General features: G+C 73.0%; 50 protein-coding genes, 2 tRNA genes and 2 pseudogenes (2 of these 54 cut by a window edge). 26 read left to right on the forward strand and 28 right to left on the reverse strand.

Translation table 11 applies throughout. The features are described from left to right. The 4 genes from J5Y04_RS31855 to snpA (J5Y04_RS31870) all read right to left on the reverse strand — a co-directional run. Window positions 1-1479, reverse strand: partial view of a phosphocholine-specific phospholipase C gene (locus J5Y04_RS31855; protein WP_209415873.1) — the 5' portion only. Its footprint begins 594 nt before the window's first position; only the first 1479 of its 2073 coding nucleotides appear in the window; it begins with the start codon at window positions 1477-1479; the stop codon falls past the left edge of the window. Between the two features lie 163 nt (window positions 1480-1642). Further along, on the reverse strand, window positions 1643-2299 hold the full coding sequence (locus J5Y04_RS31860; protein WP_209415874.1) for a pentapeptide repeat-containing protein: 657 nt from the start codon (window positions 2297-2299) through the stop codon (window positions 1643-1645). A 114-nt stretch (window positions 2300-2413) separates the two neighbouring features. Then, the gene (snpA, locus tag J5Y04_RS31865) at window positions 2414-3043 is read right to left on the reverse strand and encodes a snapalysin (RefSeq protein ID WP_209415928.1); all 630 of its coding nucleotides are present in this window, start codon (window positions 3041-3043) and stop codon (window positions 2414-2416) included. A 231-nt stretch (window positions 3044-3274) separates the two neighbouring features. Beyond that, on the reverse strand, window positions 3275-3925 hold the full coding sequence (snpA, locus tag J5Y04_RS31870; RefSeq protein WP_374106153.1) for a snapalysin: 651 nt from the start codon (window positions 3923-3925) through the stop codon (window positions 3275-3277). Between the two features lie 229 nt (window positions 3926-4154). On the opposite strand from snpA (J5Y04_RS31870), the pseudogene J5Y04_RS31875 reads away from it, so the two are divergent. Further along, a pseudogene (locus tag J5Y04_RS31875) lies at window positions 4155-5030 on the forward strand (LysR family transcriptional regulator); the annotation flags it as partial. A 281-nt stretch (window positions 5031-5311) separates the two neighbouring features. Here the strand turns inward: J5Y04_RS31875 and J5Y04_RS31880 are convergent. Beyond that, window positions 5312-6505: a low temperature requirement protein A gene (locus J5Y04_RS31880; protein ID WP_245205836.1), complete on the reverse strand. Its 1194-nt coding sequence runs from the start codon at window positions 6503-6505 to the stop codon at window positions 5312-5314. A gap of 552 nt (window positions 6506-7057) precedes the next feature. Continuing rightward, complete coding sequence (locus tag J5Y04_RS31885) at window positions 7058-8764, reverse strand: ABC transporter family substrate-binding protein (protein ID WP_209415875.1); 1707 nt, start codon at window positions 8762-8764, stop codon at window positions 7058-7060. Between the two features lie 313 nt (window positions 8765-9077). Between J5Y04_RS31885 and J5Y04_RS31890 the strand changes: the two genes are divergently transcribed. Genes J5Y04_RS31890 through J5Y04_RS31900 form a run of 3 tightly spaced genes read left to right on the forward strand, consistent with a single transcriptional unit; the run spans window position 9078 to window position 13259 of the window. Further along, window positions 9078-10061 carry an ABC transporter permease gene (locus J5Y04_RS31890; protein ID WP_209415876.1) on the forward strand — a complete coding sequence of 328 codons (984 nt, stop codon included), beginning with the start codon at window positions 9078-9080 and terminating at the stop codon, window positions 10059-10061. Window positions 10062-10077: 16 nt separating this feature from the next. Then, a complete protein-coding gene (locus tag J5Y04_RS31895) occupies window positions 10078-11058 on the forward strand; it encodes an ABC transporter permease (protein ID WP_374106154.1) in 981 nt (326 codons plus the stop codon). Next, complete coding sequence (locus J5Y04_RS31900; protein ID WP_209415877.1) at window positions 11055-13259, forward strand: ABC transporter ATP-binding protein; 2205 nt, start codon at window positions 11055-11057, stop codon at window positions 13257-13259. The genes J5Y04_RS31895 and J5Y04_RS31900 overlap by 4 nt, the downstream gene beginning before the upstream one ends. Before the next feature lie 67 nt (window positions 13260-13326). Here the strand turns inward: J5Y04_RS31900 and J5Y04_RS31905 are convergent, their stop codons facing one another. Then, complete coding sequence (locus J5Y04_RS31905) at window positions 13327-14202, reverse strand: sirohydrochlorin chelatase (protein WP_209415878.1); 876 nt, start codon at window positions 14200-14202, stop codon at window positions 13327-13329. A gap of 294 nt (window positions 14203-14496) precedes the next feature. Between J5Y04_RS31905 and J5Y04_RS31910 the strand changes: the two genes are divergently transcribed. Then, window positions 14497-14570, forward strand: a tRNA-Lys gene (locus J5Y04_RS31910). 114 nt (window positions 14571-14684) lie between these two features. Then, the gene (locus J5Y04_RS31915; RefSeq protein ID WP_209415879.1) at window positions 14685-15359 is read left to right on the forward strand and encodes a GPP34 family phosphoprotein; all 675 of its coding nucleotides are present in this window, start codon (window positions 14685-14687) and stop codon (window positions 15357-15359) included. Window positions 15360-15489: 130 nt separating this feature from the next. Here J5Y04_RS31915 and J5Y04_RS31920 read toward each other — a convergent pair whose 3' ends face one another. Continuing rightward, a complete protein-coding gene (locus J5Y04_RS31920; RefSeq protein WP_307853392.1) occupies window positions 15490-16335 on the reverse strand; it encodes an alpha/beta hydrolase in 846 nt (281 codons plus the stop codon). Window positions 16336-16418: 83 nt separating this feature from the next. Next, window positions 16419-16901: a DUF998 domain-containing protein gene (locus tag J5Y04_RS31925; RefSeq protein ID WP_209415881.1), complete on the reverse strand. Its 483-nt coding sequence runs from the start codon at window positions 16899-16901 to the stop codon at window positions 16419-16421. Between the two features lie 180 nt (window positions 16902-17081). On the opposite strand from J5Y04_RS31925, the gene J5Y04_RS31930 reads away from it, so the two are divergent. From J5Y04_RS31930 to J5Y04_RS31940, 3 genes and pseudogenes are all read left to right on the forward strand, one after another. Continuing rightward, window positions 17082-17155 (forward strand) — tRNA-Lys (locus J5Y04_RS31930). Between the two features lie 254 nt (window positions 17156-17409). Further along, window positions 17410-19884 (forward strand): transglycosylase domain-containing protein, encoded by a 2475-nt coding sequence (locus J5Y04_RS31935; protein ID WP_209415882.1) that lies wholly within the window; start codon window positions 17410-17412, stop codon window positions 19882-19884. A gap of 119 nt (window positions 19885-20003) precedes the next feature. Beyond that, window positions 20004-21005 (forward strand): annotated as a pseudogene (locus J5Y04_RS31940) (DMT family transporter); the annotation flags it as partial. Window positions 21006-21177: 172 nt separating this feature from the next. On the opposite strand, the gene lepB reads toward J5Y04_RS31940, so the two are convergent. Both lepB and J5Y04_RS31950 read right to left on the reverse strand, forming a co-directional pair. Next, window positions 21178-21786: a signal peptidase I gene (gene lepB / locus J5Y04_RS31945; protein WP_209415883.1), complete on the reverse strand. Its 609-nt coding sequence runs from the start codon at window positions 21784-21786 to the stop codon at window positions 21178-21180. 476 nt (window positions 21787-22262) lie between these two features. Next, window positions 22263-22625 (reverse strand): chorismate mutase, encoded by a 363-nt coding sequence (locus J5Y04_RS31950; protein WP_209415884.1) that lies wholly within the window; start codon window positions 22623-22625, stop codon window positions 22263-22265. A gap of 306 nt (window positions 22626-22931) precedes the next feature. Here J5Y04_RS31950 and J5Y04_RS31955 point away from each other — a divergent pair, with 306 nt between their 5' ends. Together J5Y04_RS31955 and J5Y04_RS31960 are read left to right on the forward strand one after the other, a co-directional pair. After that, a complete protein-coding gene (locus J5Y04_RS31955; RefSeq protein WP_209415885.1) occupies window positions 22932-23357 on the forward strand; it encodes an OsmC family protein in 426 nt (141 codons plus the stop codon). 459 nt (window positions 23358-23816) lie between these two features. Then, a complete protein-coding gene (locus tag J5Y04_RS31960) occupies window positions 23817-26102 on the forward strand; it encodes an EAL domain-containing protein (RefSeq protein ID WP_307853393.1) in 2286 nt (761 codons plus the stop codon). A 110-nt stretch (window positions 26103-26212) separates the two neighbouring features. On the opposite strand, the gene J5Y04_RS31965 is transcribed toward J5Y04_RS31960, so the two are convergent. Beyond that, window positions 26213-27301, reverse strand: coding sequence for an LLM class flavin-dependent oxidoreductase (locus J5Y04_RS31965; RefSeq protein ID WP_209415886.1), 1089 nt, complete (start codon window positions 27299-27301; stop codon window positions 26213-26215). 621 nt (window positions 27302-27922) lie between these two features. On the opposite strand from J5Y04_RS31965, the gene J5Y04_RS31970 reads away from it, so the two are divergent. Further along, window positions 27923-28519, forward strand: a complete 597-nt coding sequence (locus tag J5Y04_RS31970) for a DedA family protein (RefSeq protein ID WP_209415887.1) — start codon at window positions 27923-27925, stop codon at window positions 28517-28519. 409 nt (window positions 28520-28928) lie between these two features. Then, window positions 28929-30218 (forward strand): hypothetical protein, encoded by a 1290-nt coding sequence (locus J5Y04_RS31975; RefSeq protein ID WP_209415888.1) that lies wholly within the window; start codon window positions 28929-28931, stop codon window positions 30216-30218. Between the two features lie 242 nt (window positions 30219-30460). Here the strand turns inward: J5Y04_RS31975 and J5Y04_RS31980 are convergent, their stop codons facing one another. The 6 genes from J5Y04_RS31980 to J5Y04_RS32005 all read right to left on the reverse strand — a co-directional run bounded on the left by J5Y04_RS31980 (window position 30461) and on the right by J5Y04_RS32005 (window position 36653). Continuing rightward, window positions 30461-31366, reverse strand: a complete 906-nt coding sequence (locus J5Y04_RS31980) for an alpha/beta hydrolase (RefSeq protein ID WP_307853394.1) — start codon at window positions 31364-31366, stop codon at window positions 30461-30463. Continuing rightward, window positions 31363-32454, reverse strand: a complete 1092-nt coding sequence (locus tag J5Y04_RS31985) for a branched-chain amino acid ABC transporter permease (protein WP_307853395.1) — start codon at window positions 32452-32454, stop codon at window positions 31363-31365. Before J5Y04_RS31985 ends, J5Y04_RS31980 begins: the two co-directional genes overlap by 4 nt. Before the next feature lie 167 nt (window positions 32455-32621). Further along, complete coding sequence (locus tag J5Y04_RS31990; protein WP_209415889.1) at window positions 32622-33488, reverse strand: branched-chain amino acid ABC transporter permease; 867 nt, start codon at window positions 33486-33488, stop codon at window positions 32622-32624. After that, a complete protein-coding gene (locus J5Y04_RS31995) occupies window positions 33488-34267 on the reverse strand; it encodes an ABC transporter ATP-binding protein (RefSeq protein ID WP_307853396.1) in 780 nt (259 codons plus the stop codon). Before J5Y04_RS31995 ends, J5Y04_RS31990 begins: the two co-directional genes overlap by 1 nt. Before the next feature lie 224 nt (window positions 34268-34491). Next, the gene (locus J5Y04_RS32000) at window positions 34492-35307 is read right to left on the reverse strand and encodes an ABC transporter ATP-binding protein (protein ID WP_209415934.1); all 816 of its coding nucleotides are present in this window, start codon (window positions 35305-35307) and stop codon (window positions 34492-34494) included. 29 nt (window positions 35308-35336) lie between these two features. Next, a complete protein-coding gene (locus J5Y04_RS32005) occupies window positions 35337-36653 on the reverse strand; it encodes a substrate-binding domain-containing protein (protein ID WP_209415891.1) in 1317 nt (438 codons plus the stop codon). A 305-nt stretch (window positions 36654-36958) separates the two neighbouring features. Between J5Y04_RS32005 and J5Y04_RS32010 the strand changes: the two genes are divergently transcribed. The 4 genes from J5Y04_RS32010 to J5Y04_RS32025 all read left to right on the forward strand — a co-directional run bounded on the left by J5Y04_RS32010 (window position 36959) and on the right by J5Y04_RS32025 (window position 43232). Continuing rightward, entirely contained in the window at window positions 36959-37720 is a 762-nt protein-coding gene (locus tag J5Y04_RS32010) for a CoA transferase subunit A (RefSeq protein ID WP_209415892.1), read from the forward strand. Between the two features lie 247 nt (window positions 37721-37967). Continuing rightward, on the forward strand, window positions 37968-38558 hold the full coding sequence (locus J5Y04_RS32015; protein ID WP_245205860.1) for a 3-oxoacid CoA-transferase subunit B: 591 nt from the start codon (window positions 37968-37970) through the stop codon (window positions 38556-38558). 629 nt (window positions 38559-39187) lie between these two features. Next, window positions 39188-41269, forward strand: coding sequence for a glycosyltransferase family 2 protein (locus tag J5Y04_RS32020; protein ID WP_209415893.1), 2082 nt, complete (start codon window positions 39188-39190; stop codon window positions 41267-41269). Between the two features lie 31 nt (window positions 41270-41300). Next, a complete protein-coding gene (locus J5Y04_RS32025; RefSeq protein ID WP_374106155.1) occupies window positions 41301-43232 on the forward strand; it encodes a galactose oxidase-like domain-containing protein in 1932 nt (643 codons plus the stop codon). 103 nt (window positions 43233-43335) lie between these two features. Here the strand turns inward: J5Y04_RS32025 and J5Y04_RS32030 are convergent, their stop codons facing one another. From J5Y04_RS32030 to J5Y04_RS32045, 4 genes are all read right to left on the reverse strand, one after another. Next, entirely contained in the window at window positions 43336-44421 is a 1086-nt protein-coding gene (locus tag J5Y04_RS32030) for a glycoside hydrolase family 6 protein (RefSeq protein WP_307853398.1), read from the reverse strand. Window positions 44422-44608: 187 nt separating this feature from the next. After that, entirely contained in the window at window positions 44609-45286 is a 678-nt protein-coding gene (locus J5Y04_RS32035) for a uracil-DNA glycosylase (protein ID WP_148645882.1), read from the reverse strand. Window positions 45287-45486: 200 nt separating this feature from the next. Continuing rightward, on the reverse strand, window positions 45487-46821 hold the full coding sequence (locus tag J5Y04_RS32040; protein WP_256463591.1) for a low temperature requirement protein A: 1335 nt from the start codon (window positions 46819-46821) through the stop codon (window positions 45487-45489). Between the two features lie 103 nt (window positions 46822-46924). Beyond that, window positions 46925-47704 carry an HAD-IIA family hydrolase gene (locus J5Y04_RS32045; protein WP_148645022.1) on the reverse strand — a complete coding sequence of 260 codons (780 nt, stop codon included), beginning with the start codon at window positions 47702-47704 and terminating at the stop codon, window positions 46925-46927. 401 nt (window positions 47705-48105) lie between these two features. Here J5Y04_RS32045 and J5Y04_RS32050 point away from each other — a divergent pair, with 401 nt between their 5' ends. Beyond that, the gene (locus J5Y04_RS32050; protein ID WP_209415895.1) at window positions 48106-49191 is read left to right on the forward strand and encodes a lytic polysaccharide monooxygenase; all 1086 of its coding nucleotides are present in this window, start codon (window positions 48106-48108) and stop codon (window positions 49189-49191) included. Between the two features lie 134 nt (window positions 49192-49325). Continuing rightward, complete coding sequence (locus tag J5Y04_RS32055; protein ID WP_209415896.1) at window positions 49326-50429, forward strand: Gfo/Idh/MocA family oxidoreductase; 1104 nt, start codon at window positions 49326-49328, stop codon at window positions 50427-50429. Window positions 50430-50667: 238 nt separating this feature from the next. Here the strand turns inward: J5Y04_RS32055 and J5Y04_RS32060 are convergent, their stop codons facing one another. Next, window positions 50668-51090, reverse strand: coding sequence for a type II toxin-antitoxin system VapC family toxin (locus J5Y04_RS32060; protein ID WP_307853399.1), 423 nt, complete (start codon window positions 51088-51090; stop codon window positions 50668-50670). Continuing rightward, window positions 51083-51367 (reverse strand): type II toxin-antitoxin system Phd/YefM family antitoxin, encoded by a 285-nt coding sequence (locus tag J5Y04_RS32065; RefSeq protein WP_209415897.1) that lies wholly within the window; start codon window positions 51365-51367, stop codon window positions 51083-51085. The genes J5Y04_RS32060 and J5Y04_RS32065 overlap by 8 nt, the downstream gene beginning before the upstream one ends. A 189-nt stretch (window positions 51368-51556) precedes the next feature. On the opposite strand from J5Y04_RS32065, the gene J5Y04_RS32070 reads away from it, so the two are divergent. Further along, window positions 51557-51850 (forward strand): DUF6412 domain-containing protein, encoded by a 294-nt coding sequence (locus J5Y04_RS32070; protein WP_307853400.1) that lies wholly within the window; start codon window positions 51557-51559, stop codon window positions 51848-51850. A gap of 101 nt (window positions 51851-51951) precedes the next feature. After that, the gene (locus J5Y04_RS32075; RefSeq protein WP_209415898.1) at window positions 51952-52647 is read left to right on the forward strand and encodes a YidC/Oxa1 family membrane protein insertase; all 696 of its coding nucleotides are present in this window, start codon (window positions 51952-51954) and stop codon (window positions 52645-52647) included. A gap of 145 nt (window positions 52648-52792) precedes the next feature. Here J5Y04_RS32075 and J5Y04_RS32080 read toward each other — a convergent pair whose 3' ends face one another. Continuing rightward, entirely contained in the window at window positions 52793-53209 is a 417-nt protein-coding gene (locus J5Y04_RS32080; protein ID WP_209415899.1) for a GNAT family N-acetyltransferase, read from the reverse strand. 92 nt (window positions 53210-53301) lie between these two features. On the opposite strand from J5Y04_RS32080, the gene J5Y04_RS32085 reads away from it, so the two are divergent. Beyond that, window positions 53302-54072: a CDP-alcohol phosphatidyltransferase family protein gene (locus J5Y04_RS32085; RefSeq protein WP_307853401.1), complete on the forward strand. Its 771-nt coding sequence runs from the start codon at window positions 53302-53304 to the stop codon at window positions 54070-54072. An 82-nt stretch (window positions 54073-54154) separates the two neighbouring features. Next, window positions 54155-54580, forward strand: a complete 426-nt coding sequence (locus J5Y04_RS32090) for a hypothetical protein (RefSeq protein WP_209415900.1) — start codon at window positions 54155-54157, stop codon at window positions 54578-54580. A 108-nt stretch (window positions 54581-54688) separates the two neighbouring features. Here the strand turns inward: J5Y04_RS32090 and J5Y04_RS32095 are convergent, their stop codons facing one another. Together J5Y04_RS32095 and J5Y04_RS43730 are read right to left on the reverse strand one after the other, a co-directional pair. Continuing rightward, complete coding sequence (locus tag J5Y04_RS32095) at window positions 54689-54838, reverse strand: hypothetical protein (protein WP_209415901.1); 150 nt, start codon at window positions 54836-54838, stop codon at window positions 54689-54691. A gap of 31 nt (window positions 54839-54869) precedes the next feature. Next, window positions 54870-55238, reverse strand: coding sequence for an ATP-binding protein (locus J5Y04_RS43730; protein ID WP_209415902.1), 369 nt, complete (start codon window positions 55236-55238; stop codon window positions 54870-54872). 264 nt (window positions 55239-55502) lie between these two features. Between J5Y04_RS43730 and J5Y04_RS32105 the strand changes: the two genes are divergently transcribed. The 3 genes from J5Y04_RS32105 (at window position 55503) to J5Y04_RS32115 (ending at window position 57411) form a co-directional block, all read left to right on the forward strand. Continuing rightward, window positions 55503-56363 carry a helix-turn-helix transcriptional regulator gene (locus J5Y04_RS32105; RefSeq protein ID WP_307853402.1) on the forward strand — a complete coding sequence of 287 codons (861 nt, stop codon included), beginning with the start codon at window positions 55503-55505 and terminating at the stop codon, window positions 56361-56363. An 8-nt stretch (window positions 56364-56371) separates the two neighbouring features. After that, a complete protein-coding gene (locus J5Y04_RS32110) occupies window positions 56372-56557 on the forward strand; it encodes a DUF397 domain-containing protein (protein ID WP_209415903.1) in 186 nt (61 codons plus the stop codon). Between the two features lie 113 nt (window positions 56558-56670). Beyond that, window positions 56671-57411 carry a class I SAM-dependent methyltransferase gene (locus J5Y04_RS32115; protein ID WP_209415904.1) on the forward strand — a complete coding sequence of 247 codons (741 nt, stop codon included), beginning with the start codon at window positions 56671-56673 and terminating at the stop codon, window positions 57409-57411. Between the two features lie 98 nt (window positions 57412-57509). Here the strand turns inward: J5Y04_RS32115 and J5Y04_RS32120 are convergent, their stop codons facing one another. Further along, a protein-coding gene (locus J5Y04_RS32120) for an ABC transporter permease (RefSeq protein ID WP_209415905.1) crosses the window boundary here: on the reverse strand, window positions 57510-57671 show its final stretch. 618 nt of this gene lie beyond the right edge of the window; 162 of the gene's 780 nt are visible here — the last part of the coding sequence; its start codon lies off the right edge, out of view; its stop codon occupies window positions 57510-57512.

The raw sequence follows: 57671 nt of genomic DNA on the forward strand, positions 1-57671 counted from the left end.
CGGCAGGGCACGCGCGGGGCGGGTGCCGGACTCCTGCAGCGGGAGCTGGTTGTTCACCGGGGCGGGGTTGGGCAGCGGGCCGCACGCGGACAGGCCGATGGTCTGCGAGGTGTCGGGCAGCGCCGGGAGGCCGTAGACCGGGTTGGCGAAGTCGAAGAGGCCGGTGAGGTCGCCGCAGACCTTCCGGCGCCAGTCGCTGATGTTGGGGCAGGTGGCCGGCTTGCCGAGGGCGGCCGTCCACTTCTCCAGGAAGCGCAGGACCGAGGTGTGGTCGAAGACCTCGGAGTCGACCCAGCCGCCGCGGGTCCAGGGCGAGATGGCGATCATCGGGACGCGGAAGCCCAGCCCGAGGTTCTTGCCGCCGTAGAACTCGCCGGGGGTGCCGGCCGGGGCGGCCGGCGGCGGGACGTGGTCGAAGAAGCCGTCGTTCTCGTCGTAGTTGAGGAAGAGGACGGTGGAGTTGAAGACGTCCGGGTTCGCGTTGAGGGCGTCGATCACGTTGTGGACGAAGTGCGCGCCGTCGGCCGGCGTCGCGTACGGGTGCTCGGAGACCTCCTGGTTGGGCACGATCCAGGAGACCTGCGGGAGGGTGCCGTTCAGCACGTCGGCCCTGATCGCGGCGACGATGTCGTCCGGGGTGCGGCCGGTGGCCTTCGGCACGGAGCCCATGCCCTTGACGGCGAGCGGACTGCCGGCCGGGGCGGAGCTGAACTGGGTGAAGTAGGCGAGCGCGTTGTCGCCGTAGTTGTCGGCGGCGTTCTGGTAGACCTTCCAGCTCACGCCGGCGTTCTCCAGCGCCTCGGCGTAGGTCTGCCAGCGCAGGCCCTTCTCGTCGCCGCCGTCGTACGCGGGGCCGCCGGCCTTGCCGTCCGGGTCGATCTGGCCGGACCAGTGGTAGGTGCGGTTGGGGCCGGTGGCGCTGAGGACGGAGCAGAAGTAGGCGTCGCAGACGGTCCAGTTCTCGGCGAGCGCGTAGTGGAACGGGATGTCCTGGCGGGTGAGGTAGCCCAGGGTGCGGACGTTGCCCTTGGCGAGGACCCAGGAGTCCAGCTTGCCGCCGTTCCACGCGGTGTGCTGGTCGCTCCAGCCGTGCGCGAGGTCGCCGTTGCACTGCGCCAGCCGCTCCGGGTCGGCCCCGCCGGCGGGCTTGGTCAGGCTGAACTGCCACGGGTACTGGCGGCCCAGGCCGTTGGGCTGGTTGAAGACGCTGTAGCCGCCGGCGATCTGGATCGCGCTGCGGTCGGCGAAGCCGCGCACGCCGCGCAGCATCCCGAAGTAGTGGTCGAAGCTGCGGTTCTCCTGCATCAGGATGACGACGTGCTGCGCGTCCGCGATGGTGCCGGTCTGCGACAGCGCCGCCGACGGCGCGGCGGCGGGCGTGCCCGGTGCCGCCCCCGCGCCGGTGGTCCCGGCCACGGCCAGACCGGCCGCCGCCGCTCCCGACAGTGCGACGAACTTCCTACGACTCAGCTCGGCCATCAGCCCGGCCCGTCCCTTCGCTGGCGATGTTGTGCACACAAGTTGGGCCCCCGATCGCGCAGCATCCTCCACCCCGCCGGACCTCCCCACCAGAGGGCCTCGTCAGGGTTGGCGGAGTGTTCGCCCCGTCGTCACCGGGCGACGTCCGGCTGAACGCCCGGGCTCAGTCCTTCACGGTGATGCCCAGGGCGTGGGCGAACTGGGGCGCCAGTTCGAGGAGTTGGGTGGAGCTGATGACGGCGCCCTTCAGGCCCTGGTGGCCGTCGGGCAGACCGAGGCGGACGGCGCCGCGCAGGTCGGCCTTGCTGAGCCTCGCCCCGCGCAGGCGGACCTCCTCCAGGGTGGTGCCGGGGAAGGAGACGTCCGTCAGCCGGGCGTCGCCGAAGTCCACGTCGCGCAGCAGGCAGTCCTCGAAGACGACGTCACGCAGGACGGCCGCACGCAGGTTGACCGCCTCCAGCTTGCAGCCGCGGAAGACCGTGCGACGCAACGCCGATCCGTGGGCGGAGACGCCGGCCAGCACGCCGCCGGTGACCGTGCTGTCCTGCCACTCGGACTCGCTGAGGTCGCAGCCCACCCAGCGGCCGGCCTGCGCCCAGACCTCGTTGAAGCGGGCCTGGCGGAGCTTGACCCCGCTCAGCGCGACGCCGGTGAAGGCGCACTCCAGGAAGGTCGCGCCACCGGCCCGCTGGTCGGTGTACTCGCCGCCGTCGAAGTGCACGGTGTCGTAGCGCTCGTCGCTGCGCAGCGGCCCGCTGTGCGGGGTCAGCAGGTGGGCGTAGGGCAGGTCGGAGAGGCGGTCGGGGACGGGGAGCGGCATGGCGGACGGCACCTCGCGGTCGGTGGACGGGTCTCGCCCGCATGCTCGCACGCGGCACCGACAGACCCGGCCACCCACGGGGGCGGCCGGGCCGTTGCGTACCGGGGCGGTGGATCAGCCGCGCGCCCAGAGGGAGTTGACCCGGCTGCGCTCGGTGCTGTTCGGGTACGGGTTGGTGCAGGAGGTGCCGGGGCCGCCGCCGGACATCAGCTCGCTGCACGGGCCGGAGTAGTGGTCCGGCAGGCCGAGCACGTGCCCGGTCTCGTGGGCGGTGACCCGGGTGGAGTTGTACTGCCGGTTCTGCTGGTAGTCCAGGAAGATGTACCCGCGGCCGTGCCCGTCGGTGCTGGCGTACGAGCCGCGCGAGTCGTTGCCCTCGTAGTAGCGGAAGTCGGCGGCCGAGCCGGAACGCAGCTGGACGTTGCCGACCGAGCTGTTCCAGATCTGGGCGCTCTGGGCTATCTGGTTGCGGAAGGTCGGCGCGCTGCTGGCGTCGTAGGTGACGTAGACGACCTTGAGGTACGGCGTGGCCGCCTGCTTGGCGAGCGCCGACTTCATCACGGCCTCGTAGAACGCCTGGTTGTCGGCGTCCTCGGCGGCCGAGCCCGCGTAGCCCGCGGCGGCGGTGTAGCCCTGGACCGGTGCGGCGGGCGCCACCACGGGTGCGGCGACGGCCGTGGCGGGCAGGGCGGCGAGGCCGGCCGCGAGCACCAGGCCGACGGCGGCGGAGAGCGTGCGGGACATGCGGTTCACGTGGGGGCTCCTGTTCGCGGGGGCCGCGGCCGCCCGGGGCGGGCCGCGGTGAACGGGTGAACGGGTGAACGGGTGAACGGGTGGACTGTGCGCGGTGCGGGGTGCGCGGTCTCACGGTGTGCGTGTGCGGTGGAGCGGTGCGCGGTGGAGCGGTGCGCAGCGCGCAGGGGTACCGCGGTGCGGGGTGAAGGGGTGCCTGGTCGGCGTGGAACGCAACGGCGGTCAGCGCGCGGTGGCGGCCAGCCCGTTCTGCCAGAGGGTGTTGACCCGGCGCCGCTCGGCGCTGTTCGGGTACGGGTTGGTGCAGGACGGGCCGGGGCCGCCGCCGGACATCAACTCGCTGCACGGGCCGGAGTAGTGGTCCGGCAGGCCGAGCACGTGCCCGGTCTCGTGGGCGGTGACCCGGGTGGAGTCGTACTGCTGGTTCTGGGTGTAGTCGAGGAAGATGTAGCCGGACCCGTGGCCGTCGGTGCTGGCGTACGAGCCGTTGCTCGGGTCGTCGCCCTCGTAGTAGGAGAAGTCGGCGTTGGAACCGGCCTGGAGCCGGACGTTGCTGACCGAGCCGTTCCAGATCTGGGCGGCCCGGGCTATCTCGGAGGAGAACGACGGCGCGTTGCTGGGGTCGTAGGTGACCACGACGGCCTTGAGGAACGGCGTGGCGGCCTGCTTGGCGCGCGCCGACTTCATCACGGCCTCGAAGAAGGCCTGGTTGTCGGCCTTGCCGCCGCTCTTCTGCGCCGCCGCAGGGGTGTAGTGCTGCACGGCCGCGGCGCCGGAGGCGGGCGCGGCGGAGGCGGCGGTGGGAAGGGCGGCGACGCCGGCGGCGAGGGCCAGGCCGAGGGCAGCGGAAAGCGTCCGCGACATGCGGTTCATGTGGGGGCTCCGATTGTGCGAGCGCCGCGGCGGGTGGGGGCCTGCCGCGGGGCACCGGATGAATCCTGCTGCCCCAGAGCTTCGGTCAGGGCGGCGGCCCGGCGGATGATGTCAACCGGCGATAGCGCGAGCCAATCTCCCCCGGGCGGCGGGGGTTCCGGGTACCGGACGGCGGGGGCCGGGACCGGACGGACCGGGAGGGGTGGGCCTCCCCCGGCCGCCCCCTGTCATGTCCCTGGCGTCCCACCCATTCGCCCGTTATGCTCCCGATGTGGAGCTCGACGTGAGACACCTCCGGGTGCTGTGCGCGATCGCCGACAGCGGCAGCCTCCGCAAGGCCGCGCTGCACCTCGGCATGACCCAGCCCTCCCTCACCACCCAGCTGCACCGCATCGAACGGGCCGTCGGCGGCACCCTGTTCACCCGCGAGCAGACCGGCAGCCGGCCCACCGCGCTCGGCCACTCGGTGCTGTCCCGGGCCCGGCCGGTGATCGCCGAGATGGCCGCGCTGGTCGCCGCCGCCCGGCAGGAGGCCAGGGACGCGGCCTGCGGCGAACGGACCCGCCGACTGCGGATCGGCAGCGTCGGCAGCCGGGCGGTGGCGGCCTGGCTGCGCCGGGTGCACGAGCGGCTGCCGGAGACGGACACCACCATCCACATCGACGTCTCCGCCAACTCCCTGCTGCGGATGGTCGCCGCCGACCAGCTGGACGTCGCCTTCGTGCACGAGAGCGAGGGCTTCCCGCTGCGGGTGCCGGCGGACGCCGAGCACCGGGTGCTGATGGCCCGGGAGCCGCAGTTCGTCGCGCTCGCCGCCGGCCACCCCGCCGCCGCCCGCCCGGTGGTGCACCTGGCCGACCTCGCCGAGGACACCTGGATGGTCGACCCGACCGCCGACCACGAGTACGCGGCGATGCGCCGGGTCTTCACCGAGGCCGGGCTCAACCCCCGGGTGGTGCAGGTGCGCGACAACGCGACCGCCGCCGAGCTGGTCGCCTCCGGCGAGGCCGTCCGGCCCTGCCAGCCGACCTCCGCCCCCGGCCCCGGCACGGTCGTCCGCCCGGTGCACGGCGACCCGCTGGCCGTCCGGTTACTGCTCGCCTGGCGGCCGCGCGCGCTCGGCCCGCCGGCCCTGGACGCGCTGTACGGGGAGCTGCGCGCGGCCTACCTGGACCTGGCGCAGGCCAACCCGGCCTACCGGGCCTGGCTCTCCCGGCAGGACCGGACGCTGCACCATCTGATCGGCCCCTCCCCCGACGGGGACCCCGGCGACGGGCAGCCGCCGGGATCCCGCCCCTCGTCCGGCCGGGACGGCCACGCCGGCCGGGACACCCGCCCCGGACGGGACGGCCTCCAGCGACGGGACGGCCTCCAGGGACGGGACGGTCATGCCCCGCCGCGGGCGTGCATCGTCACGCCGAGCGCGACCGTGGCCGCGCTCACCAGGCCCGCCGCCAGGACGCCGGAGCCGCCGGCCGCCGTGCACGCCAGCACCGCCACCGTGGCGGCCGGAAGCAGTGCCTGCTCGGCCCCGGTCTTGACGTGCCTGGCGTGCAGCAGCCAGACGGTGAACAGGTAGAGCGCGGTCGGCACGGTCACCGTCGCGGTGGCCGCAGCCTCGGAGACGTGCGCCTTGTGCACGGCCGACTCCACCGCCACCTCCAGCCCGGCCCCGATCGCCGCCGCCGAGCCGAACACCAGGTAGTGGCCGTACCCCCAGAGGAACGCCTGCCGGTTGGAACGCAGGTGGTCGTGGACCGGCCGGGCGAAGTAGATCCACCAGGCGGAGAAGCAGACCAGCAGGCCGCCGACGGCGACCGGCACCAGCCGGCCCAGACCCTCGTGCTCGTCCACCGCCGACTGCACCGCGACGGTCGCCGCCGCCACCGTCTCACCGAGGACGATCAGGGTGAACAGGCCGTACCGCTCGGCGATGTGGTGCGGATGCCAGGGGGTCTGGAGGCGCAGCTCCGCGATCACCGGCACGGACAGCTCGGCCAGGATGCCCAGCGGGATCACGTACGGCCGGACGTCGTGCGGCAGCACCAGCATCACGCCCCAGCCGACCTGGCAGAGCGTGATCCCGACCGCGTAGCGCAGCGCGACCGCGCGCGCCTGCCCCTCCTCGTTGGCCGCCGCGCGCAGCCACTGGGTGACCATGGCCAGCCGCATCACCATGTACCCGATCACCGAGAGCGTGAGGTCCTGCTCGGCGAACATCCGCGGCACGCCGGCCGCCAGGATCAGCACGCCCGCGATCTGCACCAGCGTGGTGACGCGGTACGGGACGTCGTCGCAGTCGTACGCGGAGGCGAACCAGGTGAAGTTCATCCAGGCCCACCAGATCGCGAAGAACGCGAGGGCGTAGCCGGTGAGCCCGTCGCCGTAGTGGCCGGCGGCCAGGTCGTGGGCGAGCTCGCGGCCCGCCTGGCCGACCGCGACCACGAAGCAGAGGTCGAAGAAGAGCTCCAACGGGGTCGCCACCCGGTGCGGCTCGTCCCGGCTGCGCGGCACCATCCGGCGCACCGGGTGCCGGTCTGCGTGGTGCGGGCGGTGGACTGCGGCGGGTTCGCTGGTCATGGTCGGGTCTCCGGGCTCCGGGACGGGCGGGCTGCGCCGTCCCGCCGCATCCTGGCAGCGGCCCGGGCCGGGCGCACGCACCGGCGCGGCCGCCCTGCGGCGGCCGGGCGGCTCGGGCCACCCGCGGGGCCGGAGCCGCACCCGGAGCCGTGTCCGGGGCCGTGCCCGCCGCCGTTCCGGGGCCGCGGCGCGGGCCGTGCCGGAAGGTGCCGCGCGTGTCGTTTTCTCCCGATGTTCCTTTCCGTCAGCGAGAGTTGACGTCCGGGTGCGCGAACCGGGTGACAGGCCGGCGGGTTTCCGGGCGCGCCCGCCGCGGTACGGCGCGGCGGCCCGGACGACCCCGCTAGATTCTTCCCCGGTTGGAAGCGGGCGGGTCCGGAGGGGACCCCACGACACGGGCGGCCTGCGGGCATCGCGGAAGGTCAAGGCCGGTGGCAGGAGCACGGGGGCGGCGGAGCCGACCTCCCCGGGTCCGCACCACCGGCCTCGTGATCACCGCGCTGCTCGCCAGCGCCCGCCGGGCCGTCGACGCCCGCCGTGCCGACGCGGCGGCTACTTCTCCCAGCCCACCTTGGCGTAGTCGACGCCGGCCAGGCCGAACGCCCCGTAGTTGGCCAGGCCCTTGCGGGCCACGACCACGGTCGGCCGCTGGTACAGCTCGACGGTGTGGCCCAGCTCCCAGATCCTGGCGTCCGCCTGGTTGTAGAGCTTCGCGGCCTCCACCGGGTCGATGGTGCCGGCCGCCTTCTTGAGCAGCCCGTCGATCTCGGGGGTGCCGAGCTTGGAGTAGTTGCCGAAGACGTTGTCGCCCTGCGGCAGCCGGAAGTTGGTCAGGCTGGCGGAGAGCGGGAACGAGTCGGTGTTGCGCCAGCTGGCGATGTCGAACTTGCCCTGGTTGACGTACTTGGTGAAGAAGTCGTTGGCCGGGACCTTGTCGAGTTCGACCTTCACGCCGGCCGCCAGCCACATCGCCTGGGCCGCGGTGGCGAGGTCGATCTGGGCCTGCGGGGTGGACTCGTTGATCACGAAGTGCAGGGTCAGCGACTGGCCGTCCTTGGTGCGCGGCTGACCGCTGCCCGCCTCCTTCCAACCCGCCTCGTCCAGCGCCTTCCTGGCGGCGGCCAGGTCGAACTTGGCCCACTCACCGGAGTTGTCCTGGTAGCCGGTCTGGTTGGGCATGAAGATGTGGTTGCCGAGCGGCTTGAACTCCACCGGCACGCCGTTGTTGGCGATCTTGATCAGGGCGGAGCGGTCGAGCGCCTTGCCGAGCGCCTGACGCACCTTCTGGTCCGCCAGCGCACCGCCGCCGCCGAACGAGAGATGCACCTCGTCCCACGGGCTGGCGGACCGGATCACCGCGTCCTTGGCGTCCTTGAGCTGCGCGTACGCCGTGGCGGTGCCCGCCGCGGCGAAGTCGATCTCGTTGTTGAGGAACGCCTGGGTGGTCGCCGACTGGGACATCACCCGGAAGGTGATCCTGTCCGCCTTGGGCTTGGTGCCCCACCAGGCCGGGTCCGGGACCAGCGTGATGGTCTGGGCGGTCTTGTCCATCGTGCCGACCTTCAACGCCCCTGCGGTGACCGGGATCCTGTCGATCCAGCCCTTGTTGAAGTCGTCCGCCGTACCGATCCCGGCCGCCGGGACCAGCGGGCGGAACAGGTTCTGCCAGTCCGCGTACGGCTCCGAGAAGGTCACCTTGACCTCGTTCGCGTCGGCGCCCTGCTCGACGGCGGAGATCAGCTCGTAGCCGGAGGAGTCGGCGATGTTGTAGCCGTCCTTCCTGCCGTTGCTGGCCTCCCAGTCGGCCTTGAAGTCCAGGTAGCCGAGCGGCTTCCCGTCCGACCACTTGGCCTTGGGGTTGAGCTTGTAGGTGACGACCTGCGGGGAGGTCGAGGTGACCTTGGCCTCCAGCAGGTAGTCGGTGACCGGCTTGAAGGTGCCGGTCTCGTCCGTCGTGAAGAGGTTCGGCTCCAGCTCCCGCATGATCTCGACCGCGTCGCCGTAGCGGCCGTCCACCTGGAACGGGTTCCACTGGGTGATCCACTGGTACAGCGGGAAGCGCACCTCGCCGCCGTCGCGCAGCTGGTCCGGCGACTTGGCGTTGATGTCGATCGCACCCTGCCGGGGAGGCTCGCTCCTGGTCGCGCTGTCGGCCGACCCCCCGCCGCCCGAGGTGCACGCGGTGGCCGCGAGCGCGACGGCCAGGGCGAGGGCGGCGGCCCGGCCGAAGCCGCGGGCCGGTGTGCTGGAAGCGTCCATGAGGGGTCCCCCCGTGAAATGGCAGATGGTGAGAGTCGCGTCGCAAAGGTGTGGCGAGGCTTGACGGTGGGCAGCCAAGGTGGTGCCGGCGTCCAGAACGTAACAGCGGATCAGGACGAGTACCAGAGGCTGGAGTTCACATCTGATCCAAACGAAACAGGCCGCAACACTGCCGCAATACTGCGGCCGTGCACCGGTGCCACACTCTTGACCTGCACCTTTCCCCCACCGGCTCGCACAGGGCCACCGACCGAAGGCCACCACCGATGCCCACCAGACGCGTCGGCCCCGCCCCCGTCCGCGGCGGCCGCTGATGCTCCGCTACCTCGCGAAGCGGCTCGGCTACTACGCGGTGCTGCTGATCGCCGCCGTGTTCCTGGCGTACGCGCTCTCCGCCGCGGCCCTCCAGCCGCGCACCTACTTCGAGGCCAAGGTGCCCCGCCCGGCCGCCGCGTCGGTCGAACGGCAGCTCACCGACCTCAACCTGAACGACCACACCCCGGTCGTCGAACGCTTCGGCCACTGGGCCGGCGGCCTGCTGCTCCACGGCGACCTCGGCCGCACCATCCACGACACCCCGGTGATGGACGACTTCCGCCGCCGGATCTGGGTCTCGCTGCGACTGCTGCTGATCGGCAGTCTGCTCGGCATGGTCCTCGGCGTCGCGGCCGGAGCCTGGAGCGCGGTGCGCCAGTACCGCATGACGGACCGGGTGATCACCGTCCTCTCCTTCGTCCTGCTCTCCACCCCGGTCTTCCTGGTGGCGCTCCTCCTCAAGAACGGCGCCATCGCCGCCAAGGACGTCGCCGGCCACGAGGTCGTCCCCTTCACCGGGTACGAGACCCCCGGCCTGACCGGCGGCCTCGGCGCCCACCTCGGCGACTGGGCGCTGCACCTGCTGCTGCCCACCCTCTCGCTGGCGCTCGGCGGCCTCGCCACCTACAGCCGCTACCAGCGCGGCACCATGCTCGACGTGCTCGGCTCCGACTACCTGCGCACCGCCGAGGCCAAGGGGCTCACCCGCAACCGCGCCCTGCTCAAGCACGGGCTGCGGACGGCGGTGATCCCGATGTCGACGATGTTCGCCTACAGCTTCCTCGGCATCTTCACCGGTGCCGCCTTCACCGAGACCATCTTCGGCTGGCACGGCATGGGCGAGTGGTTCATCCAGTCGATCAACGAACAGGACGTCAACGCGGTCGTCGCCGTCAACCTGTTCGCCGCCGTCGTGGTGCTCGCCTCCGGCTTCCTCGCCGACGCCCTGCACGCCGCCCTCGACCCGCGTGTGCGGTCCTGACCGGAGGAGACCTGCTGTGACCGCCGTCGTCGCGGAGTCCTCCGCGCCCACCCCCGAGCCCGGTTCCGGTCCCGCCACCCGGTCCGCCCCCACGGCCGAGGTGACCGGCCGGGGCCGGCTCGTCCTCGCCCGGCTGCTCGCCGCCCGCTGGGCGGTGGCCGGTGCCGTCATCGTCCTGCTGCTCTTCGTCCTCGCCTTCGGCGGGCCGTACCTCACGCCCTGGGACTACGCCACCCCGGACTACGACGCGCTACGCCAACCCCCCTCCGGCACCCACTGGTTCGGCACCAACGGGATCGGCCAGGACGTCTTCGCGCAGACCGTCCGCGGACTGCAGAAGTCGCTGGTCATCGGCCTGCTGGTGGCCCTCTTCTCGACCGTGCTGGCTTCGCTGTTCGGCGCCTGCGCCGGCTACTTCGGCGGCTGGACCGACCGGGCGCTGATGTTCGTGGTGGACCTCATGCTGGTCTTCCCCAGCTTCCTGATCATCACCATCGTCTCGCCCCGGCTGAAGGGCGCCGGCTGGCTCGCCTTCGTCCTGCTGCTGGCCCTGTTCAACTGGATGATCACCGCCCGGGTGGTCCGCTCGATGACCATCTCGCTGCGGGAGCGCGAGTTCGTCCGGGCCGCACGGTTCATGGGCGTACGGCCGCTGCGGATCATCGCCCGGCACATCCTGCCGAACGTCGCCTCCTTCCTGATCATCGACGCCACCATCGCCGTCGGCGGCGCCGTGATGAGCGAGACCGCGCTCTCCTACTTCGGCTTCGGCGTGAAGGCCCCCGACGTCTCCCTCGGCACCCTGCTCGCCGCCGGCACCTTCGACGCCCCGACCTTCCCCTGGCTGTTCTACTTCGCCGCCGGGCTGCTGGTCCTCTTCGTCCTGGCCGTCAACCTGATCGGGGACGGCCTGCGCGACGCCCTCGACCCCACCGCCGAGGCGGCCCGGGCCCCCCGTCGCCGCCCCCGTTCCCGGAAGAAGCGGAACCGCACGTGACCCCCACCGTCGAAACCCCGCTGCCCGCGGCCCCGCTGCTGCACGTCCGCGACCTGCGGGTCGACTTCGCCGGGCCGCGCGGCGCCGCGGTGCCCGCCGTGCGCGACGTCGACCTCACCCTGCGGCGCGGCGAGACCCTGGGCATCGTCGGCGAGTCGGGCTCCGGCAAGTCCGTCACCGCGCTGGCCGTGCTCGGACTGCTGCCCGGCACAGCGAGCGTCCACGGCTCGGTCGAGCTGGACGGCAAGGAGCTGATCGGCCTGCCCGGCCGCGAACTCGCCGCCGTCCGCGGCCGCCGGGTCGCCATGGTCTTCCAGGACCCGCTCTCCGCCTTCACGCCCGTCTACCGGATCGGCGACCAGATCGTCGAGGCCCTGCGCATCCACCAGCGCCTCGACAGGGCCGCCGCCCGCGCACGGGCCGCCGAGCTGCTCGACCTGGTCGGCATCCCGGCGCCCGGCCGCGCACTGGACAGCTTCCCGCACGAGTTCTCCGGCGGCATGCGCCAGCGCGCGATGATCGCCATGGCCATCGCCAACGACCCCGACATCCTGCTCGCCGACGAGCCGACCACCGCCCTTGACGTCACCATCCAGGCCCAGGTGCTCGACGTGCTCCGCACCGCCCAGCGGGAGACCGGCGCCGCACTCGTCCTGGTCAGCCACGACCTCGGCGTCATCGCCGGGATGGCCGACCGGGTCGCCGTGATGTACGCGGGCCGGGTGGTGGAGACGGCCGGCGTGGACGAGCTGTTCGCCGCGCCCCGCCACCCGTACACCCTCGGGCTGATCGGCGCGGTGCCGCGGCTGGACGCCCGCGGCGGGCCGCTCGTCCCGATCCCCGGCACGCCCGCCCCGATGGCCGAGCTGCCGGCCGGCTGCCCGTTCGCCGTCCGCTGCCCGCTGGCCGAGGACCGCTGCCGGACCGCGGAGCCCGGACTCGACGGCCCCGACGACCACCTGGCGGCCTGCGTCCGGGCCGGGGAGCTGGCCGAACGCCGGCCGGCTCCGGCCGAGGTGTACCCGGTGCCGGTGGTGCCGGGTGTCGCCGGCGGTGCTGCCGGCGGTGCGGCTTGCGCAGCCGACGGCTCCGGGGCCGCGGCGGGTGCCGGGGCTGCGGCGGGTGCCGGGGCTGTTCCGGGGCCCAGGGTTGCGGCGGGTGCCGGGGCTTCGGCGGGTGCCGCTTCCGCCGACCGGGAGGGACGCTCGCCGGTGCTCTCCGTCACCGGCCTCACCAAGACGTTCCCCCTGCTCAAGGGCACCGTCTTCAAGCGCCGGGTCGGCGAGGTCTACGCCGTGGACGGCGTCGAGCTGGACATCCGCCAGGGCGAGACGCTCGGCCTGGTCGGCGAGTCCGGCTCCGGCAAGTCCACCACGCTGTTCGAACTGCTGCGGCTCGCCGCCCCCGAGTCCGGCCGGATCGAACTGCTCGGACGGGACACCGCCGGGCTCTCCCGGGCCGACGCCCACCGGCTCCGGGCCGAGCTGCAGATCGTCTTCCAGGACCCGATGGCCAGCCTCGACCCGCGGATGCCGGTCGGCGACATCATCGCCGAACCGCTGCGCGCCCAGCACGCCGCCCGCGAGGAGATCGCCCGCCGGGTGCCCGAGCTGCTCCACCAGGTCGGCCTCGACCCGGCCCACGCCGTCCGCTACCCGCACCAGTTCTCCGGCGGACAGCGGCAGCGGATCTCGATCGCCCGCGCGCTCGCCGTCCGGCCGAAGCTGCTCGTCCTCGACGAACCGGTCTCCGCACTGGACGTCTCCATCCAGGCCGGCGTGCTCAACCTGCTCCAGTCCCTCAAGGCGGAGCTGGGCCTCTCCTACCTCTTCGTCTCGCACGACCTCTCGGTCATCCGGCACCTCGCCGACCGGGTCAGCGTGATGTACCTGGGGCGGACCGTCGAGCAGGGCGAGGTCTCCGCCGTCTTCGACCGCCCCCGCCACCCCTACACCCGCGCGCTGCTCTCCGCCGTCCCGCTCCCGGACCCGCCCGCCGAACGGGCCCGCACCCGCATCCTGCTGCCCGGCGACCCGCCCTCGCCCACCGAGCGCCGCACCGGGTGCCCGTTCCGCACCCGCTGCCCCGTGTACGCCGGGCTCGACGCCGGGGCGCGCGGCCGCTGTGAGGCCGAGGCCCCGCCGCTGACCGGGCCCGCACCGGGCGTGGACCACCAGGCGGCCTGCCACTACCCGGAGTAGCCGTCCCGCGGGTGCAGGGGCGCGGGGGCGCGGGCGTGCGGAGTGGGAGGTCGGACCGGCCGACTTCCTACTCCGCGGACTGCGGCTTCGGCCGTGTCCCGCGGGCCCGGTCGGCCTCGTCTGCCCGGTCTGCCCGGTCGCTCTGATCGGCCTGGTCGGCCCGGTCGTTCTGGCAGTCGGCCAGGGCCGCGGCGTAGCGGCGCAGGACCAGCCGGGCGGTCAGCGGGTGGTCGGCCAACGGCTCGGTGACCGCCCAGGCGCCGAGCCGGGAGAGGGAACGGGTGAACCGTCCCGCGGTGAGGGCGTACGCGACCACCGCGACCCTGCGGTGGCCCGCGGCCCGCAGCCGGCCGACGGCCTCGCCGGGCGCTTCAGCGAGCGATTCACCGGGCGGTGCCCCGCCGGGCGCCTCGCCGGGTGTCGGAGCCGGGCCGGTCGCGACGACGACCGGCACCGCGCCGAGCAGGCCCGCCAGCCGGGCGGCGCTCGCCCGGACGGACTCGCCGGGCCGTTCGGCCGCCACCACCACGGCGTCGGCCCGCGGGCCGGCCCGCTCCTCGGCGTCCCGCAGCCGTCCGAACAGTGCCGCGCCGAGCGCGTCCGCGCCGGCGGGTCCAGGCGTGACCAGCACGTTCCCGGCGGCCGGAGGCTCCGACGGGCCTGCGCCGTCCTCCAGGGTCAGCGGGACGGCCACCACCCGCCCCGCCACCCCGTCCTGGCCGGCCGGATCGAGCAGGGCCGCCGCCGTGTGCGGCGACCGCCCGTCAGAGTGCCGCAGCCGCGGCCGGATGCCGCTCAGCGCCTCGATGCGGTCGCTCAGCGCGCGGACCCGGGCGGCATCGTCGTACGGCCCGCCGGGCACCACCAGCACCAGCCGGGGCAGTGGGCGGGGCCCTGCCGGTGGCCTCCCGCCGTCATCCCGTGCCGATGCGAACAGGCTCATCGCCGCTCCTCCTCTCTCCTCCGCCCACGCTAGGGGGCTCGCCGGGCCCGGCGGCAGCGGCGCCGGGCCCGGGACAAGAGGTCCAAAGTCCCCACCGACCAGGGCCTTTGCTCCGTCCCGACCGAACGCCGACCGGACGCCCGCGGAACGCCCACCCCCGCGGCCGTCCCCGTCAGCGCCCCTCGGCCACCCCTGCCCCGCTCCGCGGGCCCGCGAGCCGGTCACGGACCGTGGTCGGGTCGTGGCGATTCGGCGGATCGGGCCCACCCCGTGTAATGTTCTCCAGGTCAGCAGGCGCCGCTAGCTCAGTTGGTTAGAGCAGCTGACTCTTAATCAGCGGGTCCGGGGTTCGAGTCCCTGGCGGCGCACATGGCAAGGTCTCAGGCCGTCCACTCCGGTGGGCGGCCTGAGGCGTTTCCGGGCGGGTAGGTTCCAGGGATACGCGGCGCCGCCGGCCGCCCCACCGTTGGAGGTGCCCGTCCGTGGCTCCGCTGAACGCCTGCTCGATCCCCGAGGAGCTGTTGCTGCTCTGCGCCGACCCGGTGCGCGGCCGGCTCCGCATCCCCTACGCCACCTTCTACCGGGTGATCGCGGGCGGCGCCGTCGCCGAACTGCTGGTGACCGGCGCGATCACCGTCGAGGAGCGGCGGATCACCGGGTTCCAGCCGCTGGGCGCGCACGACGAGGTCGCGGCGGGCGTGCTCGCCCGACTGGAGACGGCCGGCAAGCGCAGGCAACAACTCGGCCTGGACCTCGCGCTGCGCCGGATCCCTCGCAAGCCCGGCCTGACCCCCTACCTCGACCGGCTGACCGCCGCCGGCCTGCTCACGGTGGAGAAGCACCGCTTCCTCGGCCTGCCCTACCGACGGCACGTGGCGACGCGGCCGGACGTCCGGCAGGAGATCGCCGCGAGGGTCGCCGCCACGCTCGCGTGCGAGGGCGGCGCGCCCGCGGCCGCCGGGCCGGACGGGCAGTCGGCCGAACGCGACCGGCAGCTGGCCGGGCTGATCGGTGCGGCGCGGATGGACCGCCGGCTCTACCCGGGGTCGACGGGCGCCCCGACCCGGCGGGCCATCCGGCAGCTCACCAAGGAGCTGCCGATCGCCCGCGCCGTCCGGCGGGCCATCAACTCGGACTCCGCGGCCGGCTCCAGCTGAGCCCCGCTGCGCGGCGGCCGGTCCCGGCCGGGCCGGGAGGCGCGGGCGCCCCGGCGCCGTGCCGGCGGGCGGCCTCAGTGGTCGGCCCCGGCGGTCGGCCTCAGTGGTCGGCCTCAGTGGTCGGCCGGCCTCAGCGGGTGTCGAGGATCGCCGAGGCCACCGCGTCGGGGCGGTCGAACATCACCAGGTGCCCGGCCGGTGCGGTGGTGCGGAAGTCGGCCCCGAGCAGCGCGGCGAGGTCCCGCTGGCTGCCCAGCCACTCCCGGGTGCGGCGGGTCCGGCACCCGTCGTCGGCGGCGAGCACGGTGACCGGCAGCCCCTCCGGCAGCGGCGCCGTTCCGCGCAGGTCGGCCAGCGCGGCCGCCAGGTCCAGGTAGGCCGTGTTCTCCCGGAGCAGGGCGCGCAGGGCCCGCCCGGTCCGGTAGCAGCGCCGGACCAGGGGCGGCGGGGCGAGGTCCTCCCTGCGGACCGTGGCCGCCCGGGCGGCCAGCCGCCGCGCCACGGGTCCGAACAGGTACGGCACCGCGACGGCCGTGGCCGCGCCCGCGACCGTCCGCGCCGCCAGGTCGCGCAGCTCCGGGGCAGGCAACGGGCGGGGGTCCGGTTCGACACTGCCGTCCAGCAGGACCAGCCCGGCCGTCCGCTCCGGGTGGAGCCGGGCGAAGGCCTCGACGTGGAACGCCGCCAGCGAGTGGCCCGCCACCGTGCACGGCCCGCGCAGCCCGAGCGCGTCCAGCACGCCGCGGATGCGATCCGCCTCGCCCGCGAGCGTCGGGCCGGGGCTGGCGGCGGGTTCGGACGCGCTCAGCCCGTAACCGGGGCGGTCGAAGCGGACCACCGTGCGGTACGGGGTGAGGAAGGGGACGACCAGGTCCCAGTCGAACCAGCTGCTGCCGAGCCCGCCGGTGAGCAGGCAGACCGGACCGCTGCCCTCGGTGCGGACGTGCAGGGGCGTGCCGTCGATGCGCAGGAACACCGCCGCCGGGTCCGTTCCGACCCCGACTCCCGTCCCCGTTCCCGCCCCCACCGCTCCCGCGCCTGACCCTGACCCTGCCCCGGTCATCGCGGGTCCGCCCCCTCCGCGTGGGCCCTGCGGGCCGCCCTCCCGGCCGGCTGCTCCTCCGCGGCCCGCTCCCGGCCGTCCCGGGCGAGGCTCGCGGCCAACACGGCCAGCCAGATCGCGACCAGGAGCACCTGAAGTCGCTGGCCCGCGCCGAGTGACCAGGTGCCGCGGCCCGCCTCGAACGCGGCGCCCGGTGTCCCGGCGACGGGTCGCCCGGTGCACCGCCCGGTGGACCGCGCGGCGAGCAGGGCCGTGACGGCCGCGGTCAGGACGGCGAGGCCCGCGACCAGGTCGGTGGCGCGGAAGAGCCCGCCCAGTGGCTGGCCCTCGGCGGCGAGTTCGCTGATGTACGCCTGGACCGGGTCGAGGCCGGTGCTCAGCACCACCTCCAGCACCCAGGCCGTGTACGCCACCGCGCTGAGCAGCAGGGCGGTGGCGACGAGCCGAACGTTCCGACGGCCGAGGTGGGGGCTGGGCACGTTTCCACCCTAACCGGCGGGAAACTCCGTCCCAACCGGTCGGAAACGGACACCCGAAGCAGGCGACGGACCCTCCGCGACCAGGCGATGTCGCCCCGACCGCCCCTCCCGGACACCCTCCGGCCACCTTCGTGGTGCGAGGCACCCCTCCGGACCGTGTATTGTTTTCCGAGTCAGCAGGCGCCGCTAGCTCAGTTGGTTAGAGCAGCTGACTCTTAATCAGCGGGTCCGGGGTTCGAGTCCCTGGCGGCGCACAGACATTGGGGAGCCTCTCGCAGCAGCGAGGGGCTCTCCGATTTTTTTGCCCATCGACGTCCGTTTTGTGTGTGATGTCGGTCTCGCTTGCCGATCCGGTGGAGCCAACCGACCCTTTCGACGCGTTTTGGGCAGTACACCGGAAACGGGACACAGGTCCCTGACCGCCGATGTCCCACGCCGTGCAGGCCGGCACGGTCCGCCCGCAGGAAAGGCCGCCGCTTTGTCCCGAAACACCCGGAGCGGCCGTCGCATGCCGTCCGTCCGGCTCCGCCCGGTGAAGAGCCTGAAGCGCACGTCGGAGCACCCGGCCGGCGGTGCCGGCAGCGGCGGTGGCAAGAAGGCCCGCCGCCCCAGGCGCACCGGGTGGCGCCGGCTGGTCCCGACCTGGCGGCTCACCCTGCTCGGCTTCGTCACCGCCCTGCTGCTCGGCATCGGCCTCTTCGCGCTGGGCATCACCCTGGTGAAGGTGCCGGACGCGCACGCCGCCGCGACCGCGCAGAGCAACACCTGGCTCTACCAGGACGGCTCGGTGATCGCCCGGACCGGCCAGACCAACCGGCAGAACGTCCCGCTGGACAAGGTCTCCCCCGCCGCCCAGCACGCCGCGCTGGCCGCCGAGGACCGCAACTTCTACCACGAGGGCGCCGTCAACGTTCCCGGCCTGGTCCGTGCCGCCCTCAACACCGCCAAGGGCGAGGGCACCCAGGGCGGCTCCACGATCACCCAGCAGTACGTGAAGAACACCTACCTGAGCCAGAAGCAGTCCATCAGCCGCAAGGTGAAGGAACTCTTCATAGCGATCAAGGTGGACGCCACCCAGGCCAAGGACGACGTCCTCTCCGGCTACCTCAACACCTCGTACTACGGACGCGGCGCCTACGGCATCCAGGCCGCCGCCCAGCAGTACTTCGGCGTCGACGCGTCCGCCCTCAACCCCGCCCAGGGCGCCTACCTGGCCGCACTGCTGAACGCGCCGAGCGCGTACGACGTCGCCACCGCGACCCCGGCGGGCAAGCAGAACGCGGTCAACCGCTGGAACTACGTCCTCGACGGCATGGTGAAGGAGGGCTGGCTCTCCGCCGAGGAGCGCGCCGCCACCGTCTTCCCCGACGTCAAGGACCCGCAGGCCCAGCTCGGCCTCTCCGGCCAGGCCGGCTACCTGGTCAACGCGGCGACCGAGTACCTCACCGGCAACCAGATCATCACCGAGTCCGAGCTGGCCAAGGGCGGCTACACCATCAAGCTGACCGTCGACCCGGCGCGCCAGCAGGCCCTCCAGGACTCCGTCCAGGCGCAGCTGCACGACACCCTCAACCCGGACAAGCGGAAGAAGGACGCGGCCGCCCAGGCCGGCGCCGTCTCCGTCGACCCGAAGACCGGCGCCGTGGTCGCCCTCTACGGCGGGGTCGACTACACCAAGCACTACATCGACAACGCCACCCGGCGGGACTACCAGGCCGGCTCGACGTTCAAGGCGATCGCCCTGGCGGCGGCGCTGGAGAACGACGCCAAGACCCAGTCCGGCCAGACCGTCACCCCGCGCACCGTCTACGACGGCACCAGCGGGCGCAAGGTCCGCGGCGGGAAGGGCACCCCCTACGCGCCGCCGAACGAGGGCGACAAGAGCTACGGCCAGATCACGCTCCAGCAGGCCACCGACTGGTCGGTGAACTCGGCGTTCGCCCAGCTCGCCCAGGACACCGGGCTGCAGAAGGTGCGGGACACCGGCATCGCGCTCGGCCTGCCCAGCAACACCCCGGGGCTCGAACCGGTGCCGTCCATCCCGCTCGGAGCCGCCACCCCGAGCGTGCTCGACATGGCCGGCGTGTACGCCACGCTGGACAACGGCGGCAAGCAGATCACCCCGTGGCTGGTGCAGTCGGTGGACCGCGAGGGCGAGGCGCTCCAGCTGCCGGCCCACAAGACCACCCAGGCGGTCAGCGAGGAGACCGCGCGCGAGGTCACCTCCATGCTCCAGGGCGTGGTGCGCGACCCGGGCGGCACCGGCTGGCGCGCCAAGGCCCTGGGCCGCCCGGCGGCCGGCAAGACCGGTACGACGGACGACCAGAAGTCCGTCTGGTTCGTCGGGTACACCCCCGAGCTGGTGACCTCGGTCGCCCTGTTCGGCCAGGATCCGGCCAGTGGTGCGCAGGTCAGCCTCAGCGGCACCGGCGGCATCGACGGCGCGGCGGGCGGCCAGTACCCGGCGCAGATCTGGACCAGCTACATGAAGGCCGCGCTGAAGGGCCTGCCGGTCGGCGACTTCCCCTCGCCCTCGGACGGCGGCTCCTCGTCCGGTGACGACGACACGTCGTCCGGCGCCACCGACGGCTCCTCGACCCCGTCCGGGGCGGCCTCCGCCCCGGCCTCGCCGGGCGGCGCGGGCTCCGCCTCGCCGGGTGGCCCGTCGGGGACGTCCGGCTCCCCGGGGTCCTCGGGCGGGCAGGACAACCCGGGTGGCTCGCGCCCCGGCGACGGCGGGGCGACCACCGCTCCCACCCAGCAGCCGACCTCCCGGCCCACGTCCCAGCCGACCACCCAGCCGACGGGCCGGCCCACCCGGACGCCGGCGCCGACCACCGCACCCACCACCGGGCAGACCACGGCGCCGACCACCGGCCCGACCACCCCTCCCCAGCCGTCGGGGGGCGCGGCCGGCTCGGGCACGGGTACCGGCACCGGTGCGGGCGCGGACTCGTTGGCGGGGGCCGGGTCAGGGCAGTAGCGGACTTGTCCGCAAATCTGCCGTTGCGCACAGTTAGGGGCAGGACCAAATGACGGAATGGCACCTTACTGAACCGCGGGAATGACTGTCACAATGCGCGGGTGTACAGCTCAAAGCCCCTGCTCGGCCGATCCCCGGGCAGAACCCTCGGTCTCCTCCTCGCGCTGGTCTCCGCCTTCTCCTTCGGAGGCTCCGGCACCGCCGCCAAGCCGCTGATCGAGGCCGGCCTCTCCCCCCTGCACGTGGTCTGGCTCCGGGTGACCGGCGCCGCCGTGGTCCTGCTCCCGCTCGCCTACCGTCACCGCGACGCGGTGCTCCGGCGGCCGGGCGTGCTGCTCGGCTTCGGCCTGCTCGCCGTCGCCGGCGTACAGGCCTGCTACTTCGCGGCGATCTCCCGGATCCCGGTCGGCGTCGCGCTGCTCATCGAGTACCTCGGGCCGCCGCTGCTCATCGGCTACGTGAAGTTCGTCCAGCGCAGGCCGATCAGCCGGGGCTCCGCGATCGGCGCCGGCATCGCCGTGGCCGGACTCGCCTGCGTGGTGGAGGTCTGGAACGGCCTGAGCTTCGACGCCCTGGGCGTCCTCTTCGCCCTCGGGGCCGCCTGCTGCCAGGTCGGCTACTTCGTCCTGGCCGACGCCGGCAGTCGCGGCGACCGCCCGGTCGACCCGCTCGCCCTCAGCGCGTACGGCCTGCTGATCGGCGCGATCGTGCTCACCGTGTTCGCCCGCCCGTGGGACGCCGACTGGAGCCTGCTCGGCGGGAACGTCGTCATGAACGGGTACTCGCTGCCCGCCCTGATCCCGGCCGCCTGGATGATCCTCATCGCGACCGTGCTCGCCTACCTGACCGGCGTGATCTCCGTCCAGTACCTGTCGCCCCCGGTCGCCGGGGTGGTGGCCAACCTGGAGGCGGTCGTCGCCACCGTGCTGGCCTGGATCCTGCTCGGCGAGCACCTGGGCGCACCGCAGATGGCCGGCGGCCTGCTCGTCCTGGCCGGCGCCTTCGCGGCCCAGGCGAGCAAGCCCGCCGCCCCGGCCGACGAGGTGCGGACCGGGGTGCCTGACGGAGGTGCTGTAGCGGGCGCGGAGGCAGGTGCGGGGGCAGGTGCCGAGGCGGGCGCTGTTGCCGCTGCGCCGGCGGGCGCCGGGGCGGGTGCGACCGCGTTGGGCGAGCGGCTGGCGCGTGCGGCCGCGGAGCAGGGTGCCGGGGTGCAGGGTGCCGGGGTGCAGGGTGCCGGGGTGCAGGGTGCGGCAGGGCAGGGCGCCGGGAGCGGGCCCGGTACCGGGCCCGGGGTCAGTGGCCGACCCAGCCGAACCAGTCGAGGTGATTGAGCGGCCACACCACGGCCGAGACCGGCCCGACCACGTTGTCCACCGGCACGGCGCCGCCGCCCGGGCCGCGCTGGTGGTACCGCGAGTCGGCGGAGTCGCTCCGGTGGTCGCCCTCGACCCAGACGTGGCCCTGGGGCACCGTCACCGGGCCGAAGTCGAGCCCCGCGCAGGAGTCGTCCCCGGGGTGGAGGTACGGCTCGTCCACCTTCGCCCCGTTGACGGTCAGCGTGGTGCCCGAGCACTGCACGGTCTGGCCGCCCGTCGCGATGACCCGCTTGACCAGGTAGTTGTCGTCCTTCGGCGGAATCAGGCCGACGAAGCTGAGCGTCGAGGTCACAGCCCGCGAGACCGGGTTGCCGTCGGTCGGCTGCGGCGGCAGCCACTCCCCCGGGTCCTTGAACACGATCGGCTCGCCGGGCTTCGGCTCCCAGCCGGTGAGCGGCGCGAACTTGTTCACGCCGACCCGGTCGCCGATCCGCAGCGTGTTCTCCATCGAGCCGGACGGGATGGTGAACACCTGGAACAGGCAGGTCTTGATCAGCAACGCGACGACCAGTCCGACCGCCGCCATCGCGGGGATCTCTATCCACCACGGCCGGTGACGACGCCCCGCCCGCCGGGCCTTCCGGCCCCGCGCCCGCCGCGCCGCGGCACGCCCGCCTCCGGGGACACCGGGAGCACCGGGAGCACCATGGCCGGCACCGGCAGCCGGGGCCGGCCCGCTCCCGGCATCGCTGTGCGTATCGGGCAGGTTCACCGCCATCGTCGCTGCTCCACCTCTCCGGCTGGGGGAACCTGCACGCTACGCCACCGACGAAGCCTCGCGAAATCGGGCATTTACCCGCGCCAGACATCCACGCCCCGCGGACGGAGGGCGGACCGGACGTGGATGGGACACCGCCGAAGGCGGACAGGACGCGGACGGGGTACACGCGGGGCGCGGACAGTACGCGCGCGCAGGGCGCGGACGGGCTCAGGAGAGAAGCGCCGGGAAACCTACCGCGGCCTGCCCGGCCCGCCGGGGCTCGGGAACGCCTCGGCGCGTCGTCAGTCGGCGACGTTCTGGCCGGTCACCGCATCGCTGGCGATCTTCTCGTGGTGGCGGATCACCTCGGCGATGATGAAGTTGAGGAACTTCTCCGCGAACACCGGGTCGAGGTGCGCCCCGGCGGCCAGCTCGCGCAGGCGCCGGATCTGGTCGCGCTCCCGCGCCGGGTCGGCCGGGGGCAGCTTGTGCTCGGCCTTGAGCCGGCCGACGCGCTGGGTCGCCTTGAACCGCTCGGCCAGCATGTGGACCACCGCGGCGTCGATGTTGTCGATGCTCTCGCGCAGGCTGGTCAGCTCGGCCCGCACGGCATCGGCGATCCCCTCGGGCAGTCCGGCATCGGGGGTCGTGGGGTGATCCGTCATCGGGGCGGCTCCGCGGCTCTCTGGTTGGTCGGCACCCGGCCGTCCGAAGGCCGGGGTCCAGGCCCGGGCAAATCTAACAGGGCCCCCGGTGCGGTTCCTCACCATTTGGCGCATCCGTCCACGATCCGGACGGTGAATGGACGGGCCACCCGTCACCGGTGCCCGAACCTGCCGTTTTCCCGCCGCAGCACCTCGCCACACCCTCGCGGCGCAACCCGCGACCGGCCCGCGACCTGCCCGTAGTCTGGTGCGCGGCATGACCGGAAGTGACGACTCAGCAGTTCCTCAGTGACGGAGGTACCGATCGTGGCAACCACTCGCACCGCACGCACCGCCTGGGAAGGCAACCTGCTCGACGGCAAGGGCCGGGTGACCTTCGCCTCGTCCGGCATCGGCGAGTACCCGGTCTCCTGGCCCGCCCGGGCCGAGGAGCCGAACGGCAAGACCAGCCCGGAGGAGCTCATCGCGGCCGCTCACTCCGCGTGCTTCTCCATGGCCCTCTCCAACGGCCTGGCCGGCGCGGGCACGCCGCCCACCAAGCTCGACACCCAGGCCGATGTCACCTTCCAGCCGGGCGCCGGCATCACCGGCATCCACCTGACCGTCACCGGTGAGGTGCCCGGCCTCGACGAGGGCGGCTTCGTGAAGGCCGCCGAGGACGCCAAGGCGAACTGCCCGGTCAGCCAGGCCCTCACCGGCACGACCATCACCCTCACGGCCAAGCTGGCCTGACCCTCCGACGCTTCGTTCCGGCCGCACACACAGAGCCACGCACACGGAGCGTTGCGACCCGGCCGAACGGCGCGCTCCCGGCGCTCGACCAGCGCCCGGGGCGCACAGCGGTAGCACACGCCCCTGGTGCACATCATGTGATGTACACCAGGGGCGTCTGCATGTACCGCCACACATGATCCGAAAGCAGGCGAATCACCCTGGCGGCGGTTACCGCGCGTTGCCGCCGCGTCCTATGATCGGCCGCAGCGCCCTGTTCTTCTCTTCACGCGGATCCCCATCCGAGTGCTCCTCCGCGAGCGCTCCGCCCCGGACCGCGAGGACCTCGACAGCGTGCGCGAGCCGGCCGCCGCAGTTCCGGGTGACCGGCCGGACCAGCGTCAAGCATCAAGCGTCAGCAGCGGACGGGAGCATGCCGTGCCGGGCCAGAACGAGGGGGCCGACGCACACCACCCAGGCGTGCGGCACGAGGAACCGCAACACCACCGCCACCTCCGGACTCCGGTCCTGCACCACGCCCACGGCACGGCCATCGGCACCGCCCTCGACACCGTGACGGACGCCCCCCGCGGCACCACCGCCGACGCGGTCACGGCGGTCACGGCAATCGACGCGGTCACGGCGATCGACGCGGTGGACCCGGTCAAGGCGGCCGAGGAGGTCGAGGCGGCCGAGGCGGTCGACGCCGTGAACGGTGACCCTCTCCTCCTTCCGCCGGGCACCCCGCCCGGGACGGGGCCCGAGGGCGCGGACGGCGCCCATATCGTCCTCTGCCCCACCTGCTCCGCCCCGCTCACCCGCGGCACACACCGGCCCGCCGACGGGGCGGACCTGCCGACCGGGGGGACCGACCGGCTGCTGGCCGCACTGAGCGCGAGCGAATCCCGGTTCCGGGCGGCCTTCTGCGACGCCGGCATCGGCATGGCCCTGATCGATCCCGAAGACCGGATCATCGAGGTCAACCCCGCCTTCGCCGCCCTGATCGGCTGCGAGGCCGGCGAGCTGGTCCGCACTCCGGTCCGCGAGATCATCGACCCGGAGGGGATGCCCGACCGGCTCTTCCCCGAACTGGTCCGCGGCAAGCGCGAACGACTCCGGGTGGAGAAGCAGCTCAGACACCGCGAGGGCCGCACGGTCTGGTGCAAGGTGACCATCTCCCTGATCCGGGACGGAGCGGGCAGTCCGCTCTACACCCTCGCGATGGTGGAGGACATCACCGAGCAGCGCCGGCTCGGCGACCGCCTGGAGTACCAGGCCCTGCACGACCCGCTGACCCGGCTGCCCAACCGGACCTTCTTCTTCGAACGGCTCGACGCCGCGTGCCTCGCGGTGGCGGTCGGCCCTGCGGGCCGGGGCTCGGACGCACCCGTGAGTGGGGGCACCGGCGCTGGAACCGGCGAGACGGTCGACACCGACAGTGGCCCCCGCTCCGGGGCGGCCGCCGAGGAGGTGGACGAGCGCCGGGTGGGCGTCTGCTACCTGGACCTCGACGGCTTCGCCGCGATCAACGAGACCCTCGGCCACCACATCGGCGACCAGTTGCTGATCGCCGTCGCCACCCGACTGCGGCGCGGGTTCTCCGAGCACGACACCCACCTGGTGGCCCGGATGGGCGGCGACGAGTTCGCCGTCCTGGTGACCGACAGTCAGGGCAGCAACCAGCTGACCGCGCTGGCCACCCGGATCCTCGAAGCGCTGGAACGTCCCTTCGACGTGGCCGGGCACCGGCTGGTGGTGACCGCCAGCGTGGGCGTCGTCGAACGCTCCGTGCACGAGACCACGCCGACCGACCTGGTCAAGGACGCCGACGCCACCCTCTACTGGTCCAAGGCGGACGGCCGGGCCCGCTGGACCCTCTACGACCCCGACCGGGGTGCCCACCAACTGACCCGCCAACTCCTCGCCACCGCACTCCGCCCAGCCCTGGAACGCGGCGAGTTCACCATCGAGTACCAGCCGCTCGTCGGACTCGCCGACGGGGCCGTGCACGGCGCGGAGGCGCTGGTCCGCTGGCGGCACCCCCGCTACGGGACGCTCTCGCCCGACCGCTTCATCCCGCTCGCCGAGGAGTCCGGCGCGATCGTGCCGCTCGGCAAGTGGGTCCTGGAGGAGTCCTGCCGTCAGGCGCAGCGCTGGCTCAGCGAGTTCCCCGACACCGAGACGTTCGTGAGCGTCAATCTGGCCGCCCGCCAGATCTGGGACTCCGACGTGGTCGCCGACGTGGCCCAGGCGCTCGACAGCACCGGCCTGCCGGCCCGGCTGCTGCAACTGGAGATCACCGAGAGCGCGCTGCTGGGCCCGGGCGGCCGGCCGTTGCAGGCCTTGCAGGCGCTCGCCGACATGGGCGTCCGGATCGCGATCGACGACTTCGGCACCGGCTACTCCAACCTGGCGTACCTCTCCCGGCTGCCGGTGCACGTCCTGAAGCTGGACGGCACCTTCATCGAGGGCTTCCGCGACCCGGCCCCCGCCGGGAAGACGGAAATCCCCGCCTTCGGCTCCCGCCGGAGCGACGCCGACGAGCAGATCGTCGGCGCGATGGTGCAGTTGGCGCACACCCTCGGCCTGACCGTCACCGCCGAGGGGATCGAGAGCGCTGCGCAGGCCGAGCGGCTGCGGCTGACCGGCTGTGACACCGCCCAGGGCTGGTACTTCGCCCGACCCGGCGAGGCCGAACTCGTCGCGGCCATACTCCGGGAGAGCCGCCCCGGGCCGGACGAGCTCCCGGGTGCGGCTCAGCAGTAGCGGTACGGACGGTGCGGGCCGTGCCGCCCGCGAGGCCCGTGCCGCCCGCGGGGCCGTACGGCCTGCTCCCGTCCTCCCCGGGGCTCCGCCCGCCCTCGCGCGGGCCGGCGCTACGCCCCGGTCAGCCCGTAGGCCTCGGCGATCAGCCCGTACGAGCGGTGGCGGGCCTCGTGGCCGTGGATGTGCGAGGTGACCATCAGCTCGTCCACCCCGGTCCGCTTGCGCAGGGCCTCCAGCCCGTCGGCGACCTCACCCGGCGCGCCCAGGACGACGTTGCCCAGCCAGTCGTCGACGAAGTCCGCCTCCAGCGGGCTGTACGGGTAGGTCTCGGCCTCCTCCGGAGTGGGGATCGGGCCCGGGTTGCCGCGCCGCAACCGGAGCATCCCCAGCGCCGCCGAGCGGGCCAGCCGGCGGGCGGACCCCTCGTCGTCGGCCGCGACCGCGCTCACCCCGATCAGGGCGTACGGCTCGTCGAGGACGGCCGAGGGGCGGAACGACGAGCGGTAGAGGTCGAGGGCCGGGAGGGTGTTGGTGCTGCTGAAGTGGTGGGCGAACGCGAACGGCAGGCCGAGCCGGCCTGCCAGCTGGGCGCTGAAGCCGGACGAGCCGAGCAGCCAGACCGGCGGCCGCCCGTCGCCCTGGGGGACGGCCGTGAGCCGGGCGTACGGATGACCGGCCGGGAAGTCGCCGTCGAGGAAATGGGTGAGCTCGGCGAGCTGCTGGGGGAAGTCGTCCGCCCCCTCGGCGAGGCCGCGGCGCAGGGCCCGGGCGGTTGCGGGGTCGGTACCGGGGGCGCGGCCCAGCCCGAGGTCGATGCGTCCGGGGTGGAGTGCCTCCAGCAGGCCGAACTGCTCGGCGATCGCCAGCGGGGCGTGGTTGGGCAGCATGACCCCGCCCGAGCCGAGCCGCAGCGTCGTGGTGCGGGCCCCGAGGTGGGCCAGGAGGACGGCCGGGGTGGAGCTGGCGACACCGGGCATGCCGTGGTGTTCGGCGACCCAGAAGCGGTGGTACCCCCACTCCTCCGCGCTGCGGGCCAGGGTCGTGGTCGCGGCCAGCGCCTCGGACGGGGTGTAGCCGACACCGACGGTGGCCAGGTCCAGGATGGAGAGCGGCGCGGGCGCCGTACCGCGGGCGGTGCCGCGGATCGCCGCGCCGGTCCGCGGCCCGGAACCGCGCTCCTGGTGGTCCTCGGTGGTCATGCCTCCGCCCTTCTGGCCGCCCGGGCGGCCCGTGGTCGCAGCCGTCGTGGCCGCCGTCTCCGTGGCCGTCGTCCCGGCCGTCTCGAACGGCCGCGCCCTGGGCGACGGCCGTCCCTGCCGACGGACGTCAACCACGCCGCACGGCCGGGTGTTCCCCGTGCCGGGGCCCGATGGCCGTCGTCACCGGCCGGGCGTGCGCAGTGCCGCACGCCCGCCGCCTACCGACCGTTCGGCTGACTCAGAGCCAGCAGACGGACACGCGTGGCGACTTCACGCCAGCGCGGGAAGTCGCCAGCCGCAGGCCTCGCGGCCGACGGCCGGCGTCCGGCAGGCTGGAGCCCGGAGCGGATCACCCAACCGGATCCGTCCTCATCAGCAAGGTCATCGGGCTGGACCAGCGCCGATCGATCCCCGCGAGCCCCCGGAGCGGCACCCCGCACCGGGGGCTCACGCCTTGTCCGCGCCGGTGTCCGCGCCTCTGCCCGCGCACCGCCCCGCTCCTTGCCTCGGGCCCTGTGAGGTCCGGCACAGCCGGGGTGCTTCATGGCATGAAAAGTCGAGGCGCTAGCGTTGTCCCCTGCAGCCATCTGCTCCCCCGGGCAGCCTGGAGGGAGTCGGACCTTGGACATCGCAGCGGTGATCGGATCCTCATGGATCTGCGCCCTGGCGCTCTTCGCCGTACTGGGCGACGCCTTCCTCCCCTTCATCCCCAGCGGAACGCTCGTCATCCTCGCCGTGCTCAAGACCGCGCAGATAGACGGCGCGCCGCTGCTGCTGGGGCTCGGCGTCGCGGTGGCCTCGTTCCTCGGTGACCTGTTGCTCCTCCAGCTCGCCCGGCGCGGCGCCCCCTCGGTGCAGCGACGGCTCGAACACCGCCCGCAGCTGGCGGCCAGCGTCGCCCGGGTCCAGCAGGCCCTGGAAGGCCGCACCACCGGGGCGGCCGCCGCTATGGTGGTGATCGCACGGTTCGTACCGGCCGGGCGCACCGTCCTCGACCTGGCCATCGGCCACTCCCCCGCCCAGCCGCACCGGTTCCTTCGCTGGTCCGCGCTGGCCGCGCTGATCTGGGCCGCCTACATCGTCACGCTGGGCTGGCTCAACAGTCACTGGTTCGACACCGCATGGCTGAGCCTCGCCGTCTCCTGCACCGCCGCCACCGTGGTCAGCACGGCCATCGCGCGGATCGTTCGCCGCCACCGCCGACTCGCCGCCATCTGACCCCCGTCGGCCGCCCATCCGCGGGTCCGTCTGCCGGTCCGTCTGCCGGTCCGTCTGCCCGCCCTGCTCGCCTGTCTTGCTGCCCGCCTGCCCGCCCGCCCGTCGGCGGCAGAGCCGGCCACGGCCCGGGCACGGACCGTGGGGCGTGGCCCCGGAGATGCCGTCCCGAAGGTGCAGCCACGGGATGCAGCGCCGATGAAAGCCGAGCGTCACAGGACGGCAACAGAAGGGCCATCACCGCAGCCCCTGGACGCGCATTCTGCGTATTGACTGTCAAAGGACCTCGGCACCTTGGTGCGCCCTGAGTCCTCATGACATGCTGACGGCGGAATAATCATCAATTGCCCGATTTGACCGGTACGGCCCACTGTCGCCATCACCACCCGGCCAGCGGCATCCAGGGGAGACCATGACCAACATCTCGCGCAGGACCGTGCTCAGTGCCACCGCCGCAACCGTGGCCCTCGGCGCAGTGACGGCGTGCTCCAGCGGCGGATCCGGGTCGGGTTCAGGGTCGGGTTCGGGCACGGCTCCCGCCCCGGGCGGCAGCAGCACCGGCAACGGGCCGACGGGCAGCGGCTCCCCGAGCAAGGGGGCGTCCAAGGGAACGCCGATCGGTGACGGCTCCAACTCCGACACCGGCCCCCAGCCGAACCAGCCCAAGGCGGAGAAGCTCAAGCCCGGTGAGCGGCCGCCCCAGTTCGTGGTGTTCTCCTGGGACGGCGCCGGCGCTACCGACGACGGCCAGTTCCCCCGCTTCCTCAAGCTGGCCGAGGAGCACAAGGCCTCGATGACCTTCTTCCTCTCCGGGATCTACACCCTCCCCAAGGGCAAGGCCGACCTGTACCACCCGCCGAAGCACTCGGTCGGCGCGTCCGACATCCCCTACCTGTCGGACGGCGCGGTCAAGAACACCATCAAACTGATCAGCCAGGCCTGGCTGGCCGGCCACGAGATCGGCACCCACTTCAACGGGCACTTCTGCTCGAGCCGCCCGGACGGCAACGGCGTCAACAAGTGGACCCCGGAGGACTGGCAGAGCGAGATCGACCAGGCGATCGGGTTCGTGACGCAGTGGCGGACCAACACCGGCTTCACCGACGTCGACCCGCTCCCCTTCGACTACAGGAAGGAGCTCATAGGCGGCCGCACCCCCTGCCTCGAAGGGCAGAAGGCCCTGCTGCCGACCGCGGCCAAGATGGGGTGGAAGTACGACGCCAGTTCCTCGGGCGGCCAGCAGATATGGCCGCAGAAGGTGCAGGACGGCAAGGTCTGGGACTTCCCGCTGCAGAGCATCCCGTTCCCCGGGCACACCTTCCAGGTCCTGTCGATGGACTACAACATCCTGGCCAACCAGTCGGCCGGCAGCACCAAGGGCGACCCTGCCAAGTACAACGACTGGCGCACCCAGGCCCGGGACTCCTATCTGGCCGGGTTCGACCGCGCGTACAACGGCAACCGCGCGCCGCTCTTCATCGGCAACCACTTCGAGCAGTGGAACGGCGGCATCTACATGGACGCCGTCGAGGAGACCCTCAAGACCATCGCGAGCAAGCCGGACGTCCGGCTGGTCTCCTTCCGGCAGCTGGTCGACTGGCTGGAGGTGCAGGACCAGTCCACGATCCGCAAGCTGCGCTCGCTGAACGTGGGGCAGGCGCCGTCCGGCGGGTGGGAGTCCTTCCTCGGCACCGCCGGCTGAGCGCCGGCCGCAGAGCCCGCGAGACACGACCCGGTGGGAGCAAGGCACCGCGGGATCAGCGCAGCACAGAGACAGCGCGCAGCACGAAAACAACGCAGCGCGGAAACAACGCAGCGCGGGAGCCACGCAGCGCGTGGGCAATACAGCCGCGTGCGCAGCTCCCGCCGACGAGCGTCGCCGTGGTGGGCCGGCCGGCGCGGCGGTGACTTCGCGCGCTGCCGGCCGGCCCGTTGCAGCGGCCGCTACCCGGCGGCGGGCCCGGTGCCGAGCAGGCGCTGCACGACGGCCTCGACGCCGGCCCGGCCCCAGAGGATCGAGTAGTGGTTGGTGTCCGGCACCGGTGCCACCGCCACGCGGGCCGGGTCCAGCCCTGCCAACTCGATCCGCTTGTCGTCGTAGAGGCCCTGCGGCTCGTCGAGCAGGCCGCGCTCCGCCCACAGCAGTTCGCCGGGGCAGGGCAGCCGGTGTACCGCGGCGGCCGCGTCCTGGTCCAGCAGGACCTGCGCGCCGTCGGTCTGCACGGCCTCCAGTACGCAGGAGGAGCGCAGTTCGGGCTCGACACCGACCAGATCACGCTGGGTGTAGGCGTCGATCTCGTCCGACCAGTCGGCGTCGAACGCCGGGTGCTGCTGCCAGAACGCGCGGTAGGCGGCGCGGTCCGGGAAGGTCATCGACAGCCGTGCCAGCGCCGGGCCGAGCACCGCCGCCAGCGCGTCCTCCTCCCGGACGCCCTCCGGCAGCGGGAAGCTGACTGCCCCGTCGACCAGGACGACCCGGCTGACCAGCCCGGGATGCCGCACTGCCGTCAGCGCCGTGATCCAGGCACCCATGGAGTGCCCGACGACCACCGTCGGCCCCAGTCCGAGCTCGGCGATCAGGGCGGCCACGTCGTCCGCGTGCCGGGCCAGGCCGTACGGACCGCTCACGGCCCGGCTGGCCCCCCGGCCGCGCAGGTCGGGCGCGAGCAGCGTGGCCCGGCCGGCAAGCCTGCGGGCGACCTCGAACCAGGCGAGTCCGTTGGCGGTGATGCCGTGCACCGCCACGACGGTCGGAGCCCCGGGCACGGTGGCCGGCCAGCGGAGCACGGCCAGGTCCCCACCGGGAACGGGAATCGTCAGCTGCTCGGGATGCGGAAGTGACTGGCTCACGCGGGGCTACCTCCTGAGGGGCGGGCGCTGCGGGCACCGGCGTGGCCGGCGGCCCGGGCCGAGCGGGTGGAGCGGGCGGCGCGGATGCGGGCAGGCAGTCTAGCCAGGCCGCCGGGTAGCAGGTAGACCACGGCGACGAAGAGGCCGCCCAGCAGGAAGAGCGGCTGGGACAGCGGGACGCGCAGGACCGCGGGCAGGTCGGCGACGGCTTCGGAGTTGGCGAGGTCGCCGAGCCGGTGGCCGGCCCAGGTGTAGATGACGCCGCCGAGCAGCGGCCCCCAGCGCGTGCCGGAGCCGCCGAGGACGACCATGACCAGCAGTGAGAGCGTGGCGTCCGAGGTGGCGGCCTGCGGCGTGGCCCCACCGGTCAGCAGGAGGTAGACCACCCCGCCCACGGCGGCCAGGGCTCCGGCGAGGACGAAGGCGATCAACTTGTAGCCGTAGGGGCGGAGTCCGAGCACCTCGACCCGGCGCTCGTTCTCCTTGATGCCCTCCCAGACCCGCCCGGCCGGGGAGCCGACGGCCCAGTGGACCGCGGCCAGGGTGAGCACCAGGTAGGCGACGGCGATCCAGTAGAGGTTGGCGGTGTTCTCGATGCCCAGGAAGGCGGAGGGTAGTTGGTCGGCGGGCGCCGACCGGCCCTCCTCACCACCGGTGATGCCGCCGGGGTTGCGTTGGACGAGGATCGAGCCGGCCTGCGCGAAGGCGAGGGTGACCATGGAGAATCCGATGCCCGTGACGCGGAGGCTGACCGAGCCGAGCAGCAGGGCCAGCACGACGGCACAGGAGACGCCGAACAGCGCCGCGGCGGCGAAGGGGAGTTGGAGCTCCAGCATGCCGAGGTTGGTGGCGTAGAGGCCGGTCGCGAAGTAGAGCGCGTGGCCGAAGGAGAGCAGTCCGGTACGGCCGAGCAGGAGGTCGTACCCGGTGGCGAGGCCCCCGTAGAGCAGGCAGAGGGCGATGAGTTGGAGGCTTCCGGGGCTGCCGAGCGGGCCGTCGAGCAGTCCCGGGACGGGAAGCGCACTGTATGGGGCGACAAGGAGCAGGATCAGCAGGGCGATCGGCCACCAGCGTAGCGCTCTGTGCACCACTGTCGAGCTCTCGGTGATTGATTCACCTGTTCGAGGGATGGCGCCGGCCTCGCCCGTCCGTCCAGAATGTCGCTCGGCAGGGCCGGTGTCAGTGGTTCCTGCTGAAGTGGCGGCAGTGCGGTCGGCCGCGGTGCCACCGGTGCTCGTGGTGGGGGTGTTGGTGCTCACGCGAGCCTCCCGGTGAGTCCGCGGGGTCGTACGAGGAGGAGGACGGCCAGCAGGACGACGACCGACAGGTCGCCGAGCCCTGCAGCGGTGTAGTAGTTGGCGAACTGCTGGACGAGGCCGACGCACACCGAGGCCACGGCGGCCCCGGTGACGGAGCCCATGCCGCCCATCACGACAACAACAAAGGCGAAGATGAGCAGGCTGGTCCCCTGGCCGGGGTTGACCGAGCCGAAGTAGAGGCCGCCGAGGGCACCGCCGAGAGCGGCGGCGGCGCCACCGATGGCGAAGACGAGGGTGAACGCCCTGCGGACGTCGATGCCGAGCGCCGTGACCATCGCCCGGTCCTCGACGCCGGCGCGGACGATCAGCCCGTAGCGGGTACGGGCGAGGAACAACCGGAGAACGAGCAGCACCAGGGCCGCCGCGGCCACCAGCACGAAGCGGTTGACCGGGACGGTCGCGCCGAGCAGGTGCCAGGTGCCGGAGAGCAGTTCCGGCTGCGGGAAGGGGCGGGCGTCCGCGCCCCAGATGCCCATCAGGAGAGCGGGCACGGCCAGCCCGACGCCGACGGTCGCGAGGATCTGGTCGCGGGGCCGGCTGTAGAGCGGCCGGATCAGGAAGAGCTCCAGCAGGACGGCGGCGGCCGTCCCGACCAGCGTGCCGAACGGCACGGAGAGCCAGAACGGGAAGCCGGCCTCGGCGCCGGCCCACCAGGTGGCATAGGCGCCGATGGAGAGCAGGGCGCCGTGAGCGAAGTTGAGCACGTCCATCAGACCGAAGATCAGCGAGAGACCGGAGGCCACCAGGAAGTACAACGCACCCAGACCGAGACCGGTACAGGTAAGGAGGACGATCGTGTCCATCAGGGGTTCACCTCCGTGGTGACAGCAGGGCCGGACGGCACCTGACCGGCGACCGCGGAACCGGTCGCTCCGGAGCCGGTCACGGCGGGACCGGGTCCGGCTCCCGGTCGGCGGCCGCCGACGCCCAGCAGTCGGCGGGCGGCCTCCTCGTCGGCCAGCAGTTCGGCGGTGTCGCCCCGGTGGGCGGTGCGGCCGTCGGCCAGCACGGCACAGGTACCTGCCAGCCGGCGAACGAGGGCGAGGTTCTGCTCGACCAGGAGGACGGGCACGGCCTCGGCCGCGCGCGCCAGCACGTCGGCCACCTCGGCGACGATCTTCGGCGCCAGGCCCTTGGTGGGCTCGTCGGCGATGATCAGCCGGTTGCGGTTGAGCAGGGTCCGGCCGATGGCCACCATCTGCTGCTGGCCACCCGAGAGCGTGCCCGCCAACTGGGCGGACCGCTGCTTGAGTTCGGGGAAGAGTTCATGAACGAGGTGATAGGCAGGCTCGGCATCGCGGTCCCGTTCGGCCAACCGCAGGTTCTCGGCGACGGTGAGGCCCGCGAAGATCCCCCGGTCCTCGGGGGCGTACCCGATGCCCTGACGGACCACCAGGTGCGTGGGCAGAGAGGAGAGTTCGGCACCAGCGAACAGGACGCTGCCGGTGCGCGGCACCAGGCCCATCACGGCCTTGACCGTGGTGGTCTTGCCGGCGCCGTTGCGCCCCAGCAGCGCGGTGACCCCGGTCGGCGCCACGTCGAAGTCGACCCCGTGCAGGATGTGCAGCCCGTTGATGACCACCCGCAGATCGCGAACGGAGAGGAGGGCCCCACCAGGAGCCGACGCACCGGATGGATCGGACGTCCCGCGCGCACGGGACGCACCGGGCGCACGGGACGCACCGCGGGCACCCGACGCACCGACGATGCCGGATGCACCGGCCCCGGCGGCATCCGCGGTACCGGCGGCACCGTCCGCCATGCCGGCAGCAACGCCTGCGGAGGAGGCGGGAACAGGCAAGTCGGTCACAGCGCCTCGCCCAGGTAGGCCTGTTGCACGGTGGCGTCCGCCATCACTGCCTCAGGGGTGTCCAGTGCAAGCAGCGTGCCGTGGTGCATCACGGCCAGGCGGTCGGCCAGGCCGAGCAGGACGTCCATGTGGTGCTCCACCATCAGTACGGTGCGGCCGAGGTCGCGGTGCACCGAGCGGATCAGCTCGGTGAGGGCCGGCACCTCCTCCGCACTCACCCCGGCCATCGGCTCGTCCAGCAGGATCAGCCGCGGGTCGGAGACGAGCAGGACGGCGAGTTCGAGTTTGCGCTTCTCGCCGTGGGAGAGGGCGCTTGCCAAGGTGTCGGCCCGGTGCGCGAGTTCGGTGCGCTCCAGGGTCCGGGCCACCTGGTCCGCGTAGCGGTCGGCACGGCGCCAGATCCGGTACGAGGTCCGCGGCCCGGCCGCCGCCTGCGCGGCCAGGCGGACGTGGTCGGCCACCGTCATGCCCGGCCAGAGGGAGGAGGTCTGGAAGGTGCGGCCGAGCCCTCGGCGCGCCCTGGCGTGAACGGCCTCGGCGGTGATGTCGGCGCCGTCGAGTTCGAGGGTGCCGTGGCTCGCCGGGTAGATCCCGGAGATCAGGTTGAAGAGGGAGGTCTTACCGGCGCCGTTGGGCCCGATGAAGGCGATGAACTCGCCCTCCCCCACCGAGAGGGAGACGTCTTCGACGATCGGCACACCGCGAACGGACCAGCCCAGGCCGGTGAGCCGCAGCACCGGCGGGGCGGTGGCGGCCGAAGGTACGGCCCCGGGAGGCGAAACCGTGGCCCGGGTGGGCGGGGGTGTGCCCATCGCGGACGGAGCAGGACCGGTCACCGGGATCAGCCCGCCATCGGGGTGACCGGGGGCGCCGCCTCGTCCGCGGTCAGCGTCTTCTCCACGGACGGCTTGGCGGCGGCGCCGGTGCCGGTCAGCCGGACCTGGAACATCGGCTGGAGCAGGGCGTGGTCCTCGGCACGCACCGTGGCCCGGCCCTTCACCCCGTCGAAGCTCCAGCCCTCCAGCGACTTCACCAGCGCCGAAGTGTCGTCGGCCGAGCCGTGGTTGGCCTCGATCGCGTGCACGATCATCTGGGCGGCGGTGAAGCCGTCCGGGGTGAAGATGTCGGACTTGCCGCCGCCGGCGGTGACGGCCTCATCCATGGCCTTCTCCACCGGGGTGCCGGCGGCCCCGCCGAAGTAGTGGTTCAGGAAGGAGATCTTCTCGCCCGCCGCTCCGAAGAGCGGGTAGGAGGCGGCGAGGTCGAGGCCGGTGACGACCTTGGTCTCGGCGAACACGTCCTGCTGGTTCAGCGCCGTCCACAGGGCGGCCGAGGTGTCGCCGGCCCAGGCGACGAACAACAGGTCGGGCTTGGCGGTCTTGGCCTGGGTGGCGAACGGGGTCAGGTCGGTCGCGCTCGGCGGCGCGAGCACCGCTTCGACCGTGGCGCCCTGGGCGCCGAGCACCGCCTTCACGGCGGCCACGTTGGCCTGCCCGAAGGCGTTGTCCTGAGCGAGCACGGTGACCTTCCTGCCCTTGGCATCACCGATGAACGAGGCCGCGGTCCTGATGTCCTGGTAGGACTGGCGGCCGGAACGGAAGGTGTACTTGTTCAACCCGGTGACCTTGTCGGCGGCGGCCGGGCCGCTGATGAACAGCACCTTGTTCTGGGCTGCGATCGGGCCGACCTGGAGGGCGACACCCGAGGCGGTGGAGCCGGCCAGGATCTTGTGGCCCTTGCCGATCAGGTCCTTGGCGGCCGACACCGCCTTGGCCGGGTCGCCCGCGTCGTCCTGCTCCTCGAACTCGATCTTGTGCCCGTCGACCGCGCCGGTGCCCTTGGTCGCGTAGTTCAGGCCGGCTTTGAAGCCCTCCAGGTACTGCTTGCCGTACGCGGCCAGTGGCCCGGTCTTGGAGTACACCAGGCCCACCTTGACCGGGCTCTTGGAGCCGCCACCGTCCGCAGCGGTGGTGCCCGCCGTTCCCGCCTTGGCGCAGCCGGCCGCCAGGAGGGCGCATGCGGCGATCGCGGCGAGTCTGCGGGCCGGTCCGGCGGCCGCCGTGCGGGCCGGTCCCGCAGCCGGCGCCGCGGCCTCGGTTGCGGCTGCACCCGTGGGGGCACCGGAGGCGGTCCTGGTGAGGGCTGTCGAGCTGCGCATGGTGACCGACTCCTGAGGGTGCTGCGGGGGTGGATGCCGGAACCGTAGGTGTGGTGTGAAGGCTGCGACATGTGCCCGGACGACGCATCAGCCCGCCCGGATATGGCTGCGGCCGCCATACCACCGAGCCGGTGGCCCCCCGACGTCCATCCGGTGTGGCCCGTCGCCATGTGTGCGTGTACGTGCGTGGCGGAACCCGCCATGGCACGGGCGGGCCGTGCGCGACGACGGTGGTGGGGGAACGAGGCCCTCCCCTTCCTCCACCCGCTCCCCCGTTCACCCACACCCCCTCACGAGGTGATCCCTTGGACAAGGTCCTGGACTCCGCCGCCGCCGCGGTCGGGGACATCCCCGACGGAGCGGTGCTGGCCGTTGGAGGCTTCGGTCTCTGCGGCATCCCCAGCACCCTGATCGGCGCCCTGTCCGCCACGGACACCACCGGCCTGCGGGTGGCGTCCAACAACTGCGGGGTGGACGACTGGGGGCTCGGCCTGCTGTTGCGCGCGGGGCGGATCGCCAGGATGACCTCGTCGTACGTCGGCGAGAACAAGGAGTTCGCCCGTCAGTACCTCTCCGGCGAGCTGGAGGTGGAGCTGACGCCGCAGGGCACCCTCGCCGAGCGACTGCGGGCCGGCGGCGCCGGCATCCCGGCGTTCTTCACCCCGGCCGGGGTCGGCACCCAGGTCGAGGAGGGCGGGCTGCCCTGGCGGTACGGGGCGGACGGCTCGGTGTCGCTGGCCTCACCACCGAAGGAGGTCCGGGAGTTCGGCGGCCGCCGCTACCTGCTGGAGGAGGCCATCACCGCCGACTTCGCGCTGGTGCGCGCCGCAGTGGCGGACCGGCACGGCAACTGCGTCTTCCACGCCGCCGCCCGCAACTTCAACCCGCTCTGCGCGGCGGCCGGCCGGATCACCCTGGTCGAGGCGGACCGGATCGTCGAACCGGGCGAGCTGGGCCCGGACGCCGTCCACCTCCCCGGCGTCTACGTCGACCGGGTGGTCGCCGCCGACCCCGCGGACCGCCGCATCGAGCGCCGGACCGTTCGCACCGCACTCCAGGAGGCCTGACCCGATGCCCGCCGAGATCTCCACTCGCACGTCCGCCGGGATGTCCACCGGGCCGACCCCGGAGCCGGCCGCAGAGCCGGCCGCAAAGAGGTCCGCCGAGGCGCCCGCCCGACTCGCCGAGGCGCCCGCCCCACTCGACCCGAGGAACGCGGTCGGTCCCGGAAACGCCGTCGCCCCAGGAAACGCGGTCGCTCCCCGGCACGCACCCGACCCCCGGAACGCGCTCGCCGCGCGGGCCGCCCGGGAGCTGAGGAACGGCCAGTACGTCAACCTGGGCATCGGGCTGCCGACCCTGATCCCCAATCACCTTCCGCCCGGCGTGCATGTGGTGCTCCACTCCGAGAACGGCATCCTCGGCGTCGGCCCGTTCCCCGAGGACGGGACCGAGCACCCCGATCTGATCAACGCGGGCAAGGAGACCGTGACGGTCGCCGCCGGGGCCTCGTACTTCGACTCCGCGTTCTCCTTCGGCATGATCCGGGCGGGCAGGATCGACGTCTCGGTCCTGGGGGCGATGCAGGTCTCGGCCGCCGGGGACCTCGCCAACTGGATGATCCCGGGCAAGATGGTCAAGGGCATGGGCGGCGCCATGGACCTCGTGCACGGCGCGCGGCGGCTGATCGTCGTCATGGAGCACACCGCGAAGGACGGTTCACCGAAGATCGTCGACGAGCTCTCACTTCCGGCGACCGGCCGAGGGGTTGTCGACCGCATCGTCACCGACCTCGCGGTCATCGACGTCACTCCGGACGGACTGCACCTGGTGGAGACGGCGCCGGGGGTGGGGTTCGAGGAGGTCCAGGCGGCAACCGGGCCGCGCCTTCGGCGGACCTGCTGAGGGCGGCACCCGAGCGACACCCGCCCGAGAACCAGCCGCCCGGCGCGACACCCGCCCCAGCAACACCCATCCGGAGCGGCACCCGCCCCGGGAAGCACCCGCCCCGAACGCCATCCGCCGAGGGGACAAGGACACGAAGGCCGGACTGCCTGCGCGGCAGCCCGGCCTTCGCGCATTCTTTCGACCGACCCCGGAATGTCGGACGCGTGAATCCGCCCAATAGCACCATCGGCGACCCGAATGGCCGGGAACCGTCATATCTTCATGCTTGCGCAATGATCATTTCTCGGATCGGTTGCGATCACGCCTGCGCTCCGGGAGAGTTGGGGAAGCCAAGGGTTCCGCACCCCCGGAGGGGAGTCCGGGGAACGACACGGGACCCTGCATTCGAGGTAGCCGCGCAGCCACACAACAAAATCGATCGTACACGTTTTACTGATTGACGGCCCGGAAACCGCCTGGATACAGCGCGGTTCACCGGGCGGTGTTCTGCTTCGAAGGCAAGGCTCCGGGGGGAGCGGTCGGTCCCTGCGCGCAGGTCGCAGCGCGGGACTCCCAGTCCGTACACCCCCGGTCGGAGCACGCACGAACCGGCCGGTCCACGCGGCCGGTCACGGGGGGAGCCACACATGATCAAGCCGTTCTCACGACAGACGGACGCCCAGTTCCGAACCGCCCCGGAAAACACCGGCCCAGGCGCACCCGCCCCGACGGCGACCGCCCCGCACGGCGCGGTCGAGGCCGACCTGCGCTCCTTACCGGTCCCCGAAGCCCCTTACGACTACGCCCACTTCAGCCGCCTGGCCGGTCCGGCCACCACGCCCGACCCGCCGGACCACGCCTTGCCGCAGGACCACCGCTGCCCCGAAGCAGCCGCCGCGCCGGCGCCCTACCGCGTCCGGTACCGAAGCCTCCTGCGCCGCGAGCCGCACCGGATCCGGGCGGCGCTCCTCCTGCTGACCGCGCCACTGGTCGAGGCGGTGCTCCTGGTCTGGCTGCTGCTCCCGGACCACTGGCCGGTCCGGCCGGGCGAGACGCACGCCTGGCTGCTGCTCGGCGACAAGGTGATGATCGGGATCATCGCGGTGGTCGAGGTGTTCCGGCTGGTCAACGTCGTCTCGAACGCCCACGCCACCCTGGTCGCCCGCGATCCCGTCCCGGTCACGCCGGAGGCGGGCACCCGGGTCGCGTTCATCACCACCTGCGTGCCGGGCAAGGAGCCGCCGGAGATGGTGCGCGCCACGCTCACCGCCGCCCTGGCCGTCCGGCACGACGGCCCGTACGACGTCTGGCTGCTCGACGAGGGAAACGATCCTGCCATGCGCGCGCTCTGCTCCGAGCTGGGCGCGCGGCACTTCAGCCGGCGCGGGGTCAAGCAGTGGAACCAGCCCAAGGGCCGGTTTCGCGCCAAGACCAAGCACGGCAACTACAACAGCTGGCTCCAGGCCCACGGCGGCGGCTACGACTTCTGGGTCTCGGTGGACACCGACCACGTCCCGCTTCCCGAGTTCTGCGAGCGGATGCTCGGCTACTTCCGTGACCCGGACGTCGCGTTCGTGGTCGGGCCGCAGGTGTACGGGAACTACCGCAGCTCCGGTTCGGCGGTCACCAAGTTCTCGGAGAGCCAGCAGTTCCTCTTCCACGCGCTGATCCAGCGGGCCGGGAACCGTTACGGCGCACCGATGTTCGTCGGCACCAACAACGCCGTGCGGATCAGCGCACTGCAGTCGATCGGCGGGCTGTACGACTCCATCACCGAGGACATGGCGACCGGCCTGGAGTTCCACCGCCGCCGGAACCCGGCCACCGGTGCGCGCTGGACGTCGGTCTACACGCCGGACGTGCTGGCGGTCGGCGAGGGGCCGTCGTCCTGGACCGACTTCTTCTCCCAGCAGCTGCGGTGGAGCCGGGGCACCTACGAGACCCTCCTCACCCAGTACTGGCGGGCGGCCTGGAGGCTGTCGCCCGGCCGGCTGCTCAACTACACGCTGATGGTCTGCTTCTACCCGATGGCGGCACTGACCTGGCTGCTCGGCGGGGTGTCGAGCGTGCTCTACCTGGGATTCGGGGCGTCGGGCGTCCACGTGTCGTCCGAGATCTGGATGATGTTGTACAGCGACGCGGCCGCCCTCCAGGTGCTGCTCTACACCTGGAACCGCAAGCACAACGTGAGCCCGCACGAGCCGGCCGGGTCGTCCGGGGTGGCGGGCATGGTGATGTCGGCCCTCTGCGGGCCGATCTATGCAGCATCGTTTCTGCAAGCGGTGCTTCGCCTTCGCAGTCGCTTCGTGGTGACACCGAAGGGCGACTCGGCCAGCCCCGACCGGTTGGCGACGTTCCGGATCCACCTGCTCTGGGCGCTGGTGTTCGGCGGCGCGGTCACCGCCTCCTTCTTCACCGGCCACGCCCACGTCGCCATGCGCACCTGGGCCTGCCTGGCGTTCCTCCTCAGTGTGCTGCCGATCCTCGTGCTGGCCGCCGACACCGTCCGGCGTCACCGGGCCCGGCCGACGTCCACCCTCTCGGTCACCGGCGCCGCGACGACAACGACGACGACAACGACGATGACGGCAACGGCGACCGCAACGACGATGACCGCGACCGCGACGACCTCACCGGCGGCAGCGACGGCACCGACACCCACCGCCGCAGCGGTCGTCCCGCCCCAGGGGCGCGCCGCGACCGTCCCGGCGCCCACCAGCACACGCTGAACCGCACCCGCAGCAGGAGGGGACAAGCACCGTGAAGATCCGCAACGCCGGCCGCACCAGGCGGTTCGCCCTCGGCAGCACGGTCGCGCTGACCGTCGCCGGGATGAACGCACCGGCCGTGCTCGGCTTCGCCAACGCGCAGTACCACGACTACGTGATCAACCGTCCCGAGTACAAGGCCGAGTACGGCCACTGGCAGACCTTCGTCCTCCCCGCCGAGTTCCGGGTCAACGCCATCCATGCCAGCCTCCTGCGCACCGGAAAGGTGCTGATCATCGCCGGCTCCGGCAACGACCAGCGCAGCTTCGACGCGGGCAGCTTCAAGAGCGTGCTCTGGGACCCGGCCCAGAACACGTACAAGCTGGTCCCGACCCCGGCGGACATGTTCTGCGGAGGCCACACCGCGCTGCCCGACGGGCGGCTGCTGGTGGCCGGCGGCACCCAGCGCTACGAGGCGCTGGACGGTGCGGTGAAGAAGGCGGCGGGCACCATGCGGGTGCGCAACGAGAACCCGGACGCGGCCCGGACCTTTCCGAAGGGCACCGTGTTCACGGCGCCGAACGGCCGCGAGTACGTGTCCACCGCCGAGGTGACCGTTCCGGCCGCGCTGAAGACCGGCGGCGGCGACCGGACCGTCGTGAAGGCCAGCGAGCAACACGTCTTCGTGGAGGCGGTGGCGCAGGGCACCGGGTACGTCAACAACTCCCCCGCCCAGTACGCGATCAAGGGCCTGAGCGGCGCCGAGGCCCGGAACCTCTACGGCATGGCCGATCGCATGACACTGGAGAAGCAGGACTTCCAGGGCATCCGCGCCGCCTTCGAGTTCAACCCGGACACCGAGCTCTACGAGCGGGTGACCGACATGGCGTACGCGCGCTGGTACCCGACCCTCACCGGGCTGGGGGACGGGCGGGTGGTCACCGTCTCGGGGCTGGACGACACGGGGCAGATCCTCAGCGGCAACGACAACGAGATCTACGACCCGGCGGACAAGACCTGGTCCAAGGCGCCCGACCGCTACTTCCCCACCTACCCGTCGATCTTCCTAACCGCCTCCGGCAAGCTCTTCTACTCCGGTTCCAACGCGGGCTACGGCCCGGCGGACAAGGGCCGCGAGCCAGGGCTCTGGGACTTGAAGGACAACAGCTTCCAGCAGGTGCCGGGACTTCGCGACCCGGCTCTCACCGAGACCTCGTCCTCGGTGCTGCTGCCGCCCGCCCAGGCGCAGAAGGTGATGGTGCTCGGCGGCGGGGGCGTCGGCGAGTCCCCGCTCTCCACCGCCCGCACCGACATCGCCGACCTCTCCGCCGCCAAGCCGGTCTTCGCCCCGGGCCCGGACCTGCCGGCCGGCGGCACCCGCTACCTCAACAGCGTGATCCTGCCCGACGACACCGTGTTCACCACCGGCGGTTCCAGCGACTACCGGGGCAAGCACAAGAGCGACCTGCTCAAGGCGCAGGTCTACCACCCGGACACCAACACCTTCACCACCGCCGCCGAGCCGACCGTCGGACGGAACTACCACTCCGAGGCGCTGCTGCTGCCGGACGGCCGGGTGGTCGTCCTCGGTTCCAACCCGCTCTTCGCCGACAAGGCCGACACCGAGCCGGGCACCTTCGAGCAGCGGATCGAGATCTACACGCCGCCGTACCTGTTCCACGGCGAGCGCCCGCAGCTGACCGACGCGCCAGCCGCCGCGAGGCTCGGCGCGACCGTCACGGTGAAGTCCCCCGAGCCGGACGGGGTGGTCACCGCCAAGCTGGTCCGGCCGAGTTCGGTCACCCACGCGACCGACGTCGAGCAGCGGTCGGTCGCCCTGGACGTCGGCGCGCGCTCGGACGGCGGCGTCGCGCTCACCCTGCCCGGCAACCCGAACCTGCTGCCGCCTGGCTGGTACATGCTGTTCGTGACGGACGGCGCCGGCACCCCGTCGGTGGCCCGCTGGATCAAGGTGACCCCGTAGACGGCGCGGCCCCGGGGTGAGCGGACGAGGTGAGCGCACGACGTGACCGCACGACGTGAGCGCACGGCCCGTCCCGAGGCGCCGCACCGCCGGCCCGGACGGGTCAGGCGCCCCCGCGCGCCAGCCCCAGGGCGTACGGCAGCCAGAACTCGCCCGCCCGGGGCTCGCCGCGGCCGCACTCGCCGTCGGACTCGCCGGGGTTCTTGATCCAGAGGTAGGCGTCGACGCCGGCCCGGCCGGTCCCGGTGGTGGGCGGTTCGCCGAGCGCGCGGCCGGGCGGGTTGCACCAGGCGTCGCCGCTGAGCGGGCCGTTGCCGTTGCGGCTGGTGTCGATCACGAAGTGCTTCCCGCCCAGCGCGGTGGAGAGTTCCGTGCCGTACGCCGCGCTCCGGTCGGTCCCGTAGAAGTTGGAGACGTTGACCGCGAAACCGTCCGCCACCGCGACGCCGGACTTCCGCAGCGCGTCGGCCATCGCCGACGGGTCCTGCGCCCAGCCCGGGTTGCCCGCGTCCAGGTAGACGCGCACCTGCGGACGCTTCTTCAACTCCTGTACGGCGAAGGCCAGCAGGCCGTACCGCTCAGCGGCGGACGCGCCCTTCACCCCGCAGGAGTCGAGGGTGTGCGCCACGGCGTCCGGCTCCAGCACCACCCACGCCCTGCGGTCGCCCAGTGCCTCCGCCAGGCCGCTGATCCAGGAGCGGTAGGCGGCGGCGTCCGACGCACCGCCGGCCGAGTACTGGCCGCAGTCACGGTGCGGGATGTTGTAGACGACGAAGACGGGCGTGCGGTCCACGGCGGCGGCCCGGCGGCCCACCTGCTCGACGATGCCCTTGGCCGCCTGGTCGCCGAGCCACTGCGAGGACGGCTGGGCGGCGATCTTCAGCAGAATGTCGGCCTCGGCCGTCCGGCTCTGGCTGCGCAGGACGACGAGCTGCTGGGCGGCCGCGGTCTGGTCGGAGACGTAGAAGGTCTGCCCGGGCAGCTGGGCGAGCCCGGCGGCGGACGCCCCGCCGGAAGCGGTTCCCCCCGAGCTGGCCGAACCCGCGCCGCCCGCCGCACCGGCCCCGGTGGACGCGGGCGCCGCACCCGTACCGGAACCGCCCCCCGGGCCGCCGCCCGAACCCCCTGATGCAGCACCGCCGTTGCACCCGGCAACGCCCGCCACCAGCCCCAGCAGTGCTGCCCCCACAGCCAGCCGGAACCCTGCTCCTCGCCCTACCCGGCGCACGACCGCCCCTCCCCAGACCCGGTCCGGCGACCCGGCCGGCACCCAGCTTCGCACACCGGGTACCGGCCGGCAGCCGAGGCCGGTGAACAGCGGACGGCAACGGGGGGCAGACGAAGCGTCGGCCCGGCGCGGTGCGGCCGGCGTACGGTCAGCCCTGCTTCAGGTTCGGCACCTGCCAGTCGATCGGGTCGACGCCGAAGCCGTCCAGCGCCTCGTTGATCTGGGAGAACGGCCGGCTGCCGAAGAACAGCTTGGCCGAGAGCGGCGACGGGTGCGCGCCCTGGACCACCACGTGCTTGGAGGTGTCGATCAGCGGCAGCTTCTTCTTCGCGTAGTTGCCCCAGAGCACGAAGACCACCGGCTCCTCGCGCGCGCTCACCGCCTTGATCACGGCGTCGGTGAACTTCTCCCAGCCCTTGGCCTTGTGCGAGTTCGCCTCGTGCGCGCGCACCGTGAGCACCGCGTTGAGCAGCAGCACGCCCTGCTCGGCCCAGTGCATCAGGTAGCCGTTGTCCGGGGCCGGGATGCCGAGGTCGGCGTCCAGCTCCTTGAAGATGTTGCGCAGCGACGGCGGCGTCTTGGTGCCCGGCAGCACGGAGAAGCTCATGCCGTGGGCCTGGCCGTCGTCGTGGTACGGGTCCTGGCCGAGGACGAGCACGCGGACCTTCTCGTACGGGGTGGCCTCCAGCGCGGAGAACTCCTGCCCGCTCGGCGGGAAGATCTGGTGCTCCGCGCGCTCGGCCGCCACGAAGGCCGCCAGCTCGGCGAAGTACGGCTTCTCCGTCTCTCCGCCCAGCACCCCGCGCCAGGACTCGGGCAGCTCCAGCCCGGAACCCGCGCCGGCCACGACCGCTCCAGCCTCGCTCACGCCCGCCTCGACCGCTTCCGCCTCGACCGTGTCCGTCACGACATCAACCTCCCACCGGACGGCCGCTCACCGCCGCACCGCCCCGACCTCGGACGCACCACGACCCTGCGCCGCACGCCCTCTTTCCACCCCGAACGCTACACAGCCCGACTGACACTTCACTCCGCCGGAGCCACCGGGGCCGCCGGAGCCGCCTCGGTCACCGAAGCCACCGAAGCCACCGGGGCCGCCCCGGTCACCGAAGCCACCGAAGCCACCGGGGCCGCCCCGGCAGAGCGGGCGGCCGCCCGCTCCACCCTCACGTGCTCGACCACGTTCAGCGCCACCAGCAGCACCGCCAGCGTCACCAGCACCGCGATCGCCGGCAGCCGCACCATCACCGGGGCCAGCCCGAGCACCACCAGCGCCGCCACGATCCGCGTCGTCGACACCGCGCGGAACATCATCCACCGCGTGTAGCCGAAGGTCAGCAGGTAGAGCCCGCAGCCCCCGTACAACAGCGCCACCGAGCCCGCCCCGAGCGCCCGCCGCGGATCGGCCACCGTCTCGCCGAAGCCGACCGCGACCGCGATCACCCCGGCCACCAGCGCCAGGTGCCCGTACTGGAAGACCCGGCGGATCACGTCCCGGCGGGAGTCCGCGACGGTGACGGCGTGCCGCATGGCGTCCGCCGCGTAGACGAAGTACTGCCACCAGAGCCCGCAGGAGATGGTGAACGCCGAAGCCACCGCGACCAGTTCAGCGGCGTCGAGCCGGGCCCCGGCGGCCGTGGCGCCGATCCCGACGATCGACTCGCCGAGCGCCACCAGCAGGAACAGCGCGAACCGCTCCGGCATGTGCGACGGGTTGTACGCCACCCTGGCCAGCCGGTTGCGGAACAGGACCGGTCCGGACAGGTCGCAGAGCGCCGCCAGCGCCCAGAGCACCAGCCGCGGCCCGTCCGGCAGCAGCCCGCCCACCAGCAGCAGCGGTCCGCTGACCAGCACCCCCACGCCGTACGGCCCGCGCCAGACGCCCGGAACGCGGATCAGCAGCACCAGCAGCACCACCCGGGCCGCCCAGTACCCGGCGCCCAGCAGCACACCCCGGCCCTCGTAGGCGCCGGGCACCGCCAGCGCCATGAAGAGGCCGGCCAGCCCGACGGCGAGGATGCCGATCCGGTCCCGTGGGGTGTCCACGTCGCGGATGTTGGCCTGCACGGTGGTGCCGACCCAGCACCAGTAGACCGGCACGAACACCACGAGGGCCCGCACGACGCCGGTCCAGTCGTGGTGGTGGTGCAGCAGGCCGGATACCTGGGTGATCGCGAAGACGAAGACCAGGTCGAAGTAGAGCTCCGCCCACGTGACCCGTTTCTCGTCGGTGAACTGCTCGGTGAACCGCTCGGTGGACCGCTCGGTGGACCGCTCGGTGGCCTCCCCGTTCGCCTCCCCGTCGGACTCCCCCGAGGACGCCCCTGTGGACTGCTCGCCGGACTCCGCCGTCGTGCTCATCCGCCCCTCCCCCTCCTCCGCACACGCAACAGCTGACCGAAACACGCGGGCCCCACCCCGGCCGACGGCCAGGGCAGGGCCCGGAGAACGAACTGTGGAGAGGCTAGACCAGCTCCACCAGGTCCGCGACCGAGTTGACCACCCGGGTCGGCCGGTACGGGAAGCGCTCCACGTCGGCCGCGGCGGTCAGACCGGTGAGCACCAGGATGGTCTCCATGCCGGCCTCCATGCCCGCCACGATGTCGGTGTCCATCCGGTCGCCGATCATGACGGCGGTCTCCGAGTGGGCGCCCGCCGTGTTCAGCGCCTCGCGCATCATCAGCGGGTTGGGCTTGCCGACGAAGTACGGCTCGACGCCGGTCGCCTTGGTGATCAGGGCCGCGACCGAACCGGTGGCCGGCAGCACGCCCTCGGTGGACGGGCCGGTCTCGTCCGGGTTGGTGCAGATGAAGCGGGCGCCCTGGTTGATCAGGCGGATCGCCTTGGTGAGCGCCTCGAAGCTGTAGGTGCGGGTCTCGCCGAGGACGACGTAGTCCGGGTTGTTGTCCGTCAGCACGTAACCGGCCTGGTACAGCGCGGTGGTGAGGCCCGCCTCACCGATCACGTACGCGGTGCCACCCGGGCGCTGGCCCTTGAGGAACTTGGCGGTGGCCAGGGCCGAGGTCCAGATGCACTCCTCCGGCACCTCCAGGCCCATGCCGGCCAGGCGGGCGCTGAGGTCGCGCGGGGTGTAGATCGAGTTGTTGGTCAGCACCAGGAACGGCTTGCCGGACTCCCGCAGCCGGCGCAGGAACTCCTCCGCGCCGGGGATCGGCGTGCCCTCGTGGATGAGGACGCCGTCCATGTCGGTCAGCCAGGACTCGATGGGCTTGCGGTCTGCCACGTGCGTGTCTCCCGAAGTCTTGCAAGGGTCTTGCTCTTGCAACGTCTAGCGATGGTCGTACGGAATCTGCGGCGCACCGCCGTCACCGTTGCGCCTCCCACCGGCCGGACCCTCCTCGGGACACCGGACCGCCGGGGGTACTGCTGGCTGCCCCAACGGGGCACAGCCTAATCCGCACACCAGGCCGACGGCAGCATGTCCCGCCCACCGGGACACGGGGCCGGGGCGGGCCGCCGGGCCCGGGGCGACCGCCGGCGGACCGCCGCGCGGCGGGGCGGTCACCGTCTCAACGGCTCCTTAAGACGCCCCTAACCGCACTGATTGCCCCTCAGCACGCCCACGCCGCACGGCTAGCGTGAACGGCACCACCCTCACCCGCGCTCCCTCGAAGGAGTCCCCCCATGCCCGTGCGCCGCCGTCTCCCCGGCTCCCCCGGTGCCCCCCGTGCCCGCGCCGCTCTCACCACGCTCGCCGTCCTGACCGTCGCAGGCCTCGCCGTCGGCCTCGGCAGCACCCCGGCCGCCGCCCACGGGTCGATGCAGAACCCGCTCAGCCGGGTCGAGGGCTGCTACCTGGAGGGCGCCGAGCAGCCGAAGTCGGCGGCCTGCCGGGCGGCCGTGGCGGCCGGCGGCACGGCCGCGCTGTACGACTGGATGAGCCTGCGGATCGGCGACGCCGCCGGCCGCCACCGCGAGCTGATCCCGGACGGCAAGCTGTGCAGCGCCGGCTCCGAGACGTACAAGGGCCTGGACCTGCCGCGCGCCGACTGGCCCGCCACCAACCTCACCGCGGGCGCCGACCTCACCTTCCGCTACCGCGCCACCGCCCCGCACAAGGGGACGTTCCAGCTCTTCATCACCAACGGCAGCTACTCCCCCACCAAGCCCCTGACCTGGGCGAACCTGGAGGCACAGCCCTTCCTGACGGTCACCGACCCGCAGCTGGCGGACGGCTCGTACGTCCTGCCCGGCAAGGTGCCGGCCGGGCGGAGCGGACGCCAGCTGATCTACGCGATCTGGCAGCGCTCGGACAGCCCTGAGGCGTTCTACTCCTGCTCGGACGTCGTCTTCGACGGGAGCGGCAGCGCACCGACCTCGACGCCCGCCCTCCCGGGCACCGTCCCGCCCGCGCCCTCGGGCCCGGCGACGGCCGTGCCCAGCCAGGCCGGCCACCCCGCCGGGCACGACCACACCACCGCGGCCGCGCCCGCCCCGGCAGCCGCCGTCACCACCCCGGCGGCGGCGACCCAGGCGGCCGCCGCCCCACCCGCCCCCGCCTCCTCGGCCACGTCCGGCACGTCCGGCACGCCCTCGGCCCCGGCCACGTCCGCCGCCGACTCCGCCGCCGTGGAGCGCCTCGCCCAGACCGGCTCCGACCGTTCGCTCGGCATCCTCGCCTCGGTCGGCTCCGCCTTCCTGCTGGCCGGCGCGACCGTCGCCGTCCTCCACCGCCAGCGCCGCCGCAGCCGTGGCGCGCACGCCCGCTGACGCCGGACCGCCCGGACGCCCGGTGGGTGCCCCCGCAGACCCACCGGGCGGGTGCGCAGGCCGCCCTGCTGACCCGTCACCGCGGCGGCACCGAAACCGGGACCAACCAGACACCGCGTGATTGAGTAGGGCCCATGAGCCCCTCCTCGTCCTCGCGCCCGCCCCGCCACCACGACGGCCCCTTCCGTGTCGGCCTGATCGGCTACGGCCTGGCCGGCTCCGCCTTCCACGCCCCGCTGATCGCCACCACCCCCGGGCTCCGGCTGGACGCGGTGGTCACCGCCAACCCCGACCGCCGCGAGCAGCTGCAGCGGGAACACCCCGGCGCCCGCGCCGTGGACACCCCCGAGCAGCTGCTCGCCGACCCGGACGCGCTCGACCTGGTCGTCATCGCCTCCCCCAACCGCACCCACGTCCCGCTCGCCCGGGCCGCGCTGCGCGCCGGGCTGGCCACCGTCGTCGACAAGCCGCTGGCCGCCACCGCCGACGAGGCGCTGGAGCTCTGCACGCTGGCCGAGTCCAGCGGCGTCCTGCTCTCCGTCTTCCAGAACCGCCGCTGGGACGGCGACTTCCTCACCGCCGCCCGTCTGGTCCGCGAGGGCGCGCTCGGCCGGGTGCACCGCTTCGAGTCCCGTTTCGAGCGGTTCCGGCCCAAGCCCAAGGCGGGCTGGCGCGAACTGGCCGACCCCGCCGAGGTCGGCGGCACCCTGTACGACCTCGGCAGTCACCTGGTCGACCAGGCGCTCACCCTGTTCGGCCCGGTGGAGACCGTGTACGCGGAGATCGACGTCCGCCGGGACGGTGCGGCGGTCGACGACGACGCCTTCCTCGCCCTCACCCACGCCTCCGGCACCCGCTCGCACCTGTGGACCAGCGCCATCACCCCGCTGGCCGGCCCCCGGCTGCGGGTGCTCGGCGACACCGCCGGCTACGTGAAGTCCGGCATGGACCCGCAAGAGGCGGACCTGCGCGCCGGCCGGCGCCCGGACGGCCGTGACGGGCTCACCTGGGGCGCCGACCGGCCCGCCCTCTACGGCACCCTGGGCACCGACGAGTCCGCCACGCCGATCCCCACCGATCCGGGCGACTACCCCGCCTTCTACGCGGGCGTCGCCGCCGCCCTGGCCCGCCCCGGCACCCCGCCCCCGGTCGACCCGCGCGACGCCGTCGCCACCCTCGCCGTGCTGGAGGCCGCCCGCACCTCCGCAGCCACGGGCACGACCGTCCGACTGGGCTGAGACCCCCCGGCTCCCCGGGGTCCGGGCCCCGGGGAGCCGGGCGCGGTTTCCAGGGCCCGCCGAGGCCCCTGGTCGGCCGTCGCTGCGGGGCCTCGTCGCCACTGCGGGGGCCGGCCGGGAGAGCGTCGTCGTGCGGCGCACCCGGGCCCGGCGGCCGGTCCTGCCGGCGGCCGCCGACCCGGCCGACCGGGTCGAACAGAACGGCGCGGAGGCCGTCACCCCCGGCCGGCGTCCCCGGTCAGATGCCGATGATCTCCACCGCCGAGCTCAGTCCGCGGAAGTCCGCGACGTTGCGGGTGTAGAGCGGCAGCCCGTGCGCGGAGGCGACGGCGGCGATCATCAGGTCGATCCGGCGCGGGCGCGGCTGACGGCCGGCGGCGATGGTGAGCGTGACCAGCGTCCCGTACCGGGCCGCGGCCGCCGCGTCGAACGGCAGCGGGTCGAAATCCGCCATCGCCGCCCCCAGCACCTCCAGCCGCGCCGCCCGGCTGACCGGGTCGCGCGCCATCGAGACGCCCTGCTGCAACTCGGCGAAGCTGATCGCGGTCAGCTCGGGCACGGCCGGCAGATCGGCCGGGTTGAGCAGCGCCAGGTCGATGTAGACACAGGTGTCCAGCACCCCGGCCGGCCGCCGCCGGGACGCCCTGCGCCGCTCAGCCACGCCGCCGCTCGAAGGGGTCGTCGTCCGCGTCCCCGACCAGCTCCTCGGGACCGAAGTACTCCTCGGCCTCCTTGCGCATCTGCTGGTAGTCGACCCGCGGCAGCTTCACGTGCCGCGCCACCAGCTCCTCCGCGGTGAGCCGCCGGCGCCCCGACACCGGCCGCAGCTCCGCGACCTCGACCCCGTTCCTGGTGATGTGGAAGGTCTCCCCCGCCTCCACCGCATCCATCACCGCGGCGGAGTTGTTCCGGAACTCCCGCTGGGTAATCGTCTTCATCCTTCCAAGGTAGCCCCGCGTAGCACCTCTGGCTACGGCGTGCGCAACCGCTCCGAACGCCGCCCCGCCGCCGGTGCGCGCCCCCGCTCCTGCTCCTCCCTCCTCCCTCCTCCCGTGGGAACCCCACAGGCCGTACCATCGTCGTCAACGTCTGAAGCCGGTGGCCGGAGCACAGGAGAGGAGCACGCCGTGGGACTGATCGCGATGCTGCTCGGGATGCTCCGCGTGCTGACCGGGGAGGTGCTCACCGACGGTGGGACGCTGACCTCGGTGGCGGCCACCGCGGCCGTGGTGCTGCTGGCCGGGGCGGTGGCGGGGACGCTGGCCGCCGCGCGACTGCTCGGCGCACGGGCGCCGGCCACCGTACGGGACGGGACGCTGCGCAGGCGCGCGTTCCGGACCGCCTTCCTTCCCCAACGTGATCCGGACGCCCGGGGCAGGCGACGCCCCAGGGCCCCGGGTGCGGCCCCGGCGGCCGCGTAACCCCCCTCGTTCCCGAGAGCCGTCGACCCGGCTCGACGCGGCCGTCCTCCGTAGACCACTCATGTCCTGAGACGCTGAGACCCCGGAGGGCTCGCTCCACCATGTCCGTTTTCGCAATCCTCGACCCGGCCGTCGGCCTGGCCCACGACGTCGTCGCCGCGCTCGCCCAGGTGCTGCCGACGGCGGCGGCGATCGTCCTGTTCACCGTCTGCGTCCGCCTCGCCCTGCACCCGTTGGCCCGGGCGGCGGCGCGCGGCGAGAAGGCGCGGGCCCGGCTCGCGCCGAAGGTCGCCGAGCTGAACCGCAAGCACAAGGGCAAGCCGGAGAAGCTCCAGGCCGCGCTCGCCGAGATGTACAAGGAGGAGAAGGCATCGCCGTTCGCCGGCTGCCTGCCGATGCTGGTGCAGATCCCGTTCTTCTCGGTGATGTACCGGCTCTTCACCACCCCGAACGACCTGCTCGGCCACACCCTGTTCGGCGTCCCGCTCGGCCTGCACGTGGGCGGCGCGCAGGACGCGGCGCAGTGGGTGGTCTTCGGCGTGCTCTACGCCGGGCTGGCCGCGGTGGGGTACGTCAACTTCCGGCGGGCCCGCCGGGCGCAGGCCGCCGCCCCGCAGCCGGCCGCGCAGCCCGGGCTGTCGTTCCTGCCGTACCTGTCCTTCGGGACGGTGCTGTTCGCCGCACTGGTGCCGCTGGCCGCCGCCGTCTACCTGCTGACCACGACCGCCTGGTCGGCCGCCGAGCGCGCCTGGCTACACCGGGGTACCGAGGTGCCGGTGGTGCCCGCGCTGGTCTGATGGCCCCGGTGACACCCGGGTGGGCGGGATGCGCCGGCCGGCCCGGGCGGGCGGGGTGCGCCGGGCGGCCCGGGCGCGCGGGGTGCGCCGGGCGGCCCGGGCGCGCGGGGTGCGCCGGGCGGCCCGGGCGCGCGGGGTGCGCCGGTCAGGACTCCTCGAAGTCCCAGACGTACACCGCCTGGCCCGGCGCCGGTTCGCCGCCCGCACCGCGGTAGGTGGCGCGGGCGGCCGTGTTCTCCTCCTCGGTCACCGTCCACAGGCCGTGACAGCCGCGCTCGCGGGACAGCTCCACGAGCGCGGCCGTCAGGGCCCGGCCGATGCCGCGGCCCCGGAACGGCTCGTCCACGCCCAGCTCGTAGAGGAACAGCTCGGTTCCCTTGTCCGGGTGGGTCATCTCGACCCCGGTGGCCATGCCCGCCGGGACGCCGTCGACGTAGGCGATCAGCAGGTGGTGGCGGTCGTCGGCGAGGAAGCGTGCGGTCGCCTCCGGCAGCGGGGGGCTGTCGAAGAGGTGTCCGGCGGCCAGAACCTCGGTGGCCCGGGTAACACGGCGGATCTCCATACCCGGAATCGAAGCCCCGGCCCGAGCAGCGGTCAAGGCAGGTCGTAGCCTGTGCTGATCGTTCTGGTCCGGCCGGACAGGTGGAGGAATTCGTGAAGGTCGCTGCCCCGGCGTTGGCCGAGCTGCGGGAGGTCTGCCAGCCGCAGGCCAAGCTGCAGAGCCGCAACGGCGAGCACTGGGCGGGCCGCCTGTACATGCGGGCGATCTCGCTGCGGACGACGCGGCAGCTGGTGCGGACGTCCGTCTCGCCGAACACGCTGACCTGGGTGATGGTGGTCTGCGGCGTCGGCGCCGGAGCCGCCCTGCTGATCCCCGGGCTGACGGGTGCGGTGCTGGCGGCGGTGCTGTTCCAGGGCTTCCTGCTGTTCGACTGCGTCGACGGCGAGGTGGCCCGCTGGAAGCGGCAGTTCAGCACCGCGGGCGTGTACGTCGACCGGCTCGGTGCCTACCTGGCCGATGCGGCGCTGATGATCGGGGCCGGTGTGCGGGCGGCGCGCGGCGGCTCGGAGCTGTGGGTGTCGGTCGGCCTGGCGACGGCGCTGGGCGTGGTGCTGCTCAAGGCGTCGACGGACCTGGTGGACGTGGCCCGGGCCCGCAGCGGTCTCCTTCCGGCCGACGAGGAGTCGACCCAGCCGCGTTCGCAGGGCATCGCGACGGCGCGCCGACTCGCTTCCGTGTTCAAGATCCACCGGGTGACCAACGGCATCGAGGCCTCGCTCGTGCTGCTGGCCACGGCGGTCGCGGACGCCGCGGTCGGGAACATCGGCCCGACCCGGATCGCCCTCGCCGCCATCGCGGTGATCACCTGGGGCATGGTCGTCGCCCACCTCGCGTCGATCCTCTCCTCCTCGCGCCTGCGCTGAGCCGTCGGGGAGGAACCGGCACGGTCTCGCTCGGCGTGACCGGTTCGGGTGGCACCCTGCCGCCGGAACCGGGGGACGAGACGTGGACGCAACAGAGCATCCGGAGCGCGCAGCCGCCGACCGGGGCAGCTGCGGCCGGTACCTCCTCGCCCCCGCACTGGCCGCCGTCGGCGTGGTCGTCGGCACCCGGATGACGGTCCGGGCCTGGAACGACTGCCCGCTCGGGAACAACGTCAGCAACACCATCGGCCTGCAGTTCGGGACGGTCCCGGCGGTATGGCTGACGATGACCGTCGCCCTCGCACTTCTCCAGGCCCTCCTGAGCAGGCACCCGCTCCCCGGCGGCCGGGCCGTCGAGCTGCTGGCACCGGTGCTCGCAGCCGTCGTGCTGACGGCGCTGTACCGGGCGGGGATGAACTGGCCCTACGTCCAGCCCGACGGAGGCTGCTTCGAGGGTTATCCGCTCTTCCCCTTCACCGGGAAGGTCGGCCCGCACACGAGCCTGTAGCTGCGGGGAGCCTGTAGCTGTGGGCCCGGCGGCCGGCGATGCGGTGTCGCACCCCGGTCGAAGCGGTCGCGCCCGGTCCGGACGGGGCGCGACCCGCTGCTTCGTCGTTCAGGAGGATATGCCGACCCGCTCGGCCTGGGCGGGGCGGTCGCGCCTGCCGCCCTGCCCACGGTCGACGGCATTGAGGGCGTCGGTCCGCACCTGGCAGTAGGCTCCGACGACCGCCGCGAGGATGACGAGGATCAGGAGGCCGAGCACGGCGGCCTCCGGCCCGGGACGGCGTGGCGGTTCACGCGGCGGCGTCCAGCTCGAACCAGACGGACTTGCCGTGCTTCTGGGGCTCGGTCCCCCAGCGGTGGGTGAGGCCCTGAACGAGGCGCAGTCCGCGCCCGGACTCCGCGAACTCGCAGGGTTCGCGCTGCTCCGGGAAGTCGGTGCTGTCGTCGCTCACGGAGACGCGGAGCGTACGGCCGAGGATCAGGACCAGGACGACGGGCGAGGTCGTCCGGCCGTGCCGCCACGCGTTCACGATGAGCTCGGCAAGGGCGAGTTCGGCATCGGCGATGGACTCGAAGTCCCAGCCGGCACGCGCCATGGCGGCGCGCAGGGCCTCGCGGGCGAGGGCGAGGGAAGGGGAGTTGAGGGTGCAGTTACACACGGGGAATCTCCCTGCGGTGTAGGCGATGAAGGACGCACCCGGAGGGTCCGTCGCCGTGAGCGAGCGCGCAGCGGGGTTGGCGTCGCCGCCTGCACGTGCTCTTCGGTGCCCGGGCAGCCGGTACCAACTGCCCTGCTCGTGGACGTTATTGACTACCCATCCGGTGATCGGTGCATCACAGACTGTAGGGCAAGGGGAGGCACATTTGCTAGCTGGTTCAGGAAGATGTGCTATCCAGGCAGCTGGACTACTCAACTCGCCGAGGTGGATGCTTGGAAGATGCCACCTACCCCAACCGCACGCCGCAAGCGCGTCGGCATCGAGCTGCGCAAGATGCGTGAGGCTGCCGGACGCACGGCAGGAGAGGCTGCCGCCGTCCTCGGGCTCGATCGCAGCAAGGTCACTTTGATCGAGCAGGGCAGCTACCCGATCAGCGCCGAACGCGTGGTCGCGCTGGCCGGCGAGTACGAGGAAGGCGATTCCGAGTACGTCGATGCCGTCGCCGCCATGGCTGCCGACAAGTCCAAAGGTTGGTGGGAGGAGCACAGAGGGCTCGTGCCCAACGGGATCCTTGAGATCTCCGAGGTCGAGCACCACGCGCACGGCATCGCCACCTATCAAATTTGCCACGTACCAGGCCTGATGCAGACCGAGGACACCGCTCGCGAGATATTCCGTGAGGTCTATCCGCCGCTGCGACCTCTGAACATCGAGGCTCGCGTCGAGAACCGCCTCCGCCGCGCTCAGCTCCTCACTCGGGACAGCCCGATCGAGTACGAGGGGATCGTGCACGAGGCTGCTCTACGCATGGAGTTCGGCGGCCCAGCGGTCGCTCGCGCCCAGCTCAAGCACATTCTCGAACTGTCCGAGCTGCCCAACGTGACCCTGCGCGTATTGGAGTTCCGTGCCGGAGGGTTCAAGGGCGCGGGTCAAGCCGTCATGTACGCCCGGGGCCCACTACCCCGCTTGGATACCGTCCAACTGGACTCCGTAGGATCACCCGCGTTTCTGACCGAGATGAACCAGCTTGAGAACTACCGGAACATCATCGGGGCGATGCGTGGCCGCGCTCTCGGGCCTTCCGAGTCTCGCGACCTCATCGCCGGCATCTTGAAGGACATTTGAGGGGACCAGTGGAAGATCTTGCGTGGTACAGGCCCAACACATGCGGTGACGGCAACAACTGCCCGGAAGTGGCCATCACCGCCGACACCGTCTACCTGCGCAGCAGCCTCCATCCCTCCTCCATCGCCCAACTGACCAAGGACGAATGGCGCGACCTCCTCACCGGCATCCGCAACGGCGAGTTCGACGTCTGACCCCACTCCCCACTCGGCGCAGGAAGTCGACCTCATCGACTTCCTGCGCCCGCTCACTCCCCCGCCACCGTCTGGCATGATCACCTGCCCAACCACCCTGGGGGAGCACCGACATGGCCGACAGCGTCTACGACCGCCAGACCGCCGCCGATTACCGCACCGCCCGCGAGGTGCCCCGCGACGGGCTCGCCGCGTGGCGGCAGGCCGTTGCCGAGGCCGCCCCGCTCGGCCCCGGCTCGACCGTGCTGGACGTGGGCGCCGGCACCGGGGCCTTCGCCGCCGCGTTCCACGACTGGTACGGCGTGCGGGTCCTGGCCGTCGAACCCGCCGAAGCGATGCGGGCGTTGATCCCCGCCTCCCCAGGCATCGACGTGCTCGCCGGAACGGCCGAGGCCCTCCCCGTACCGGACGCCTGCGCGGACGCGGCCTGGCTCGGCTCGGTGCTGCACCACCTCACCGACCTGGAGGCCGCCGCCCGCGAACTGCGGCGCGCCCTGCGGCCGGGCGCACCGGTACTGATCCGCAACACATTCCCCGGCCGCAGCGACCGGGACCTCCGGGTGCGCTTCTTCCCCGAGACCTCACGGAGCATCGACGGCTACCCGAGCGTCGACCAGGTCTGCGCCGCCTTCGCCACCGCCGGCTTCGCCCGCATCTCTCTCCGCCCGCTCCCCCAGCAGAGCGCGCCGACCCTCGGAGCCTTCGCCGACGGGCTGCGCCGCGACGCCGACTCCAAGCTCCGTGCCCTCTCCGACACCCAGTACACCGACGGGCTGGCCCGCCTCCGGGCGGCCGCCGCTGCCGCACCGGACGAGCCGGCCGTCAGTTGGATGGACCTCCTGGTCCTGGCCTGACCTCAGGGCCGCCGGGCCGCCCGGCGCGCCGACCGCCCCGGCGCCCTCAGGCCGCCACCCGAGCCGGTGGCGGCCTGACGGTCCCGGCGGCGCGGGCGTTACCCGCGCTCCGTGCGGTAGAAGGTGCGCCGTGCCCAGAGGTAGCCGATCCCGGTCAGGGCGACGCACCAGCCCAGGGCGGCGACGGCGCTGCCGCCTATCTCCGTCCCCATCAGCAGGCCGCGCAGGGTCTCGATGATCGGGGTGAACGGCTGGTACTC

It is taken from the genome of Kitasatospora sp. RG8 (assembly GCF_017813315.1).
In the GTDB taxonomy this organism is placed as follows: Bacteria; Actinomycetota; Actinomycetes; order Streptomycetales; family Streptomycetaceae; genus Kitasatospora.

Excerpts from the sequence above, each read along its gene's own strand:
- J5Y04_RS31860 (WP_209415874.1), bottom strand. The coding sequence starts at position 2,299 with ATGCCGCTCCCCGTCCCCGACCGCCTCTCCGACCTGCCCTACGCCCAC.
- snpA (WP_209415928.1), bottom strand. The coding sequence starts at position 3,043 with ATGTCCCGCACGCTCTCCGCCGCCGTCGGCCTGGTGCTCGCGGCCGGC.
- snpA (WP_374106153.1), bottom strand. The coding sequence starts at position 3,925 with ATGAACCGCATGTCGCGGACGCTTTCCGCTGCCCTCGGCCTGGCCCTC.
- J5Y04_RS31880 (WP_245205836.1), bottom strand. The coding sequence starts at position 6,505 with ATGACCAGCGAACCCGCCGCAGTCCACCGCCCGCACCACGCAGACCGG.
- J5Y04_RS31885 (WP_209415875.1), bottom strand. The coding sequence starts at position 8,764 with ATGGACGCTTCCAGCACACCGGCCCGCGGCTTCGGCCGGGCCGCCGCC.
- J5Y04_RS31890 (WP_209415876.1), top strand. The coding sequence starts at position 9,078 with ATGCTCCGCTACCTCGCGAAGCGGCTCGGCTACTACGCGGTGCTGCTG.
- J5Y04_RS31905 (WP_209415878.1), bottom strand. The coding sequence starts at position 14,202 with ATGAGCCTGTTCGCATCGGCACGGGATGACGGCGGGAGGCCACCGGCA.
- J5Y04_RS31935 (WP_209415882.1), top strand. The coding sequence starts at position 17,410 with ATGCCGTCCGTCCGGCTCCGCCCGGTGAAGAGCCTGAAGCGCACGTCG.
- lepB (WP_209415883.1), bottom strand. The coding sequence starts at position 21,786 with ATGGCGGCGGTCGGACTGGTCGTCGCGTTGCTGATCAAGACCTGCCTG.
- J5Y04_RS31950 (WP_209415884.1), bottom strand. The coding sequence starts at position 22,625 with ATGACGGATCACCCCACGACCCCCGATGCCGGACTGCCCGAGGGGATC.
- J5Y04_RS31965 (WP_209415886.1), bottom strand. The coding sequence starts at position 27,301 with ATGACCACCGAGGACCACCAGGAGCGCGGTTCCGGGCCGCGGACCGGC.
- J5Y04_RS31975 (WP_209415888.1), top strand. The coding sequence starts at position 28,929 with ATGACCAACATCTCGCGCAGGACCGTGCTCAGTGCCACCGCCGCAACC.
- J5Y04_RS31990 (WP_209415889.1), bottom strand. The coding sequence starts at position 33,488 with ATGGACACGATCGTCCTCCTTACCTGTACCGGTCTCGGTCTGGGTGCG.
- J5Y04_RS32000 (WP_209415934.1), bottom strand. The coding sequence starts at position 35,307 with ATGGGCACACCCCCGCCCACCCGGGCCACGGTTTCGCCTCCCGGGGCC.
- J5Y04_RS32005 (WP_209415891.1), bottom strand. The coding sequence starts at position 36,653 with ATGCGCAGCTCGACAGCCCTCACCAGGACCGCCTCCGGTGCCCCCACG.
- J5Y04_RS32020 (WP_209415893.1), top strand. The coding sequence starts at position 39,188 with ATGATCAAGCCGTTCTCACGACAGACGGACGCCCAGTTCCGAACCGCC.
- J5Y04_RS32040 (WP_256463591.1), bottom strand. The coding sequence starts at position 46,821 with ATGAGCACGACGGCGGAGTCCGGCGAGCAGTCCACAGGGGCGTCCTCG.
- J5Y04_RS32050 (WP_209415895.1), top strand. The coding sequence starts at position 48,106 with ATGCCCGTGCGCCGCCGTCTCCCCGGCTCCCCCGGTGCCCCCCGTGCC.
- J5Y04_RS32055 (WP_209415896.1), top strand. The coding sequence starts at position 49,326 with ATGAGCCCCTCCTCGTCCTCGCGCCCGCCCCGCCACCACGACGGCCCC.
- J5Y04_RS32065 (WP_209415897.1), bottom strand. The coding sequence starts at position 51,367 with ATGAAGACGATTACCCAGCGGGAGTTCCGGAACAACTCCGCCGCGGTG.
- J5Y04_RS32075 (WP_209415898.1), top strand. The coding sequence starts at position 51,952 with ATGTCCGTTTTCGCAATCCTCGACCCGGCCGTCGGCCTGGCCCACGAC.
- J5Y04_RS32080 (WP_209415899.1), bottom strand. The coding sequence starts at position 53,209 with ATGGAGATCCGCCGTGTTACCCGGGCCACCGAGGTTCTGGCCGCCGGA.
- J5Y04_RS32115 (WP_209415904.1), top strand. The coding sequence starts at position 56,671 with ATGGCCGACAGCGTCTACGACCGCCAGACCGCCGCCGATTACCGCACC.